Source organism: Chitinophaga sp. 01L420 (genome assembly GCF_056399985.1).
In genome coordinates, this window is record NZ_JBFTSK010000063.1 from 1 (window position 1) to 41,877 (window position 41,877).

Genomic DNA, 41,877 nt, shown 5'->3' on the forward strand with positions numbered 1-41,877 from the left:
CCTGCCTGCTTCTATGCCGCCGATACCAGTGGCGAATCCTTTATTTACCAGGTAACCCGGCATGAAGACTGGGGCAAACGTATACTGGTAGTAGGTCATTCCAATACCATTATCCCCATTTTGCATAGCCTGAGAGCCAAGCCCCATACGGATTCTATCGGGGAGAATGAATATGACCGGTTGTTTATAGTGAGAAAGAATAAAGACGGAACAACGTTAAAGGAGATATGTTATTAGGAGCTTTTAGCCATTAGCTTTTAGCTTTTAGGAAATGCAGCGAAGATCATATAACATCTTCTTCGCTGCATTTCCTAAAAGCTAAAAGCTAATGGCTAAAAGCTATAACAAGATTCCTTTCATCAAAGTATACGCTACTGTAAAGTAGATCAGTAACCCGGTAACATCCACCAGGGTGGCCACAAAGGGAGCAGAAGACGTGGCCGGATCCGCACCACATTTCTTTAATACCAATGGCAGCATAGAGCCAGAAAGGGTACCCCAGAGTACCACGCCTACCAGGGAAATGCCTACTGTGGCGCCTATTAGGACGGTGTGTATGCCATAAGTGTGGAAGAAAGTATTCCAGAGCAGGATACGTATAAAGCCAATGGAGCCCAGTGCTCCGCCCAGGATCAAGCCGGAAATGATTTCCCGGCGCATCACGCGCCACCAGTCACCTACTGTGATTTCACCGAGGGCCATGGCTTGTATAATAAGGGTGGAAGCCTGTGAGCCGCTGTTACCTCCACTGGAAATGATGAGTGGAACAAAGAGTGCCAGCACTACCGCCTTGGCAATTTCGTCTTCAAAGAAGCCCATGGCAGTTGCGGTCAGCATTTCTCCGATAAACAATACTACGAGCCAGCCTACACGCTTTTTAATCAGTTTCAGGATAGGCATATCGAGATATGGTTCATCCAGGGCCTCGGTACCACCTATCTTCTGAATATCTTCTGTATGTTCTTCGTTGGCGATCCACAACATATCATCGATGGTCACAATACCCAGCAATATGCCCTGATCGTCTGCTACGGGCAAGGCTACCCTGTTTTCCATCCGGAAAACCTGTATGGCCTCTTCCTGGTCATCGTTGGCATGGAGCGACACAAACCGGTCATCCATCAGGGTATGCACCACGGTATCCGGAGATACGAGCAGGAACTCCCTGATCCGGAAGTCATCCAGCAGGTGTCCCTTTTCGTCAATCACATATATTACGTCAATCGTTTCACTATCCTTACCATGTTCGCGGATATAATCCAGTACCTCTTTCACTGTCCACTCTTCCCGCACTGCAATGTAATCGGGCGTCATGATACGACCCACACTGTTTTCCTTGTAACCAAGGAGAGAGAGGGTAATCCGGCGCTCTTCCGGGTCGAGCAGCTTGATCAGTTCTTTTACCGCCTCACTCGGAAGCTCTTCCAGGAAGGCTGTACGGTCATCCGCCGGTAGCTCATTCATGAGCTCCGCTATTTTCGCGGCTGATAAAGTGCGGATAACATCCTCCTGCAATGGAAAGTCCAGGATACGAAAAGCCGCTGCCGCTCTGCTGATCGACAGGTTATTAATGATGATATCTGCTTCATCAGGATCTTCGTGAATCAGTTCGGCTATATCCGTTATCAGCTGGTCGTCCAGATATACTGACAGTTCGCGGTAATTCTTTTCTTCTGTCAGTGTCTGGAATTTTTCYAGTAAAGCTTCATTTTCCATGTACAAATTGCCTCTATCTGCGAAAATAAGTTAAAATAGGACGCTGCCGGGACAGTCGTTATAATAATTCTGATACATGCAGCCGGATATTGCTGCAAATAGTATCTATGGGCAGATCATTGGCGTCTTTGCCAAACGGATCCTCAATTTCTTCTGCAATCAGTTCCAGGCTCGCCAGTACAAAGAAGATGAACACAATCATCGGGATGATCAGATACCCCAGACTGAATACATAGGCAAATGGCATGGACATCACATAAAAGAATATAAATTTTTTAATAAAAACGCTGTAGGAGAAGGGGATAGGCGTATTTTTAATACGCTCACAGGCGCCACATACGTCAGCAAAAGACTGTAACTCCGGGTTCAGCAAAATCAACTGATCTCCCGTCAATTGCCCGTTGCGGTAAAGTTCCATGGTTTTGCCGGTAATCAGCTGGGCCAGCTGATTAGGTACATGCTTACTGATGTCCATGTGCTGTGGCTCCATTCCCGGAATGGTTTCCATTTCGTCATGCAGGTAGGTTTTCCGCAGATGATTCTTCAGTCCATAGGCAAAATTCGGAATCATCACTTTAAAGAATAACCGGTCCGCCTGGTTGTCTGCAGGTAACATCGCCTGTATCTTCATCGCCAGGTTGCGGCTGCTGTTGACAAGGGCGCCCCATTGCCGGCGACCTTCCCACCAACGGTCATATGCGGTATTGGTACGGAATACCAGCAACATGGAAATCACAAAACTCAGCAATCCATGCATCAACGATATCTTGGAAATTTCACTGTTGGCCGATAGTTTCCATACCTCCAGCTCCAGCCAGGCTATAAAAGCTGAATAGACAGAAAGCGCGATGAACATGGGAAACAGCTTCCTGACCGTGTCCGCTTTATGAATGCGAAAAATAAACGTAAACCATTCTTTCGGGTTATAATTGATCATATATACTACTTGATAATAGGCAAAAAAAATAATTTCCGGGCCGCAAACCTAAATTTTTTAAACATGATTTTGATAACTTCTTCCTTTAACTTTACTTTACGTCTTCTTTTATTTGAAATTGAGCTATGATAAAGCCGTACTTGTACATTGATAAGTCTAAGGGAAGAGGCAGAGGAGTCTATACAAAAGAAAAGATCCCGGCCGGAACAAGAATAGAGACTTCACCCGTGCTGGTTCTCTCTTACGATGATACTGAAATTGTGGATAAAACAAGACTCCATAATTATATTTTCCTCTGGGGTGCGAAAGAAACCCGTTCTTGTGTGGCTTTAGGCTTCTGTTCTATCTACAACCACGATTATCACCCGAACTGTGAGTATGAAATGGACTTCACTGAAGAAACCATGAGCATCATCACCCGGCGTGATATCAAAAAAGGTGAAGAACTCTCCATTAACTATAATGGCGATGTAACCGATACTTCCCCCCTTTGGTTTGATATCAAAAAGAAACAAACAGCCAAGTAAAGAATTACGAATTGAGAATTACGAAGGGCAGGAAGATCTTAGCGGATATTAGCTGCTAACCTGCGTTTTTCGTTTTTCTTTTATAAAATTGTATAAGTGCTTATATAATATGTCGACTGTTATAATATTTCCATTTTTCTTTCGTAATATTGTATAAGTGCTTATATAATATCGATAGCTGTTGTAAGGATATATAATAACATTCGATGATATCTCCCTACTATTCCGTAATTCTTAATTTGTAATTCTTCCTCATGTCATTTTATCCATCATTAGGCTATCTTGTTTTTGGCAGCCGCCTGCGCCGCCTGAGTGAATACTTCCTCATGGAAGTGAATAAAGTATACGAACAGGCGGGGATTCCCTTTGATGCCAGCTGGTTCCCGGTATTCTACCTGTTGTCAAAGCAACAGCCGGTACCCATGATAGACATTTCAGAACAACTGGAAATTTCCCATTCGGCCGTTAGCCAGATGGTCACCAACCTGAAAAAGAAAGGACTGCTGAAAACTACGCCCTGCAAAGAAGACGGCCGCCGTCAACTCGTGGCATTCTCCAAAAAAGGTGAAGAACTTCTGCAACAGATACAACCCGTTTGGGACGCTATCACCGAAGCCATGAACGAACTGGTCATGGAAAATAAACAAAGCCAGCAGGTGCTGGCCGCCATTGCACAAATTGAACAATCAGTGCAACAAACTTCTTTATCAGAAAGAATTAAGAAACAACTATAATCCTTCATACACCAGAAAAATTGACTGACCATGAGTGATATTTTTAAGTACGGTATAGACCAACTCACTGTAGCCACCGCCATTGATATTGCGGCCGGCAAAATGAAAGGCATACTGGTACCGGAAGTAGTTACACGCGTACAAACCAGCTTCGGGTATGTACAAACTATCGTAGCACAGCATACTACGGTATATGGTATTAACACTGGCTTCGGTCCCTTGTGTGATACCAAAATTTCGGAAGAAGATACCCGCGCCCTGCAGTATAATATCCTGCAAAGCCATAGTGTAGGCGTAGGAGAACCTATTCCGGAAGAAATTGCCCGCATTATGCTTAYCACCAAAGTGCATGCATTGGCACAAGGTTTTTCAGGCGCAGCATTGGCTACCCTGGAACGCATTATCTGGCATATTGATCATAAAGTAACGCCACTGGTGCCTGAAAAAGGCTCTGTGGGCGCATCCGGCGATCTGGCGCCTTTATCGCATCTGTTTCTGCCTCTGATTGGCCTGGGACATGTATGGTATAAAGGACAAAAAACAGATACGGCCGCCATGATGCAGCAGGAAGGCATCGTACCGATTGTACTCGGCCCTAAAGAGGGCCTGGCACTGATCAACGGTACACAGTTCATCCTGTCGTTTGCAGTGAAGGCAGTTCAACGCCTGCACAATGCATTGGAAGCAGCGGATATTATCGGCGCTTTATCCCTCGAAGGACTGATGGGTACCGCCAAACCTTTTGATCCACGCTTACATGCCATCCGTCCGTTTCCCGGCAATCAGCTGGTAGCGCACCGTTTGAAGACATTGCTGGAAAATTCAGAGATCATGTCTTCTCATGTGGACTGCGGCCGCGTACAGGATCCTTATTCCCTGCGTTGTATGCCACAGGTACATGGTGCCTCACGTACGGCCTGGCAACACATGCAGGAACTCACCACTATTGAACTGAATGCCGTTACGGATAACCCTATTATTTTCAGTGCAGAAGACACCATCAGTGGGGGTAACTTCCACGGTCAGCCGATGGCTTTACCGCTGGACTATGCTACTGTGGCTGCTGCGGAACTTGGTAATATCTCCGACAGGCGTTGTTATATGATGATTGAAGGGAGATATGGATTGCCAAAATTACTCATCCAGGACGCCGGTCTGAACTCCGGTTTTATGATCCCGCAGTATACCACTGCCGCCTTGGTAACAGAAAATAAAACACTGTGTTTCCCTGCCAGCGCAGATAGCGTGCCTACTTCCCTTGGCCAGGAAGATCATGTATCCATGGGATCTATCAGTGGTCGTAAACTGAACCAGGTAATTGGCAATCTCGAATATATATTGGCGATAGAATTGTTGTATGCTGCACAGGCAGTGGATTTCCGCCGCCCGCTGAAATCCAGTCCTGTGCTGGAAGCGGTACATCAGTATACCCGGGAGAAGGTAAGCTTTGCTACCAAAGATCGCATCTTCGCTTACGATATTGCTGCGCTGCACAGTATCATCACTGACCAGTCACTGGTGCGCGTAGCCAACGAAGCTGCGGCCCAACATCAACTCAACTTAAACGGACTTTATAATGACCAGTTTGGACTTTATTAAAACATATGCAGCTCACCCGCATTATAAAGCGCCGCGTGGTGCACAGCTGCATGCCAAATCATGGCAAACCGAAGCGCCTTTACGCATGTTGCTCAACAACCTCGATGCAGAAGTAGCCGAAAACCCCGATGAACTGGTGGTATACGGTGGCATCGGCCAGGCCGCCCGCAACAAGGAATCACTGCAAAAAATTATAGAAATATTACTGGAGCTGGACGAGGATCATTCCTTGCTGGTGCAATCCGGTAAACCTGTAGGTATTGTCCGCACACATCCGCAGGCGCCACGCGTGATGCTGGCCAACAGTAACCTGGTACCCAAATGGGCTACCTGGGAACACTTCAATGAACTGCGCGCCAAAGGCCTGATGATGTATGGTCAGATGACCGCTGGTAGCTGGATCTATATCGGTACTCAGGGGATCCTGCAGGGAACCTATGAAACCTTTATGGAATGCGGCAGACAACATTTTAATGGCAGTCTCGCCGGCAAACTGCTGGTGACAGCAGGTATAGGCGGTATGGGTGGTGCACAGCCACTGGCGGCCACCATGGCCGGCGCCGTATTTATTGGCGCGGATATCGATCCTACCCGTATTCAGAAAAGACTGGATACCCGCTACATCGATCGCATGACGTATTCTTATGAAGAAGCCATTCAATGGGCCCGGGACGCACAGGCGAAAGGGGAAGCATTGTCTATTGGTCTGGTAAGTGATGCCGGTGATATGCTGGAACGCATGCTGAAAGATAATATCATACCTGATATCCTCACCGATCAGACTTCCGCACATGATCCGCTGAATGGCTACGTGCCCAATGGCATGAGGCTGGAAGCCGCACTGGACCTGCGTAAAAAAGATGCAGCTGCCTACCGCGAATTGTCGCTCAAAAGCATGGCACGCCACGTCGGCTTCATGTTGCAAATGCAACAGAAAGGCGCCGTAACGTTTGATTATGGCAACAACCTGCGTGAATTTGCCCGTGAAGGGGGAGAAGCCAACGCATTCAACTTCCCGGGATTCACACCGGCGTATATCCGTCCGCTGTTTTGTGAAGGAAAAGGACCTTTCCGCTGGGTTGCCCTCTCCGGCGATCCGGAAGATATTTATACTACTGACCAGGCGCTGATAGAAGCATTTCCGGAAAATACCCACCTGATCAACTGGCTGAAAGAAGCCAGAGAGAAAGTGGCCTTCCAGGGATTGCCTGCCCGCATATGCTGGCTGGGTATGGGAGAGCGTGAAAAAGCAGGTTTGATTTTCAACGAACTGGTGAGAACCGGTAAAGTAAAAGCGCCGATTGTGATTGGTCGTGATCACCTCGACTGTGGCTCCGTTGCTTCTCCTAACCGCGAAACAGAATCTATGAAAGACGGTTCTGATGCAGTAAGTGACTGGACCTTGCTGAACCTGATGGCCAATACCGGTGGCGGTGCTACCTGGGTATCATTCCATCATGGTGGCGGCGTAGGAATGGGATATTCCCAGCATGCCGGTATGGTAGTATTGGCCGATGGTACAGACCGTGCCGCCGCCTGCCTGAGCCGCGTACTGTTCAATGATCCTGCCCTGGGAATTTTCCGCCACGCCGATGCCGGATATGAAAAAGCACAGGAGTGGGGCGCAAAATTTAACATCAAGATTGATTAAGCAGTTAGCTTTTAGCAGTTAGCAGTTAGACTATAGCGAATAAGTATTCGCTGAGAGCTATCCGCTACAGGCTAAAAGCTACAGGCTAAAAGCTAATAGCTAATGAAAACTTTACTCGGACCTTTTGCTCAAATCCTGCCAATGACAGGCCTGTCGCTGAAAGGCACGTTGCAGGATGAGCAGTTAACAGTGATAGAAAAAGGTGGTGTGGTAGTGGACAACGGAGAGATCATCGCCGTTGCAGACTACAAGTCATTGCTGAAAAAATATCCGGACAGTGAGATCGCTTTCATGGATACGCCCCTGGTATTATTGCCCGGCTTTATAGATTGTCATACGCACATTTGTTATGATGGTACGCGTAACCGTGATTATGCCATGCGTATAGCTGGTAAGAGTTACCTGGAAATAGCGCGTGCGGGTGGTGGTATCTGGGATTCCGTTACTAAAACACGTATAGCCGATATCGTTACCCTTACCGAAAATACGGTGGCCCGTGCCAACCGGCATTTAAAAGAAGGGGTGACCACCATTGAAGTGAAAAGTGGCTATGGACTTAATCTCGAAGGAGAATTGAAAATGCTGCGCGCCATACAACAGGCGGGCATGCATACCAAAGCTACACTTATTTCTACCTGTTTGGCTGCGCATATGAAACCACGTGATTATGCGGGAAGCGAAACCGAATATCTGCAATGGATAGTAAGCGAACTACTGCCGGTATTGCAGCAGGAGCAGCTCAGCAACCGGGTAGATATTTTTATTGAAGAAACGGCCTTTTCTGCGTCCGCAGCAGCAGCATTTTTGCAACAGGCCATGCAGCAGGGGTTTGTGGCTACCGTACATGCTGATCAATTTAGTGCAGGAGGTGCAGCCGTAGCGGTGAATGCTGGTGCCTTATCAGCAGATCACCTGGAGGCCAGTAGCGAAAAAGAAATTGCTTTACTAGCGAATTCCAATACAGTTGCCGTAGTTTTGCCGGGTGCTTCATTAGGTTTGGGGATGCAGTATGCACCGGCGCGTAAGTTACTGAACGCCGGCGCGAGTGTAGCGATAGCAAGCGATTGGAACCCGGGATCAGCGCCTATGGGCGATTTGCTGATACAAGCCGCCGTGATGAGTGCCGCAGAAAAATTATCCACAGCAGAAGTGTTGGCCGCGCTTACCGTAAGAGCAGCCCCTGCATTGCAATTAAAAGATGCGGGTCAGTTGATAGCCGGATATGCAGCAGATCTGCAGGCATATCCTACCAGTGATTACCGGGATATACTTTATTATCAGGGTAAGATGAAACCTGCTATGGTATGGAAAAAAGGAGAATTAGTATCGTAATTTATGATAACAAAGGATAGCTATCAGCCAACAGCAGCCACTTCGTGGACCGGTCGTACAGATGGTACCGCACCCGATCTGCTGCGTTGGCACCAGGTCATTAAAGTAGTGGACCTGTTACAGGCGCCACTGCCGGCACTGCAACCGGAGGAAAAAGGGGTTGTGTTACTGGGCTTCGCCAGTGATGAAGGTGTACGCCGTAATAAAGGCAGAACCGGTGCTGCGGAAGGTCCGGCAGCATTGCGTAAAGCTATTGCCAACTTCCCGGTTCACTTTAACGAACAAACGATTTTACTCGATGCAGGAGATATTCTTTGTGTGAACGGTGAACTGGAAAATGCACAGCAGGTATTGAGTGAAGCCGTAAACGCCATACTCACAGCGGGCTATCTGCCCCTGTTGCTGGGCGGTGGACATGAAATTACGTACGGGCATGCCAGTGGTATACGCCGATTTGCTCCGCAGCAAAAGATAGGCTTCATTAACTTTGATGCACATTTTGACATCCGTATTCCGGGAGAAGAAGGCCCCAGCTCTGGTACTGGCTTCTGGCAACTGGCACAGGATGCCAAACAGGCTGGCATTCCTTTTCATTACCTGGCATTAGGTATTCAGAAGAATGGAAATACCCGGCAGCTCTTTAACATCGCCGGTGAAGAAGATGCTACCTATGTAAGTGCAGATGCCTTTCACCTGCAGGATAAAGACACTTTATTTGCCGCTATTCAGCATTTTCTGGGACAGGTGGATAAAGTATATCTGACTACCTGCCTGGACGTATTTGCGGCTCCTTTTGCTCCTGGTGTAAGTGCTACCGCCTATAACGGTATCATGCCCGGGGGATTATTCCTGCAGTGCTACCGCAGAATTTTACAAAGCGGAAAAGTAGCAGGTACTGATATTGCAGAACTCAATCCTTCATTGGATATCGATAATCGTACTGCCAAACTCGCGGCCTCCCTCATTTTTGAGACCGTAATGGCTTATTCCGGAGAGGAACCGTTTTAGCTATTAGCTTTTAGCAGTTAGCTATTAGATTATAGCGGATGGCTCTTAGCGGATACTTATTCGCTATAATCTAATAGCTAACTGCTAAAGGCTAATAGCTAAAAGCTAACTGCTAGCAGCTGCCTCAGCTGCGCGGCACACAATGCCAGTTGCTCCTTCACATCCAGCTGTAGTAATTGTACCAGTTGAGATGCATTCACTGGTAGGGTGATTTTTTCTTTCTTCAGTTGTGTGATCGTTGCTTTTGTAAATAACAATAATTCGCTGGTATCATGCCATTGCCCCAGTAGTTCGCCTGCTTTCTTCGTATGTGTGGTGAGCACATCGGTGTGGGCAGAGGGGAGCACCTGTTCCAGTATGGTGAGCTGATAATATAATGCCTTGGTATCTTTCCTTACTCCATGCCAAACAGTATGATGGGCTCTGCTGGCAGGCAGTGTAATATGCTGGTGTTGTTGTTGCAGAAATTTGATCAGCGCGGTTGTAGCCGCAGTATGATCGGTATCGGCAATGGCTTCCTTAAAATTTTCAGGTAGGGAACCTAACTTTTTAAGAGAGCAGTGTTTTATGGTAGCTTGCAATAGCTCGTCGGCAGTGGCCTGTTTGTTTTTGAGCAACAAATGTGCAAACGAAAAGCGCCACTTTACTTTTTTCTCATAGTCCCGAAGGTGTTTCTCCTGTAACTGTGTATCCCTGGAAGCTCCGCCTATTGCCTGTATGAGTCTTACCGTATGCAAATGTTTACCGGCTCCAAAGGAGTAATCCGGTAGTTGCTTTACCAGCGAAAAAAAAGCCCGCAGTTTTTTTACGCCCACCCGCATTTCATGTATCGCACCGGCATCGCCGGGCGCCTGTTGCAAGGTGGTATATGCGGTGGTGACGGCATCGCATTCCTTGCGGAGATAATGATATAAAGCAGTTTGTAGCATCTCTTTAAAGATAAAATAAAATTTCCGGGAGTGAGGGGTATCTAGATAATTTCAATATTTTTGCTTTAAATTGTATGTTATGCAACTATTCCCCAAAATGGCAGTCACAGTACTGCTAACTACGCTTTGCATCCCCGCAATGGCGCAAAAAATTAAACTGGTAGACGGAGACCTCGCTACCCTGAAAGATCAGAAAGAACTCAATGTTGAATTTACGTATGATCATCTGTCCGTAGGTAAAGACAGTGAAGATGATTATATCAGTAAAAAAACAACAGAGTACAACAAGAAAGAAGCCGGGAAAGGCGACACCTGGGCCAAAGCATGGAAAGAAGATCGCCCCACCAGGTATGAGCCCAAGTTTGATTCGCTGTTCAATGATAACGGCGATTTAAAAGCTGGAAATTTTCCGAATGCAAAGTACACCATGATCTTTCACACCACTTTTATTGAGCCGGGATTTAATGTAGGCGTAGCACGTAAAAACTCCTACATTGATGCAGAAGCTACGATTGTGGAAACCGCCAACAGAAGTAAGGTGGTGGCTAAAATATCCATTGAGGATGCACCGGGCCGGATGATGGGCTTTGACTTTGATACCGGTATGCGGATCATGGAATCCTATGCGGTGGCTGGAAAGAAATTAGCGAAGTTTATTGTCAGATAGTAATATCATCTATATTAATCGTTGTAGCCGGTAAAAAACGGCTAAGTTCATGAAGAATGAAAGGCGGAAAAGTGTAAATTTTCAGGGCTGACAAACGCTAAGTTCGTCAGCCCTGTTTTTATCAGAATACAATCGTCTTGTTGCCATGCAGGATCACCCGGTTATTCACGTGTGCTTTTACGGCCCTGGTCAGCACCTGCCGCTCAATATCACGCCCCAGCATCACCAGGTCTTCTACCGTATGCTTATGGCTTACCCTGGCCACATCCTGTTCAATAATAGGTCCTTCATCCAGTTCATTGGTCACATAGTGGGCAGTAGCGCCAATCAGTTTTACCCCTCTCGTATAGGCGTTGAGGTAAGGTCTGGCCCCAGCAAAGGCTGGTAAAAAAGAGTGATGAATATTGATGATGCGCTGTGGATAACGGCTAACAAATTGCGGCGATAATATCTGCATATACCTGGCCAGTACGGTAAAATCTACCTGATGTTCTTCCAGCAGGTGGATAGCAGCATCTTCCTGTACCGCTTTGGTAGCGTTGGTAACCGGCAGGTAGTGGAACGGAATTTCCATAGCCTTACATTCCTTTTCCAGCAGGGAGTGATTGGAAATAACGAGCGGAATATCTACCGGCAGTTCCCCGCTTTTCCATCTCCACAAAAGTTCCAGCAAACAATGATCATAAGCGGATACCATAATGGCCATCCGCATACGGCGGTCGCTATAATCAATTTTCCATTCCATGAGTAGCGGAGTAGCTACCTGCTGCTGGAAAGCAGCTTCCAGCGCTGGTTTATCCAGGAGGTCCAGCTGGAATTCCATGCGCATAAAAAATAATCCTTCACGGGGATCGGTACTGTGTTGACTTGCATCAAGTATATTTGCACCCAACTGGTAAAGGAACTGGGATACGCCAGCTACTATGCCTGGACGATCGGGGCAGCAAATAAGTAAACACGCAGTAATAGGATGAGCGTTTTCTTTTGACATATAACTACAAAGTAAAAAATATTAATATAATTCTCCCTTGAAAAAAATAGGACTCATGTCGGATACGCATAGCTATTTGCATCCGCAGATATTTAAGTACTTTGAAGAAGTGGATGAGATCTGGCATGCCGGCGACATCGGTAACGTGGAACTGGCGGATAAACTGGAAGCCTTTAAGCCGTTCAGGGCAGTATATGGGAATATTGACGGCGCGGATATCCGTATCCGCTATCCCGAAACACTGCGGTTTAACGTAGAAGGGGTAGAGGTGATGATGACACATATTGGCGGTTATCCGGGGAAATATGCCCCCGGTGTGAAAGAACAGTTGAAACAACATCCTCCCAAACTCTTTATCTGTGGCCATTCGCATATTCTGAAAGTGATGCCCGACGCGGCATTGCATTTGTTACATATGAATCCGGGTGCATGCGGACAACAAGGGTGGCACAAAGTTAAAACGCTCCTGCGCTTTCAGGTAGCTGCAGGCAATATTCAGAACCTGGAAGTCGTTGAACTTCCCTGATCATCAACATCGGAATTAACCTACAACGTTTATGAATCTACGAATTTTAGTATGGCTGATCGTATTTTTGACGGGGGCTGCGCAGATGCAGGCTCAGGGCCGCTTCTGGAAGTGGTTGAAAACAGAAAATGATACGGCTTATATAGAAGATCATACCGAAGATATCACCGGCCGGCTGTATGGTTCCCGTAAATACACAAAATTTGATATCCTTGACAGGAAACAGAAAAAAGATATTCTGTACAGACCCAATACCCCCTTTAATATTGGATTTGGTGCTAATTACCGGTTTATTGGGCTGAACCTGGGCTTTAACCTACCTTTTATTAATCAGCATAATGATAAATATGGCAAGACAAAATACATCGATCTGCAATCGCATATTTATCTTCGTAAAATAGTAGTGGATTTCTACGGACAATATTACAAAGGCTATTATGTAGCCAACCCACAGGAAGTATTTGGTAAAGCATATGCTGCTCAAAACCCATATCCCCAGCGGCCTGACATAAAAAATATAGATTTCGGACTGAATGTGCAGTATATTTTCAACGACAAACGTTTTTCCTATCGTGCACCAAATCTGCAGAACGAATACCAGAAAAAAAGTGCCGGCTCCTTTATCGTAGGAGGAGAAATGTTCCTGGGTCGGGTAAAGGGTGATTCATCCCTGATCCCTTCGAATATGGCAGATACGAACTTTCTGCGGGAGGAGCACTATTATAAAACAGGTATTTCTTCGCTGGCTGCCAATGTCGGTTATGCCTATACGTTTGTATTACAACAGCACTTCTTTTTGTCGCTGTCTCTCACAGCAGGTTTAGGAGGTAATGTGACCAGTCTTTACCTGGAAAGCGGAGAAGTCAGCCGTAAGGTGGGGTTACAATTCAGTAATACTGTACGGGCCTCTCTTGGCTATAATTCCAGCCGTTATTTTGCTGGGGTACACTATGTGGGAATGAATACCCGCAGCGGTATGCCGATACCGCATACCTATCAGACATTTGGTACCGGCAATTTCAGGGTGAGCCTGGTGCGCAGGTTTACCCTGAAGAAGCCACTGTGGAAAGCAAAAGAGATTTAACTCTGCGCAGGCGAAATCCATTTGGAGTTAGCCGGTGGCTCGTATTGCTCCATTTGCTGCAATAAATCATTGATATCATTACTGCATAACAGCATATCCCGGTTTTCTGCTTTAAGGAAACCGTTGCTGGTCATGGTTTTCGAAAGCTCAATCAGGGCATCATAAAAGCCATTGATATTGAGCAGGCCAATAGGTTTTTTGTGCAGACCTAATTGCCCCCAGGTGAGCATTTCAAATAGTTCCTCCATAGTGCCGAACCCGCCGGGTAATGCAATTACACCATCGCATAATTCATTCRTTTTGGTTTTGCGTTCGTGCATAGTATCTACGAGGATCAGTTCCGTCAATCCTTCATGTGCCAGTTCTTTTTGTTGTAGAAAATGGGGTAATACACCGATTACCTGTCCGCCGGCATTCAATGCGCCATCTGCTACTGCTCCCATGAGTCCTACTTTAGCACCGCCGTATACCAGTGTAAGCTGGCGTTCTGCCAGTGCAGCGCCCAGTAATTTAGCCTGTTCCAGGTAAACGGGGTCCTTTCCTGCACTTGAACCACAAAAAACTACGATTCGTTTCATATATCCTGATTATAAAGTGTCAATTTCTGCCTGAATGTTGTTCCTGGCGCTTTCTTCATACAGTTCCCTGAAAACAGGAGTACGAAAAATGGCCGGCATTTCCAGGAAATGCTGCAATGCCTTTTTACGGCCTGGTTTATATACAAGGTCCGGGTAGATACTGTATTCCTGTCTTATTTGTTGGGTGTACTGCCAGTAAGCTTCCGGGGAAGTACCCAGTATCTGCAGATCGAAGTCGAGGAAGTAATCCAGGTCCGGATCGTTCTGCGGATTGACATGTGTCTTGGTAGCTATTATAAAATCATTTACAACAGTGGTTTTATCTGCCGGAAAGCCAATCTTCCGGAGATGTGTAACGGCGGCAGCTGCGCTCATTTCTTCGTTATCAGAACGCTGCGCGTTATATATAATATCATGGAAGAAGATGGAGAAAAGGACCACTTCATTGTCCAGGATACGATCGGCATAGGTTTGTTGTAAGGATACCAGCTGTAAAATATGCGAGATATCGTGGTAATGACGTTTCTCCTCCTGGTAGGCCATCATCATGGTAACGTAGGACTGGTTAATCAACATCAGATCATCCGTGTAGGGGAAGTTGGTTTGGGTCCAGGGGGCTCTTAATTCTGATACTTGCATATGCCGGGTTCTTTTTCCGCGCTCAATTTAAAAAGAAAACGGGCAGAAAAAACTTTCTGCCCGTTGCTTTTATTTATGCTAAATAGTTAACTATGCTTTTTTAGCGGCTTCTGCACGGATAACGTTCAGTGCACCACCTGCTTTAAACCACTCGATCTGTTGTTCGTTGTACGTGTGGTTTACCTGGAATTCATCTGTGCTGCCGTCTTTATGGTGAAGTACAACAGTCAGTTGTTTACCTGGAGTGAAAGAAGTCAGACCATTGATGTCGATGGTATCATCTTCCTGGATTAAGTCATAATCTTCTTTGTTAGCGAAGGTCAGACCCAGCATACCCTGTTTTTTCAGGTTTGTTTCGTGGATACGGGCGAAAGATTTCACCAGGATAGCACGAACGCCGAGGTGACGTGGTTCCATTGCAGCGTGTTCGCGGCTGGAGCCTTCACCGTAGTTTTCGTCACCTACTACTACTGCACCAAAACCATGTGCTTTGTAGTCGCGCATGGTAGCAGGAACTGCACCATATTCGCCGGTGAGGGAATTCTTAACGGTATCGCTTTTATCGTTGAATGCGTTGATCGCACCAATGAGCATGTTGTTGGAAATGTTATCCAGGTGACCACGGTATTTCAGCCATGGACCAGCCATAGAGATATGATCCGTTGTACATTTACCTTTCGCCTTGATCAGGAGTTTCAGGCCTTTCAGGTCTGTACCTTCCCAGGCGGAGAATGGTGCTAGGAGTTGCAGACGGTCGGAGGTAGGAGATACTTTTACCTGAACACTGCTACCATCGGCAGCCGGCGCCTGGTAACCAGCGTCATCTACAGCAAAGCCTTTCACCGGCAGTTCGTAACCTACTGGTTCATCCAGCATCACTTCTACGCCGTTTTTGTTCTTCAGTTTATCTGTCAGTGGGTTGAAGGTGATATCACCTGCAATGGCCAAAGCGGTAACAATTTCCGGAGAAGCTACGAATGCGTGGGTAGAAGCGTTACCATCATTTCTTTTCGCGAAGTTACGGTTGAAGGAAGTGATGATAGAGTTCTTGCGGGTAGGGTCGTCGATATGACGTGCCCACTGACCGATACAGGGACCGCAGGCGTTTGCCAGTACTACCCCACCAACCTGGTCGAAAGTATTGAGTAAACCGTCTCTTTCGATGGTAAAACGTACCAGTTCAGAGCCGGGAGTGATGGTGAATTCAGATTTCATATCCAGTTGCTTGTCGATGGCTTGTTGTGCCAGGGAAGCAGAGCGGGAAATATCTTCGTAGGAAGAGTTGGTGCAGGAACCGATCAGGGCTACTTCCAGTTTCTCAGGCCAGTTGTTTTCTTTCACAGCCTGTGCAAATTTGGAGATAGGCCATGCCAGATCCGGTGTGAACGGACCGTTTACATAAGGTTCCAGTTCGTCCAGGTTGATTTCAATTACCTGGTCGTAGTATTTGGCAGGATCTGAATATACTTCGGTATCCGGACGCAGGTGTTCTCTAACGCCGTCAGCCAGGGCAGCAACATCAGCTCTGCTGGTCACTTTCAGGTAGTCAGCCATTTTGCTGTCGTACGCGAAGAGGGAACAGGTAGCGCCGATTTCAGCACCCATGTTACAGATAGTACCTTTACCGGTAGCGCTCAGGCTATCAGCACCTTCACCAAAGTATTCCACGATAGCACCGGTACCACCTTTTACAGTGAGGATACCAGCCACTTTCAGGATAATGTCTTTAGCGGAAGTCCAGCCACTCATTTTACCTGTCAGCTTCACACCGATCAGTTTCGGCATTTTCAGCTCCCAGGGTAAACCAGCCATCACATCTACCGCATCGGCACCACCAACACCAATCGCTACCATGCCTAAACCGCCGGCATTGGGAGTGTGGGAGTCAGTACCGATCATCATACCACCCGGAAACGCATAGTTTTCCAGTACTACCTGGTGAATAATACCAGCGCCTGGTTTCCAGAAACCAATGCCGTACTTATCAGAAATAGAGGAAAGGAAATCGTAAACTTCTTTATTGGTGTCAATAGCAGTCGCAAGATCTTGTGTAGCGCCAACCTTGGCTTGTATAAGGTGATCACAGTGTACAGTAGAGGGAACCGCAACTTTATCACGGCCGCAGGTCATAAACTGGAGCAATGCCATCTGGGCAGTTGCATCCTGCATAGCTACGCGATCCGGAGCAAATTCGACATAGGATTTGCCTCTTTCGTAGGGCGTGGGAGTAGGTGCATACAGATGAGCGTACAAAATCTTCTCAGCAAGCGTGAGCGGGCGACCTAACATCTTACGGGTTGCTTCCACCTTACCCGGTAATGCCGCATACACTTTTTTAATCATGTCAATATCAAACACCATGGCAAAAAAATTATTTAAGAGCGGTTAAAAATTGCACGCAAAATTAACTAAAAACAACAAGTTTTTAAATTAAATACTTAAGATATAGTGAACTGTGCATAAACTGCCTTGACTTTAACAGTTCCTTAAAATACAAGCAGATCAAGGAAAAGGGAGGTTTTTATCTCCCCGAAAAATTATCAAAAACTATTATATTAAATTTATCTCCCCTGTTTACAGCCGCTTTCTTATGCACAGAAACACCCACCGGGAGCAAAGATGCTGATATTCAGCCCACTAAATAGTTAGTGTCCACTACCGTTTTTTGCTTGGTTTTCCAGCCGGAATTTGATAAATTTGGTGTATGAACCGGATAAAAGATTTTGTGGAATGGAAGGCGTTCGGTGTTTGTGCCGCTATTGGAGATAAACTGGGCGTGGCCACATCCCGTATACGCATCTTTTTCATCTATGCCACTTTTCTGACAATGGGGTCCCCGCTCATTGTATATATGATTCTTGCGTTCTGGGTGAATATGAAAAATTATATCCAGAATGCCAGAAGGAATCCCCTTCGTTATTTGTGATTTTAATTTAATGTGTTAGGATGGCACAATACCACCCACCACATGAAAAATAGAAAGAGGGAGTGAAAATAAGCAATGCTTAATCTCACTCCCTCTTTTATTATTTTATAGTACGGGCTATTCCAGGTGATACAGCGTCATCCCATGATAATGATTCTGTAACTCATTCAGGGTGATAGGCGCATTCAGATTCCGGGTTTCATCCCGGTAGTGCAGTTGTATGAGGGGCTTATGTCCTGTCTCAAACCAGCGGACAGAAAAAGGGCCTCTTACATACAGGGTCCCTCCTGATGAAGAAGACGCCGCTTCGTCTTTATGGAACTGCAGCTTTAACAGGGTTGCTTCCGTTAAATGAATGGGTAAAAGGTTGTCGAGATCGTACCAGTACTCATTTTCATCCGTAGCCACCAGCACTTTCTTATCTTCATGATCTACCTGTAAAATCTTTCCTTCTTTTTCCGCGCCTCCGAAATTTGTGATAACGGTATCACCTGATTTTAATTCGTGAATACTAATCATAGTGAGCTGAGTTTTGTGTTTCATGAATTTACGGAAAAAAAAAGCATAAAATACAAAGCCGCTGCAATCTGCAGCGGCTTTGTATTTTATGCTTTTTTTACGCTTAGCGCACTACTTTACGGATCTCTACTAATTTCTCGAGCAGTTCTTCCAGCAGATCCAGACGCAGCATATTAGCTCCATCAGATTTAGCTTTGGAAGGATCAGGATGTGTTTCTATGAACAGGCCATCTGCACCGGTAGCAATGGCTGCTTTGGCAATGGTACTGATCATTTGCGGGTTACCACCTGTTACACCGCTGCTCTGGTTAGGCTGTTGTAAAGAGTGGGTACAATCCATTACCACCGGCTCGCCCAGGTGTTTCATGATGGGAATGTTACGGTAATCCACTACCAGGTCCTGGTAACCAAAGGTGGTACCACGTTCGGTGAGGATGATATGATCGTTGCCGGCACCTTTGATTTTTTCTACGGCAAATTTCATAGACTCGCCACTCAGGAACTGACCTTTCTTTACGTTCACCACTTTACCTGTTTCCGCCGCTGCCAGCAGGATATCTGTTTGACGGCAAAGGAAAGCAGGGATTTGTAATACATCTACGTAAGCGGCTGCCATAGCAGCTTCTGCGGCAGAGTGAATATCTGAAGTTACAGGTACGTTAAATGTTTTACCTATTTTCTGCAACAGTTCCAGTCCTTCTACATCACCGATACCGGTAAAGGAATGTACGCTGGTACGGTTAGCTTTACGGTAAGATGCTTTGAAAATATAAGGGATCGCTAATCGTTTACAGATAGCCGTTACTTTCTCTGCTACTGTCATCAGTATTTCTTCCTCTTCAATTACACAGGGTCCGGCAATCAGGAAGAAATTTTCAGGGTTGTATTGCTCTTTGAATAATGATTTTAAATGCTTCATATCTTGAAAAAAATTGGGTCATTTAATTGAAGGTGCAAAGATAGTCATTCTACCGCAAAGGCAGGCAGCGTAAAGCGTGCCGTTTGGCTTAATTGTCATAATATTGTAATCCAGAAACGATGCAAAACACGCATTGTAGTTTTTATTGTTATAGCATTGTCATGCGCTGTGATGTCATGAACGGAAATAGCTGCGAACCCGTTAATATTACGGTCCGATTTAAAAAATAGCTTACAATTATATTTTTGTATGAAGAAAGATAAGATTCTGGTAATTGGTGCCTGTGGACAAATTGGCGTAGAGCTGACCCTGGCTTTAAGAAAGATGTATGGAGATACCAACGTTGTCGCTTCGGATCTTCGTGAAGAGCACGATTTACTGAAAGGAACAGGTCCCTATGTGTCGTTGGATGTTATGAACAAGGAGATGTTGCATGTATTGGTCATCCGCCATAACATTACCCAGATCTACCTGCTGGCAGCGATTTTATCTGCTACCGGTGAAAAAAATCCTTTACTGGCCTGGCATATCAATATGCAAAGCCTGCTCAATGTACTGGATATTGCGAAAGAGGAAAATCTTGATAAAATATACTGGCCTAGTTCCATCGCGGTATTTGGTCCTAATTCACCTGCCGAGGAAACGCCACAGCACACTATTATTGAGCCTACTACCATTTATGGTATCAGCAAATTTGCCGGTGAACGCTGGTGCGAATATTACAACCACCGCTTCGGTGTGGATGTAAGAAGTTTACGTTATCCGGGCCTGATCAGCTATAAATCAGCACCAGGCGGCGGTACCACGGATTACGCGATTGAAATTTTCCATGAAGCAAAAGAGCATAAAACATACACCAGCTTCCTGTCTGAAGACACTTACCTTCCGATGATGTATATGCCGGATGCGATCAGGGCTACCATTGAACTGATGGAGGCTGATGCGTCTAAAATTGCCATACGTTCTGCTTATAACCTCTCTGCCATGAGCTTCTCTCCAAAAGAAATTGGTGCAGAGATTCAAAAACATATTCCTGATTTCACAATGTCTTACGCGCCTGATTATCGTCAGCAGATTGCGGATGGCTGGCCTAACAGCATTAATGATGGCCAGGCTCGTCAGGATTGGGGCTGGAAACCAGAGTATGATCTGGCCCGGATGACGGAAGATATGCTGAAGAACATCTAAGCATATTTACAAAAAGGAAAGCAGCTAAGTTATCCCATCTTAGCTGCTTTCCTATTTATAGTAATGGCTGATTACTCAATAAATCCTACTGCCACGGTGGTATTATTAAACTCATCGATGAGAATAAATGCCCCGTTAGCAGGATTGGTATGGTAAGAATCTGCGAATACCGGAGCCGCTGTTTTCAGCGAAATTCTACCGATATCGTTCAATCCCATTTCTGTTTTGTTGGCTGTTTGAAAATGATTGGTTACATCTGTGATGTAATGGATCTGCTGCACTTTTGCTTTCACGCGGTTAACGCCATGCTGCAGTAAATAAGTTTTGCCAGACACCAGCTTTTGCTGATCCATCCAGCAGATGTTAGCGTTTACTTCTTTCAGCTGCGCAGGTACTTCATCTGTTTTTACGAGCATATTACCTCTGCTGCTGTCTATTTCATCTTCCAGTGTGATCACTACACTTTCACGTGCATGCGCTACCGTTAGTTGCTTTTCAAACTGTTCAATGGTTTTAATACGGCTCTTTGTTCCGGAAGGCAGTGATATTACTTCATCGCCCACGGTGAAATGGCCGCTGGCAACTTTGCCGGCAAAGCCACGGAAATCGTGGTATTCGGTGGTTCTGGGTCTGATCACACTTTGTATCGGGAAGCGTGCCGGATGAAGGCGGTCTTCATGATCAAAAGATACCTGCTCCAGGTATTCCAGCAGGGTAGTGCCCTGGTACCAGTCGATAGCGCCGGTGCGGGAAGCCACATTTTCACCATACAGGGAAGAGATAGGAATGAACTTCACTTCCTGTCCTTTAAACCCGGCATTGTCCAGCATTTGCTGGAAATCTTCCACTATCTGGTTAAAGCGTGCTTCACTGTATTCTACCAGGTCCATTTTATTTACACATACCACGAGGTAAGGAATACGCAGGAGGTTGGCAATAAAAAAGTGACGGTGGGTTTGTTCTACAATTCCTCTGCGTGCGTCAATGAGAATCAGTGATACCTGGGCATTGGAAGCGCCGGTGACCATGTTACGGGTATATTCAATATGCCCGGGGGTATCAGCGATAATGTATTTGCGGGTAGGAGTGGAGAAGTAAATGTGCGCCACATCGATGGTGATGCCTTGTTCACGTTCTGCTACCAGCCCGTCTGTCAACAGCGACAAGTCTGTAAAGTCAAGCCCCTTGCGCTTGCTGGCAGCATGGAGTGCCTCCATTTTATCTTGCGGAATAGAATTAGTATCGTATAATAAACGGCCTATTAAAGTGCTTTTGCCATCGTCGACACTACCGGAAGTGGCTATACGTAAAACCTCCATTGTTTTTTTAGCTTTTAGCTTTTAGCGGTTAGCAGCTAGTGCCGCCGCAAAAAATGTGTTCAAATTAATTAAAGCAGCCCTTGTGGGGAAAGCTAAAAGCTAGAAGCTAATAGCTAACTGCTGTTTTAGAAATATCCTGCCTGTTTTCTCTTTTCCATGGCAGCTTCTGAGCGTTTATCATCTATGCGTGCGCCACGTTCCGAAATCTTGGCTTCCATGATTTCAGCGATGATATCTTCCAGTTTATCTGCTTCGGAAATAACGGCTGCAGTACAGGTCATATCGCCTACGGTACGGAAACGTACTTTCTGGAGATAAGGTACTTCATCAGCGGTGGTATTGAGGTAAGGAGAGTAAGGCCAGTAGAGACCATCCCTTTCTATGATTTCTCTTTCATGGGAGAAGTAGATAGAGGGGATTTCCAGTTTTTCGCGAACGATGTAGTTCCATACGTCCAGCTCTGTCCAGTTGGAGATCGGGAATACGCGTACGTTTTCGCCGATATTAATTTTACCATTGAGGATATCAAATAATTCGGGGCGTTGCATTTTGGCGTTCCATTGGCCGAATTCATCCCGTACAGAAAATATTCTTTCCTTGGCACGTGCTTTTTCTTCGTCTCTCCGGGCGCCACCGATGCAGGCATCAAATTTACCTTCTTCGATCGCATCCAGCAGGGTAACGGTTTGCAGGGCATTTCTGCTGGCGTATTTGCCGGTTTCTTCCTGCACTTTTCCCTGGTCAATGCTGTCCTGTACATTTCTCACGATAATATCCAGTCCCAGTGAATTGACAAGCCAGTCACGGAAGGCGATGGTTTCCGGAAAGTTATGTCCGGTATCCACATGCAATAAAGCAAAAGGAATTTTACCGGGGTAAAAAGCTTTTTGTGCAAGTCGTACGAGTGTGATAGAATCTTTTCCGCCGGAAAACAGCAGCACTGGTTTCTCGAACTGTGCTACGGTTTCGCGAAGGATGTAAATTGCTTCATCTTCCAGTGCCTGTGGAAACTCCCAATTTATTTGATTAGTCATGGACTATAATTATTTATTCTAAAAGCTAATTTTCTAATGGCTGAAGGCGGGCGGTAACGGTTATCCGTGCAGTCCGCATTCTTTCTGTGATTGTTCCCACCACCAACGGCCGGCGCGCGGGTGTTCTCCCGGTTCGATGGCGCGTGTACAAGGTGCGCAGCCAATGCTAACGAAGCCTTTGTCGTGCAGCTTGTTGTAGGGTACTTTATGTTGTTCCAGGTAGGCCAGTACTTCATCAAAGCCCCAGTGGATCAGTGGATTGTATTTGTAGAGATGGCGATGTTCATCCCATTCCAGTGTTTCCATGCCCTGCCGGTTATCAGACTGTTCTGCTCTGAGGCCGGTGATCCATACTTTTACACCTTCCAGTGCCCTGTTAAGCGGAACTACTTTGCGGATGCCGCAACATTCCTTGCGATTTTCCACTGATTCATAAAAGCTGTTGGGTCCTTTGGCGGCTAATAGTTTTTCGATGGCAGCGGTTTCCGGGTAATACACTTCTACAGGTTGCTTATAACGGGCCATAGTGAGGTCCATTACATCGTATGTTTCCTGAAAAAGGCGGCCCGTGTCAAGGGTAAAAACTCTAACCGGCAAGTGGTTACGCCAGATAATATCTGCTATTACCTGGTCTTCCTGGCCAAATGAGGTGGAAAATGCCACTGCGCCTGGGTATTGCTCCAACAGGTACTGTATGGCTTCTTCCACCGGCTTGTTGACCAGCGCGGTGGTAATGTCTGTCATGTAGATCTTCCTTATTGATTGATGTGTCTAGTGCCAGCGGAGTAATTACGGTCACTCCTCCAACAAAAATACATAAAACCTATAAAAAAGATAGACTAATAAGATAAAAATTTATTTCTTTCTTATGGATCCGCTGTGGTGGCTGGTATTATTGTGAGTTTGATATGTGATTTATTTTCAATAAATCAATAGTAGTGGGCAGAAGTAGTTAAGAGCGGTGCCCTGTAGTTATCCGGGTGATGTAGAGAGATGAGGGAGCAGTAGTCAGGCAGGTAGCCGGCCATATCAGCCGGCTCTTACAGTACCTGTAGCCAGGACCTTAGTTCCGGGTCAGGATATCTTTTAATGTTTTGTTCTCCAGTATTTTAAGGGCGGAGTCCCTTACTTTCCCCATTACTTCATTGAGGCCGCAAACGGCTTCGTCACGGCAGTTTTCGCAACGTTCGTAATAATTCAGGCTTACGCATGGAAGCAGGGCGATAGGACCGTCCAGCAGGCGGATGATTTTTGCCAATGCAATCTCCTTGGGAGCGCGCATCAGGTAGTAACCGCCACCTTTTCCCTTTTTACTGCCAAGGATGCCGGCATTCTTCAATTCCAGTAATATATTTTCCAGGAATTTGATAGAGATATTTTTTTCCTGTGCGATTTCAGATATAAGGATGGGACCTTTATCTACATTCTCTGCCAGGTGTACTAGTGCGTGAAATGCGTATTGTGTTTTTTTCGATAACATACTGACTGATTTGCATCCCTCCCGGATGAACTAATAGTGCGGTGCACACTTTATATTCCTGTAAAGATAAGCAGTTTTTAGCTAGCAGCTGTTCAGCTTTTAGCCGTTAGCTTTTAGCTTTTAGGAAAATGCAGCGAAGAATGTGGTAAATATTGAACTTCGCTGCATTTTCCTAAAAGCTAAAAGCTAAACGCTATAATCCCAATACCTCCCGCATGGTAAATACGCCGGTTTTTCCTTTCAGCCATTCTGCCGCCACTACAGCTCCGGCAGCAAAGCCTTCCCTGGAGTGCGCTGTATGGGTGATGGTAATATCATCGATATCGGAAGTGTAATTGATCGTGTGTGTGCCCGGTGCCGGATCTATCCTTTTGGAAATAATAGACAGTGTTTCGGGTTGGTTGCTTTCTTCGTTTACCCAGCCGTTTTTGCGGGTAACAGATGCCAGCAGTTGTTCTGCCAGTGTGATGGCAGTGCCGCTGGGTGCATCTTTTTTATGGGTATGGTGGATTTCTTCCATCCATACATTGTATTGAGGCTGGCTGGCCATGAGGGCTGCCAGTTTTTTATTCACTTCAAAGAATATATTTACGCCCACGCTGAAATTGGTGGCATGTAAAAAAGCCTGCTTCTTTTCCAGGCAGATGGCATTTATTTCAGGTAACTTATCGAGCCAGCCAGTTGTACCGCAAACTACGGGTACATTGGCTTCAAAGCATTTTAAGATATTATGGTAAGCTGTTTCAGGTACGGTAAACTCAATAGCTACATCTGCCTGTTCCAGCTCTTCCTTGGTAAGGAGGTGCTTACTGTTTGCCCGGATAACAATTTCATGCCCTTTAGCGGTAGCAATAGCATCTATTGCCTTTCCCATTTTACCATATCCGATGAGCGCAATTTTCATGACCCTTATTAGTTGTATGTGATGTTGATGGATAAAAGAATGATCAGCGGCCGGCAAAGTAGCGGCTTCCTTTGGCTTTTTTGCCGCCAATGGATATATTAACCCCAATACCCAGCGTACGGTTATTGATCAGGGTAGGAGAAATACGCATACTGAGATCATCGGACATATCGAAGTTGCGCAGGTGCGCAAATACAGTAGCATCGACTATATTCAGGCCGTAGGCCAGTATAAAGAACAATACGCTATAATCCACATATTGGCGGAACTGATCCCGGTATATTTTGATGGATTCCGCATCCAGTCCCACAGTCAGCTTATTGGTATCATTGGTATCCGGATTACCATCCTGTCGCAGGCGGTAAGCGTCCCGGAATATCTTATACGTATTCATGTTATCAATAAAGAAGTAAGTACAGGTACCAATGGCCGCATAGACCAATGGCATTTTCCAGTATTCTCTATTGTATGCCTGACCTAATCCCGGGAATACTGCCGAATAGAGTGCTGCTTTACGCGGACTATGTGGCAGTTTGGAATTGGGGATGTAAGCAGAATCTGTAAAGATGGCTTTATTCGCATTTGCTTTCACTGTATCTGTGCCGGGAGCCGGTATGGGCCGTATAAGTGTATCCATTGTTTTTGCAATAGGACGTAGGGTATCCTGTGCCCGGAGAGGAACAGCAATTACCATCGTAAGCAAAAACAATAGAGAGCAACGTTGTAGTGAATGAAGTATGTATTCCGCCTTATTAGCCACCGTATATATCTATTTTTTCCAGGATGCTATCCAGTTCTTCATCTGAATAGAATTCAATTAAAATACTGCCTTTGCCGCTTTTCCCTCTGTCTAGTTTTACTTTGGTAGAGAAGTGAGTAGCCAGTTTGTCCTGTATTTTCTGAAAAGCAGGTGCTAACTTTAATTTGGCAGATTTCTGCTGATGATTCTTGTCGGACTGATTAATCCTGCGCGCTAGTTCTTCTGTTTGTCTTACTGACAATCCACTTTTCAGGATTTCATTGTAGAGGAAAAGCTGGTTTTCCACATTTTCCACGCCGGTCAATACACGGGCATGACCCATGCTGAGTTGACCATTGCGTACTGCAACCTGGATATCCGGTGGCAGTTTGAGTAAACGTATATAATTGGTTACGGTACTTCTTTCTTTGCCCATACGGTCGGCAACCTGCTCCTGTGTGAGGGTGCATTCTTCCATTAACCGTTTGTAGCTCAGGCCAACTTCAATAGCATTGAGGTTTTCGCGTTGGAGGTTTTCCAGCAGGGCCAGTTCCAGGAGTTCCTGGTCATTTACCTGGCGGATGTAGGCCGGAATATCTTTCAGACCAGCGAGTTTGCTGGCTCTCAGGCGTCTTTCACCGGCAATCAGCTGAAATTTCTTATTGCTGATTTTAGCGATGGTAATAGGCTGAATAACATCGTGCAGTTTGATAGACTGGCTTAACTCCTGTAAAGAAACCTCATCAAAGTCACGACGCGGCTGTTTCGGATTGGTAACAATCTGATCGAGCGGAATGCGTTCTATACCGGTAGCAGCAACTACTACCTTATCACCCAGGGCGCCGGCAGTTTGCTTCAGATCTGTATCAATGTTTTGAAGCAGTGAGCGGATGCCTTTACCCAATGCCTCTTTCTTACTTGGATTGGTCATCGTTGATAGCTAGGATTTTGTCTTTGGATTTAATTTTAGTGTAATTATGTTTTTGCAGAATTTCTTTGGCCAGGTTCAGGTAATTGATCGCACCTGTACTGGCGGCATCATACATAATTACGGATTTACCAAAGCTGGGAGCTTCGCCCAGTTTGGTATTACGGTGAATGATCGTATTAAATACGCTTTCTTCAAAATGTTGTTTTACCTCATCCACTACCTGGTTGCTCAGGCGCAAACGACCATCATACATGGTCATCAGGATACCTTCAATTTCCAGTTCTATGTTCAATCTGCTCTGCACAATTTTGATGGTATTGAGCAATTTACCCAGACCTTCCAGTGCAAAAAATTCGCATTGTACGGGAATAATCACAGAGTTGGATGCCACGAGTGCATTAACGGTGATCAAACCGAGAGAAGGAGAGCAGTCTACAATCACAAAATCGTAATCAGCTTCAACAGTATCAATTACCTGTTTCATCACTCTTTCCCTGCTGGGGTGATTGATGAGTTCCAGTTCCGCACCTACCAGGTCAATATGGGAGGGCAGTACTTTCAGGTTGGGAGTATCTGATTCAAGTATCACGTCTTTGGCCTGCACATCGTTCACCATACAGTCATACAAACTCTGCTGCACATTACGCAGGTCGAAACCCAGTCGTGTGGTGCTGTTTGCCTGAGGGTCCGCGTCTACCAGCAATGTTTTAAATTCCAGCACAGCCAGGCTGCTTGCCAGGTTTATTGCACTTGTAGTTTTTCCTACGCCACCTTTCTGGTTAGCGATTGCGATTATTCTAGCCATTGTGTAATTTAAAAATTCAAGGTTATTTATAGGATAAAGGATAAATCAGTAATGATCACTTCTTCCTCAAACCTCTATAGTACTTCCTATTTCAGGAAGTAACAGATCCAGACCGGCATCTTCAAACTGTTGTACGGCAGCGTCAACATCAATCTTAACGTAGCCGAAAGTATTGTAGTGTACACCGATTATCTTATCGCATTCTATTAGTTCTGCTGCTGCAATCGCATCTTCAATGCCCATCGTGAAATTATCACCGATAGGTAGTACGGCAAAATCCAGAGAGGCGATTGCGGGTACCAGCTCCATGTCTAATGTGAGCGCAGTGTCGCCTGCATAATAAAAATTCCCTTCTTCCGTCATAAATATAAAACCCATCGGGTTGCCACCATAAGTGCCATCCGGTAAGCTGCTGGAATGTTGTGCCACTACACATTTCACGGTGCCGAAATCAAACTTCCATTTGCCGCCGGTATTCATGGGATGCAATTTCTCAACTCCCTGTTTTCCCGCCCAGGTCACAATCTCATAATTTGATACCACAGTGGCATTGGTCCGCTTAGCCAGGTCTACCAGATCCGCGGTGTGATCATCATGACCATGCGAAACAAATATATAATCCGCCGTTATGGCATGGATGTCTACTTTTTGGGCCAGTTCATTATGCGTAATAAAAGGATCAAAAAGAATTTTTTTTCCTTTTATTTCCACTGCAAAACAAGAATGTCCGTAGCAAGTATACTTCATAATCAATCCATTTGAGTGAACTCCCCGTTTGCCAAAACAAACGAATTTCGCTTTTCAACGGCCAGACTTCCTTTTGAAAAGACTGATATTACCCTGAAACGCGTGATCGGAGCGTTCTTCCCCGATTTAATAAATTACGAAAATGATTTTGGGGAGATATACTGCTCCGTATTCCGCAATTAATCTACACCTTATATTTAAAAGTAACCCTATTAAAAGTAGCTTAATCGGACAAAAATACAACGATTACATAAAAATCAGGTGCTGCAGTATATTTATTTATACACAAACTGTTCGCAGAACAGGTCCCTCAATATGTTAACGGGTTAGTTTTTAACCAGTTTAAGCAGGGGTAAGTTTAATATATTATTAAAATATTAAAATTATCTATTGTATACTGGTCAGCCAGCAAATGTACTGTTTCTCTTAACTTAATAAAAAAAATAAAAACATACAATTCTTCCTGTTGTTATTCGTCTGTATACTCACAGGTACCGGTTTTAACTTTTAAAACCAGATTACTTGTATTAAATTGCTTGATTATTATATATCTATATTAAATTTTCATAATGCGACCTGGGCTGAATTCTATGATACTAGTTGTTTTCCTCCTACTGTTGGATATTTACGTGTTCCAGGCTATCAAGGCGATGGTGTACATGTCTACCCCCAGGGTAAGAAACATTACTTTTTCCATTTACTGGTTCATATCCATCAGCTGTCTGTTGATGATCGCTTTACTGCCCTACATCAACTGGCATAACTGGCCGGCAACGCTAAAATCCTACCTGATGGCCATTTTCATTGGTCTGGTACTGGCAAAGTTGCTGACAACGGTATTCCTGCTGTTGGATGATGTGAGAAGAGGTGTATTATGGGTGATCCGTCGTTTTTCAGGTAGCCCGGCACCGGATACCACCGGGGTAGTGAGTGGACTGTCGCGCTCCCAGTTTCTCAGCAGGCTGGGACTCATTACCGGAGGAACACTCTTTGCCACGCTGATCTATGGATTCTCCAACAAATACAATTACCGGGTACATAAAATTAAAATGGCGTTTAAGCACCTGCCAGCCTCTTTTAAAGGGTTACGCATTGTGCAGATCTCTGATATCCATTCCGGCAGCTTCGCCAACCGCGAGGCGGTGCTGAAAGGCATAAAAATGATCAACGATCAAAAGGCTGACCTGGTGCTGTTTACCGGCGACCTGGTGAACGACCGGGCGGATGAAATGACCGAATGGATGGATGCATTCCGACAGGTGAAAGCACCGATGGGCGTGTATTCTACCCTGGGCAACCACGACTATGGCGATTATTACCCCTGGCCGGATAAAACCCCTAATGGATATAGCGCTATGCAGCATGAAAACCTGGAGCGCCTCAAGGGGCTTCACGGAGAATTGGGCTGGAAGCTGATGATGAATGAAAATGTGGTGTTGGAGCGCAGCGGAGAGCAGATCGCGCTGCTGGGAATAGAAAACTGGAGTGCTATTAAACGTTTTCCCCGCTATGGTGACCTGAAGCGCGCTTATGAAGGTGTGGGACATATTCCATTTAAAATCCTGTTATCGCATGATCCCACCCATTGGGATGCACAGGTGCGTACCGAATATCCTGACATTGCGCTCATGCTGGCCGGCCATACCCATGGTATGCAGTTCGGGGTGGAAATTCCGGGGCTGAAATGGAGCCCGGCCCAGTATTTCTATAAAGAGTGGGCCGGATTATATAAGAAAGGCGAACAGTTTCTTTATGTGAACCGCGGATTCGGTTTCCTGGGATATCCTGGCAGGGTAGGTATACTCCCGGAAATTACGGTCATAGATCTGGTGTAGCAGCCGGTTGACCGACAAAAAAGCATTGTTTAACCACACATTCGTCCCGTTCATGGGATCGTCTGTGTTAAATGCTGAATTACGCTTATATTGCGGCTACGTACTCATTAAACATGCGCCTATACTTCTTAACCTTCCTGTTGTTATGTAGCCGTATTGCAACAGGGCAAACTTTAGCAGAGCTGGAGAAACAGCTTGATTCGCTGTTGCAGAAACAGCAAAAAAGTGAAGTAGTGGCTGGTATCGGGTATGGTAATAATCCAGCTTATGGCAGTAAAGTAACCAACTTCGAGTCACCGATTGTTTTAAAAACATTTGTATCTCCTTCACTAAGTTATTATCATAAAAGCGGTTTCTATGCCGGGGTTAGCAGTTATTATCTTTTTAATTCCATTAATAACCCATGGTTTGAGTGGGACCTGACCGCCGGTTACGACTATACGAAAAACAAGGATTTCCTGACAGGAATTTCTTATACACGCTATATATTTTCTGATTCCAGTGATGTACCGGCAACGCCGATCAAGAATGAAATATTTGCTTATTTCTACTATCGCAAATGGTGGCTGCAACCCGGTATCAGTCTGGATTACGGATGGGGAAAAGATGTAAACCAGGCAGCACATCTCCAGGAAACCCTGCGTGGCAATGATTTTAATATTATTGYAGCAGTGCGGCACCCGTTTATTTTTTCCGGCATGCTTGGGCGAACGGATGTATTGATGTTTACGCCTTCCGTTAATTTAACCATGGGTACGGCCAACTATTACAGCAACCTCAAAGCTTTCCAATATATCACCCGATCTCCCAAGCTCATGAAGACTAAAAAGCATGTGGGTAAGGAATTGAATTTTGAAGATCATACCGAATTTGAACCCCGCGCGGTAGACGTTACCATGAGTCTTTCTTATTTTATCGGCCACATTAATCTCGCACCGTCCTTCACTGTTTTCAAGCCTTTCACTGGTACAGATCAGGGTATTATGAGCTATTTCACAGCCCGCATGGCCTACAGTTTTTAATTTCTTTAACAAATAGCACGGAATTTGTATTTACGGAAATCGTAAATACGGAATAGGGGTATCGTTTACCTGGAACGTCTATATTTTAACCATTACTCAACAATACAAAATTTATGAAAAAACTGTTTTTAGCCGTAGCAGTACTGATGATCGCTGCTGTATCAACCGTTAACGCTCAGACTAAATTCCTCCGCTTTGGTGTAAAAGGCGGTGCCAATCTTGGAAAACTGGATGGAAGTGGTTTTCAGGATGGATTTAAATTAGGTTATCACCTGGGTGCTTTCGCACAGGTAAACCTGGCAAAAGGTTTTGGCGTACAGGGAGAAGTAGTATTCTCTTCTACCAAAGCTGAAACTACCGATAATTACAGCCATATCTACCAAGGTGTAAGTACTGCTGAAGACCGCAAGAAAATTAACCTGAACTATCTGAGCATTCCATTACTGGCCAATATTGATTTAGGTACACCGCGTTTAAAACTCCAGGTAGGTCCTCAGTTTGGCGCTTTGGTAAGTGACAAAAAAGTACTGGGTGCTGCCAAGGAGGCCTTTAAAGGGGGTGAAATTTCTGGTGTTGCCGGTTTATGGTTGCAATTACCAATTATTAACATCAGTGCCCGTTACATCATTGGCTTTAATGATGTGAAAAATGCAGAAAGCGTTGTTACCACCAGCAACTGGAAAAACCAGAGCATACAGCTGGGTGTGGGAGTTAGCTTTTAGCCATTAGCTTTTAGCAAAATACAGCGAATATAAATGCAGCGAGGATAAATGTGATTCACATTTATCCTCGCTGCATTTTTTGTTAATGGCTTGTAAATATGGGCTAAAAGCCGGTCTGCCATCAAGTCACTTGGCATCAAACTTGACAATATAGGGATACATTAAAAAAAGAGGACGTACACAGGATTGTCTGACAGAATGTCCTCATGAGGCTTTAAATATCTCAGATGAACAGATTTTATTTAGGAAATTCGGAAGATGAAATGGAGTTCATGCCTATTATCCCTTTGAATGAAGATGGGGAAGGACAGGAGGATGAAAACATTCCCGATGAACTGGCATTATTACCATTAAGAAATACAGTATTGTTTCCGGGTGTTGTACTGCCAATTACGGTAGGCCGGGATAAATCTATAAAAGCGGTAAATGACGCCTACAAAACTGATAAGTCTATCGGTGTAGTGGCGCAAAAGGACAGTACAATAGAAGATCCGGCTGTAACGGATCTGAGTGATGTTGGTACCGTGGCACGTATTGTTAAGCTCATTAAAATGCCCGATGGTGGTACCACTATCATTATACAGGGGCGTAAGCGCTTTAAAATAGATGAAATAGTGACGGAAGATCCGTACTTCAAAGCCAAAATCACTGTTTTGCAGGACGAAGCTGCAGAAGATGATTCTGAGTTTGAAGCATATATTTCTTCCATCAAAGACCTGGCAGCCCAGATCATTCAGCTGTCGCCCAACCTGCCTTCAGAAGCCAGCATTATATTGAAGAACATTGAAAATCCATCGTTCCTGGTGCATTTCGTTTCTTCCAATCTTAATTCTGACCTGAAAGACAAGCAGCAACTGCTGGAGATCAACAATTTGCGCACCCGTGCGGAACTGCTGATGAAGTTGTTGCAAACAGAATTGCAACTGGCAGAACTCAAAAACAAGATTACCAATAAAACCAAGGCAGACCTGGACAAGCAGCAGCGGGATTATTTCCTGCAGCAGCAGATGAAGTCTATCAAGGAAGAATTGGGTGGTGATGCCAATGACAGGGAGTTGAAAGAAATGAAGCGTAAGGCAGAAGAAAAGAAATGGCCTGCTGCTGCCGCTGAAGCTTTTGCCAAAGGTATCGAGAAACTGGAGCGCATGCACCCCAGCACTCCGGATTACAGTGTGGTATATAATCACCTGGATCTTTTGCTGGATCTGCCCTGGGGCGAATATACCACTGATAGCTACGACCTGAAAAAAGCGAAGAAGATACTGGATCATGACCATTACGGCATGGAAAAAATCAAAGAGCGTATACTGGAATACCTGGCAGTACTGAAACTGAAAGGGGATATGAAGTCTCCTATTCTGTGTTTTGTAGGTCCTCCGGGTATTGGTAAAACCTCCCTCGGCCGTTCTATTGCCAATGCAGTGGGTCGTAAGTATGTGCGTCTCAGTTTAGGTGGTTTGCATGACGAAAGTGAAATCAGGGGACACCGTAAAACTTATATCGGCGCTATGCCAGGTAGAGTGGTGCAGTCTATCCGCAAGATTAAATCATCCAATCCGGTGATGATACTGGATGAAATTGATAAAATAGGTAACGATATGCGTGGCGATCCAAGTTCAGCATTGCTGGAAGTATTGGATCCTGAGCAAAACAGCACCTTTTATGATAACTACCTGGAACTGGAATTTGACCTGAGCAGGGTATTATTCATAGCAACGGCCAATAACATCAATTCTATTCATCCTGCGCTGCGCGACAGGCTAGAGATCATTGATCTGAGTGGTTATTCTATTGAAGAAAAAGTAGAGATTGCCAAAAGGCATCTGCTGCCCAAGCAGAAGGATGCACATGGTTTGAAAGATGCGAAAGTAAAGATCGGCAACCCGGTTATTGAGCAGCTGATTTCTGATTATACCCGTGAGAGTGGCGTACGTGAGCTTGACCGGCAGTTTGCAGCCATCATGCGTAATATGGCGAAGCAATTGGCCATGGAAAAGCCTTTACCGGCAACGCTGACGGAAGCGGATTTGCAGCGGATATTGGGTAAGCCCCGTTATTCCAACGAGATTTATAAAGTGGGTAATCCTCCTGGTGTAGCAGTGGGCCTTGCGTGGACTTATGTGGGAGGTGATATTCTGTTTATAGAAAGCAGTTTGAGTGAGGGTAAAGGCGATCTGAAACTGACAGGGAACCTGGGTAACGTCATGAAGGAATCGGCGGTAACAGCGCTGAGCTATCTGCATTCTCATGCAGTGGAGCTGAAGCTGGATCCCAAGTTGTTTACTACAAAAAGTGTGCATGTACATGTGCCGGAAGGAGCGGTGCCGAAAGATGGTCCCAGTGCGGGTATTACCATGCTTACTGCTTTGGCATCTGTATTCACCGGGCGTAAGGTAAAATCTTACCTGGCGATGACGGGAGAAATTACTTTGCGAGGTCAGGTATTACCGGTAGGTGGTATCAAGGAAAAAATACTGGCAGCCAAAAGGGCAGGTATCCGGGAAATTATTCTTTGCTGGCAAAATGAAAAAGACATCAAGGAAATTAATCCTTCTTATATCAAGGGGATGAAATTCCATTATGTAAGGCAAATGAACCAAGTGCTGGAAATTGCGTTATTAAAGAAGTAACTGCGCGTAACATTGCTGTCAGTCATGACAGCAAATTATATACTGTTCATATCGGTTTTGTTGTGACCCCGCTATGAACTTCATGTTGATTGTTTTAAGGGTTATAAAGCCATTCCAGGTTAACGGAATGGCTTTTTTTAGCTTTTAGCCATTAGCTATTAGATTTAAGCGAAAAATGCAGCGAAGATGTATTAGGATTTTCCTTTTCATTTCGCTGCATTTTTCGCTTAAATCTAATAGCTAAAAGCTAATGGCTAAAAGCTATTTCACGACAATTGTCTCTTATATAACTGGATGGTATTTTCCAGGCCGAAGTAGAGGGCATCAGCTACCAGTGCGTGTCCGATGGATACTTCTTTCAGCTGTGGAATATGTAGTTTGAAGAAGCGGAGGTTATCGAGGTTCAGGTCATGGCCGGYGTTGAGGTCCAGGCCAATCGCTGTGGCTTCTCTCGCGGTGTTTTTATAGTCATTGAAGAGCTGCAGGTTTTGCGGCTGTGTGCGTGCGTTCGTATATTCTTCTGCGTAAGGGCCGGTATATAGTTCAATACGATCAGCTCCGGCGGTTTTGGCGCCTTCCACTTTGCTTACATCTGCATTGAGAAAGATAGATACGCGTATACCTGCTTTTTTCAGGGTAGAGATCACGTCTTTCAATTGTGACTGATAGGCGATGGTATCCCAGCCGGTATTGGAAGTAATGGCATCTGGCGGATCAGGAACCAGCGTACATTGATGTGGTTTTACGGCCAGTACCAGGTCCATAAAATCTTGTGAGGGATATCCTTCGATATTGAACTCTGTGGTCACCAGTGGTTTCAGGTCTCTTACATCCTGGTAACGGATATGGCGTTCATCCGGGCGGGGGTGAACGGTAATACCATCCGCACCGAAGCGTTCACAATCCTGTGCCACTTTTAATATATCCGGTAGATTGCCTCCTCGTGCATTTCGCAGGGTAGCRAACTTATTGATGTTTACACTCAGCTTTGTCATGATGCAAAAATACTTCTTATAGCAGAAAGCACAAAGCATAAAGCGGAAAGCAAAAAGCAATTAAAGCGAATGATCTTAGCAGAATTAATATTCGCTTTGATCATTCGCTTTAATTGCTTTTTGCCTTCAGCCTTAAGCTGCCAGGCTTAGTATCTGTAGTAATCTGGTTTGAACGGACCTGCTACCGGAATACCGAGGTATTCAGATTGAGCGCTGGTCAGGGTATCCAGTTCCACGCCTACTTTCTTCAGGTGCAAACGGGCTACTTTTTCATCCAGGTGTTTAGGCAGTACATATACCTTGTTTTCGTAGTTTTCTGAGTGCAGCCACAGTTCCAGCTGAGCCAGTACCTGGTTGGTGAAAGAGTTACTCATTACGAAAGAAGGGTGACCTGTAGCGCAACCCAGGTTAACCAGGCGGCCTTCAGCCAGCAGGATGATATCTTTACCATCGATAGTATATTTATCTACCTGTGGTTTGATTTCAACTTTAGTGTTGCCATAGTTTTTATTTAACCAGGCTACATCAATTTCGATATCGAAGTGACCGATATTGGAAACGATGCATTTATCTTTCATCAGTTTGAAGTGTTCGCCGGTGATGATATCGCGGCAACCGGTGGTAGTAACGATGATGTCAGCTTCTTTTACTGCATCGTTCATTTTCTTTACTTCATAGCCTTCCATAGCAGCCTGTAAAGCGCAGATAGGGTCAATTTCAGTAACGATAACGCGGGCGCCTGCACCTCTCAGTGATTCAGCGGAACCTTTACCTACGTCACCAAAACCAGCAACAACTGCAACTTTACCGGCAATCATTACATCTGTAGCACGACGGATCGCATCTACGCAGGATTCGCGGCAACCGTATTTGTTATCAAATTTAGATTTGGTAACAGAGTCATTGATGTTGATAGCAGGCATTGGTAAAGTACCAGCTTTCATACGCTCGTATAAGCGGTGAACACCGGTAGTGGTTTCTTCACTTAATCCTTTGATATGTTGGATCAGTTCAGGATATCTGTCGAATACCATGTTGGTCAGATCACCACCATCGTCCAGGATCATGTTCAGCGGACGGTCAGCACCACCGAAGAACAGGGTTTGTTCGATGCACCAGTCAAAACTGGCCTCATCTAAACCTTTCCAGGCAAATACAGGTACGCCTGCAGCAGCAATAGCGGCAGCAGCGTGGTCCTGAGTTGAAAATATGTTACAGGAGCTCCAGCGCACTTCAGCGCCCAGGTGAACCAGTGTTTCAATTAATACGGCAGTCTGAATAGTCATGTGCAAGCAACCAGCAACACGTGCACCCTGTAATGGCTTGGTGTTACCATATTCTTCTCTCAGTGACATCAGACCAGGCATTTCTGCTTCTGCCAGTTCTATCTCCTTACGACCCCAGGCCGCAAGAGACATATCTTTTACCTTGTATCCGAGGTTAAAATCAATGTTGGATTTCGCAATTGTAGACATTCTGAATTGTTTTTTGCAAATCTAGGGTTATTTTAACTTTTAACATAATGGTACCGTCTCCTAACCGCAGTCACCCCCCTAAAATTTTGTTAATCACCCCACTATAAGGCAGATATCTTTCATTCTGATAAATTAATTTGATTTAATATAAATATTATTATAGATTTGCTAATTAAAATATATGATTTTATATTTAATTGTTTGGATATGTGCTACAGGTGGAAGGATATAATATAATTATAAAAATCATAAAAAATGCCATAAATGCGTCTCGGGCATCCCTCCACCATTAGATTGAGACATTAACATAATTGCCGGCGGCTGGTTTTTCAGGTTTACCAGATGATATTAAGAACAATGCTTAAAGCTGCCGGGAGAGCCAATTACAGAGATCCGCATATAGGGTTTTACAAGGACTGTTTCTCACATTTTTGACTAAAAATCTATATGTATAAATAGAAATTTACACGCTTATATGTTACTCCTTTCCTATCCTACGAAATTAAATGAGCAAGGTATGCCCCATCGTATCCATGTGTTCCTGCTTCGGGCAATATTCCTGATAGCCGCCTTTTTTACTATAAGCATTGGTGTAAATGCGCAAACTTATCCTGTTGTCATCAATCCCGGAGGTGGTACAAATGCTACTGATGGATTAAGGATTGAGATAAATAGTGATGGTAGCTACGCCGTGTTCAGGAAAGGAAAAACAGAAACGGCAAAAGATATCAACTCGGGGCAACTGGGTGCTAAAACCCGTATCGCCTTTAATGTAGGTATTCCTTACACGATAGGGAATCTTCTTGATGTTAATTATCATGCGGTTTCTCCTTTAATGGGTAGCGGTACCGTCAGTGATCCTTACCAGGTTAGCATGATCGGGAAGGTAATTAATACTGATCCATCGGACGGGACGAATTATCCAACAACGGTTATTATGACGATCAATTATGTAACGCCTAACAAGTATTATACAATTGACTATACGGTATACAACACGAACTACTACTTTGAGCCGCATATTTTTATGGATGAATTTGCGACCATGCAGGATGGTAATTATAATGCACCAAATGCGGATAATAACATCATGCAATATGGTTACATTGAGGGGGGAAGCTCCAATCCAACAGTAATAGGGCTTACCAGAAGTAGTGATGTACACGGAACTACTGCTGTCGCTGGGCCTCTTATACATACTTATCATGCGTACACCAGTTTTAATTCATATTCTGTTGGTAACTACGTGTCAAGGATGACACGATCTGGCAGCGGTCTACTGAATAATGCCATTTCAACAAGTGATGTGTATGATGGCGTAAGGAAGGGAATGGCGGTAGATCTTAATCTTGGTGAAAAAACCGACGGAAGCCTGGCAATAGGCACCAGACTGGGGGTGGCTTACGGTGATAATTCGACAGCTGCTGTAATACCTGTAAATGCTACCCCAACCAGCACCAATAGCAGTCCCCTTACCGTTTCCTTTGAAAAAGCAGATACTTCAGGATTGGAAGGTCCCGCCGGTAGCACACATGAGCCTTATAATCTGCGCCTTAAAGTGGAATCAGGCGGTTCTGTAAAGGTACCTATCTATGTAAAAGTAAACCTGCTTCCGGCAACTCCCGGTGATCCCCGTGCTGCTGTTTCGGGAACCGACTTTACTTTCCAGGGAGGCTATATGATTCCGGTAGGCGAATATGCTATGGGAGATTTTATTCCGTTGAAGAATATCAGTATTATCGGAAATAACAAACTGGAATATGGGCGTCATTTTACCATACAACTGGAGCAGGTAGTAGATAACCAGATGTTACTCATTGGTAGCGGCCCCACCACCTGCATCTATACTATTAAAGACGATGAACCAAAGAACATCGTACTTACCACACCAACAAAAATTAAAGAAGGTTTTATTGACAGCGTTCGTGTAGCACTGCCTCCGGGTGTACATGCTTCAGAAAGAACGTTAGTAACCCTGTCTGTCGAAAGCGGTACCCTGGCAACAGTTGGTACTGATTTTACATTTGGTCAAACAGCATATATAGAAATAGATTCCAATGGCGTAAACATTCCGGTAAGAGCAACACTGGATAGCATCATTGAAAAAGATGAACTGATTAAGTTTAAAGCGGATGCAGTTGTAATGGGAGAAGCTCAAACTTTTTCACAATCGCTGATCCTGCAGGATTCCACAAGATTGAATCCGGCATTGACAGCCGTGTCCATTAAAGCAGATGCACCGGCCTTATTGAAAGAGCCTTATGATGGGCTGCTAACTTTTAGCCTGCCACCTCATGTCACTACTGATCTGCCTATTGGTATCAAAATAAATAAACTGGGTACCTCTACTGCTACTGACGTTGCGGACTATCAATTGCCAGATACCGCATCAATTATTACCGGTGGAAATAATACGACCGTTGCGTTTAAGATTATAAATGACAATAAGATAGAAGGGACTGAGCATCTCAATCTTTCTCTGAGGCTCACGGAAAGTGTTGCCAACACCGCTTTAACCAACATTCCTGCTGCGTTGGATATTATTGATGCACAATTGCCAATGACGGCTCCCATCATTTTACATATTTCTGCCGCCAGCGTAAATGAAGGTGTGAATCCAACCATATGGGCGGAGTTACCTTCCGGTATTTCCACGCAGATTCCTATCAAGGTGAAATTTACTCCTGACGGATCTTCTACTGCTTTGCCCGGCACTTATACTTTTGCCACTGATTCAGTCACCATCCCCGCCGGCCGCACGTTATCCGATACAATTTCGATCACCAATACAGCTAATAATGTATTTGATGATACCCGCGACCTGGTGTTGGTGGGAAGTTCTCCGGATAATGGTATCCTGGTAACTGGCAGTGTTAAAGTAACGATCGTTGATAATACAGATGCGTCGAAAAAGGTATTGACGTTGACCGCAGATAGCTTAACGCTGAATGAAGGTAACAGTACGGCATTCAAAATGTCGTTGCCGGCCGGTTACCGTTCCGCAAAACCATTGACTATTACATTAACAACAAATGCAACAGGTACAGAAGCTGCTACGACCGATTACCAATACCTGCAAACATCGATCGTGTTCCCGAAAGATACGTCCGTATTTACGACTACTGCTGCAGTGATCAAAGCGACTACGGATCAGATCATAGAAAAAGATGAGCAACTGAACATTTCCGGTGCTACTGCTACCGGTTATACTGTAGTAGATGCGCAACTGAAGATCTATGATGCTACCCGCAGAGATGCCACTAAAACAAAAATTACATTCACGCCACCTGCTGCCGGCATGCCGGAAGGCAATACCCAACAGATTGGGTTTAGTTTACCAGCAGGCGTAAGTACAGAAATACCTATTAAGATAAGTCTGCCATCTACAGGAACTGCAAGCCGTGGCACCGATTACAGTTTGCCAACAGATACCAGCTTTACCGGTGCCTCTGGTGCTGCTGAACTGAAAGTAGCCGGCGATATTTTGGTAGAAGATGTGGAAGATATTCACGTAAGTCCGACTATCAGTGATCTTTATAGCACTGCTTACACCTTTGCACCAGCTACGCTTGACCTGACAATCAAGGATGCGCAGTATCCGTTCCCTGCCGGTGATTCCATCAAACTGAGCAGTGTACCGGATAGCGTGAATGAAGGACAAAGTGCCGTGATCACCGCTACTTTACCAAATGGCTGGAAAGCCGGTAAAGCCTGGACGGTGAACCTGACAAAAGATTTGGTATCATCTACTATTGCAGATAGCCGTTATACCAGTCTCCCTGCTACTATCACCATTGCCAGCGGAGCGGATCATGGCGATGCCACCGCTATTCAGACATTGACCAATAATGTGTTTAATGATGAAGGGCTTTTAAATGTAGATGGTAATAAAGGCAATATAAATATGCCTGCTACCAGCGCCCATATTTATGTTAAAGATCTCACGGACCCTGCGCAGAAGAAACTGACGCTGACGGCTGATAGCTTAACATTAAATGAAGGTAACAGCACCGCGTTCAAAATGTCACTGCCAGCCGGTTACCGCTCTGCTAAACCAGTGACCATTACCTTAACAACAAAAGTGGCCGGTACAGAAGCATCTGCAACTGACTTCCAATACCTGCAAACATCTATCGTATTCCCGAAAGACACGGCAGTATTCACTACTACGGCCGCAGTGATTAAAGCGATCGCAGATCAGATCATAGAAAAAGATGAGCAACTGAACATCTCTGGTGCCGCCAGCGGTTACACGGTAGTCGATGCGCAACTGAAGATCTATGATGCTACCCGCAGAGATGCGACTAAAACAAAAATTACATTCACGCCACCTGCTGCTGGCATGCCGGAAGGCAATACTCAACAGATTGGATTTAGTTTACCTGCTGGCGTAAGTACAGAAATACCTATTAAGATAAGTCTGCCATCTACAGGCGCCGCTACCCGTGGCACCGATTACAGTCTGCCGACAGACACCAGCTTTACCGGTGCCTCTGGTGCTGCTGAACTGAAAGTAGCCGGCGATATTCTGGTAGAAGATGTGGAAGATATTCATGTGAATCCAACAATCAGTGATGTTTATAGCACTCCTTACACCTTTGCACCAGCTACGCTTGACCTGACAATCAAGGATGCGCAGTATCCATTCCCTGCCGGTGATTCCATCAAACTGAGCAGTGTGCCGGATAGCGTGAACGAAGGACAAAGTGCCGTGATCACTGCTACTTTACCAAATGGCTGGAAAGCCGGTAAAGCCTGGACGGTGAACC

General features: G+C 45.1%; 37 protein-coding genes. 17 read left to right on the forward strand and 20 right to left on the reverse strand.

The window, feature by feature from the left end:
• Positions 1-237 (forward strand): hypothetical protein (locus tag AC1DP6_RS33470; RefSeq protein WP_477058772.1); only part of this gene is annotated, 237 nt, incomplete at its 5' end.
• A 102-nt stretch (positions 238-339) separates the two neighbouring features.
• Here the strand turns inward: AC1DP6_RS33470 and mgtE are convergent.
• The gene (mgtE, locus tag AC1DP6_RS33475; RefSeq protein WP_477026595.1) at positions 340-1,716 is read right to left on the reverse strand and encodes a magnesium transporter; all 1,377 of its coding nucleotides are present in this window, start codon (positions 1,714-1,716) and stop codon (positions 340-342) included.
• A gap of 58 nt (positions 1,717-1,774) precedes the next feature.
• Positions 1,775-2,653 (reverse strand): bestrophin family protein, encoded by an 879-nt coding sequence (locus AC1DP6_RS33480; RefSeq protein ID WP_477026596.1) that lies wholly within the window; start codon positions 2,651-2,653, stop codon positions 1,775-1,777.
• Between the two features lie 125 nt (positions 2,654-2,778).
• On the opposite strand from AC1DP6_RS33480, the gene AC1DP6_RS33485 reads away from it, so the two are divergent.
• The 6 genes from AC1DP6_RS33485 (at position 2,779) to hutG (ending at position 9,504) form a co-directional block, all read left to right on the forward strand.
• Positions 2,779-3,180 (forward strand): SET domain-containing protein, encoded by a 402-nt coding sequence (locus AC1DP6_RS33485; protein WP_133809085.1) that lies wholly within the window; start codon positions 2,779-2,781, stop codon positions 3,178-3,180.
• A 254-nt stretch (positions 3,181-3,434) separates the two neighbouring features.
• Positions 3,435-3,914: a MarR family winged helix-turn-helix transcriptional regulator gene (locus AC1DP6_RS33490; protein WP_477058773.1), complete on the forward strand. Its 480-nt coding sequence runs from the start codon at positions 3,435-3,437 to the stop codon at positions 3,912-3,914.
• A gap of 30 nt (positions 3,915-3,944) precedes the next feature.
• The gene (hutH, locus tag AC1DP6_RS33495) at positions 3,945-5,513 is read left to right on the forward strand and encodes a histidine ammonia-lyase (RefSeq protein ID WP_477058774.1); all 1,569 of its coding nucleotides are present in this window, start codon (positions 3,945-3,947) and stop codon (positions 5,511-5,513) included.
• Positions 5,491-7,164 (forward strand): urocanate hydratase, encoded by a 1,674-nt coding sequence (gene hutU / locus AC1DP6_RS33500; RefSeq protein ID WP_477058775.1) that lies wholly within the window; start codon positions 5,491-5,493, stop codon positions 7,162-7,164. The genes hutH and hutU overlap by 23 nt, the downstream gene beginning before the upstream one ends.
• A 102-nt stretch (positions 7,165-7,266) precedes the next feature.
• Positions 7,267-8,496 (forward strand): imidazolonepropionase, encoded by a 1,230-nt coding sequence (hutI, locus tag AC1DP6_RS33505; protein ID WP_477058776.1) that lies wholly within the window; start codon positions 7,267-7,269, stop codon positions 8,494-8,496.
• A 3-nt stretch (positions 8,497-8,499) separates the two neighbouring features.
• Complete coding sequence (hutG, locus tag AC1DP6_RS33510) at positions 8,500-9,504, forward strand: formimidoylglutamase (protein WP_477058777.1); 1,005 nt, start codon at positions 8,500-8,502, stop codon at positions 9,502-9,504.
• Between the two features lie 98 nt (positions 9,505-9,602).
• Here the strand turns inward: hutG and AC1DP6_RS33515 are convergent, their stop codons facing one another.
• On the reverse strand, positions 9,603-10,433 hold the full coding sequence (locus AC1DP6_RS33515) for a CHAD domain-containing protein (RefSeq protein WP_477058778.1): 831 nt from the start codon (positions 10,431-10,433) through the stop codon (positions 9,603-9,605).
• 79 nt (positions 10,434-10,512) lie between these two features.
• On the opposite strand from AC1DP6_RS33515, the gene AC1DP6_RS33520 reads away from it, so the two are divergent.
• Positions 10,513-11,100: a hypothetical protein gene (locus tag AC1DP6_RS33520; RefSeq protein ID WP_477058779.1), complete on the forward strand. Its 588-nt coding sequence runs from the start codon at positions 10,513-10,515 to the stop codon at positions 11,098-11,100.
• 121 nt (positions 11,101-11,221) lie between these two features.
• On the opposite strand, the gene purU is transcribed toward AC1DP6_RS33520, so the two are convergent.
• Positions 11,222-12,091 carry a formyltetrahydrofolate deformylase gene (gene purU / locus AC1DP6_RS33525; RefSeq protein WP_477058780.1) on the reverse strand — a complete coding sequence of 290 codons (870 nt, stop codon included), beginning with the start codon at positions 12,089-12,091 and terminating at the stop codon, positions 11,222-11,224.
• 55 nt (positions 12,092-12,146) lie between these two features.
• Here purU and AC1DP6_RS33530 point away from each other — a divergent pair, with 55 nt between their 5' ends.
• Entirely contained in the window at positions 12,147-12,617 is a 471-nt protein-coding gene (locus AC1DP6_RS33530) for a metallophosphoesterase family protein (protein WP_477058781.1), read from the forward strand.
• A gap of 31 nt (positions 12,618-12,648) precedes the next feature.
• A complete protein-coding gene (locus tag AC1DP6_RS33535; RefSeq protein WP_477058782.1) occupies positions 12,649-13,701 on the forward strand; it encodes a DUF4421 domain-containing protein in 1,053 nt (350 codons plus the stop codon).
• On the opposite strand, the gene AC1DP6_RS33540 is transcribed toward AC1DP6_RS33535, so the two are convergent.
• The 3 genes from AC1DP6_RS33540 to AC1DP6_RS33550 all read right to left on the reverse strand — a co-directional run bounded on the left by AC1DP6_RS33540 (position 13,698) and on the right by AC1DP6_RS33550 (position 17,279).
• Positions 13,698-14,279 carry an LOG family protein gene (locus tag AC1DP6_RS33540; RefSeq protein WP_477058783.1) on the reverse strand — a complete coding sequence of 194 codons (582 nt, stop codon included), beginning with the start codon at positions 14,277-14,279 and terminating at the stop codon, positions 13,698-13,700. The two genes, AC1DP6_RS33535 and AC1DP6_RS33540, sit on opposite strands and share 4 nt — an antisense overlap.
• Before the next feature lie 9 nt (positions 14,280-14,288).
• Positions 14,289-14,918: an HD domain-containing protein gene (locus AC1DP6_RS33545; protein ID WP_477058784.1), complete on the reverse strand. Its 630-nt coding sequence runs from the start codon at positions 14,916-14,918 to the stop codon at positions 14,289-14,291.
• Between the two features lie 90 nt (positions 14,919-15,008).
• Entirely contained in the window at positions 15,009-17,279 is a 2,271-nt protein-coding gene (locus AC1DP6_RS33550) for an aconitate hydratase (RefSeq protein WP_477058785.1), read from the reverse strand.
• A gap of 343 nt (positions 17,280-17,622) precedes the next feature.
• Here AC1DP6_RS33550 and AC1DP6_RS33555 point away from each other — a divergent pair, with 343 nt between their 5' ends.
• Positions 17,623-17,844, forward strand: a complete 222-nt coding sequence (locus AC1DP6_RS33555) for a PspC domain-containing protein (RefSeq protein WP_089894158.1) — start codon at positions 17,623-17,625, stop codon at positions 17,842-17,844.
• Positions 17,845-17,961: 117 nt separating this feature from the next.
• On the opposite strand, the gene AC1DP6_RS33560 is transcribed toward AC1DP6_RS33555, so the two are convergent.
• Together AC1DP6_RS33560 and kdsA are read right to left on the reverse strand one after the other, a co-directional pair.
• Positions 17,962-18,363, reverse strand: a complete 402-nt coding sequence (locus AC1DP6_RS33560; protein ID WP_477058786.1) for a hypothetical protein — start codon at positions 18,361-18,363, stop codon at positions 17,962-17,964.
• 103 nt (positions 18,364-18,466) lie between these two features.
• Entirely contained in the window at positions 18,467-19,282 is an 816-nt protein-coding gene (kdsA, locus tag AC1DP6_RS33565; RefSeq protein WP_133809069.1) for a 3-deoxy-8-phosphooctulonate synthase, read from the reverse strand.
• Between the two features lie 249 nt (positions 19,283-19,531).
• On the opposite strand from kdsA, the gene AC1DP6_RS33570 reads away from it, so the two are divergent.
• Complete coding sequence (locus tag AC1DP6_RS33570; protein ID WP_477058787.1) at positions 19,532-20,470, forward strand: NAD-dependent epimerase/dehydratase family protein; 939 nt, start codon at positions 19,532-19,534, stop codon at positions 20,468-20,470.
• Between the two features lie 71 nt (positions 20,471-20,541).
• Here AC1DP6_RS33570 and AC1DP6_RS33575 read toward each other — a convergent pair whose 3' ends face one another.
• The 9 genes from AC1DP6_RS33575 to AC1DP6_RS33615 form a co-directional block, all read right to left on the reverse strand.
• On the reverse strand, positions 20,542-21,789 hold the full coding sequence (locus AC1DP6_RS33575) for a sulfate adenylyltransferase subunit 1 (protein ID WP_477058788.1): 1,248 nt from the start codon (positions 21,787-21,789) through the stop codon (positions 20,542-20,544).
• A 125-nt stretch (positions 21,790-21,914) separates the two neighbouring features.
• Positions 21,915-22,823: a sulfate adenylyltransferase subunit CysD gene (gene cysD / locus AC1DP6_RS33580; protein WP_441577285.1), complete on the reverse strand. Its 909-nt coding sequence runs from the start codon at positions 22,821-22,823 to the stop codon at positions 21,915-21,917.
• Between the two features lie 60 nt (positions 22,824-22,883).
• Positions 22,884-23,567, reverse strand: coding sequence for a phosphoadenylyl-sulfate reductase (locus AC1DP6_RS33585; RefSeq protein ID WP_441577284.1), 684 nt, complete (start codon positions 23,565-23,567; stop codon positions 22,884-22,886).
• 319 nt (positions 23,568-23,886) lie between these two features.
• Positions 23,887-24,303 (reverse strand): RrF2 family transcriptional regulator, encoded by a 417-nt coding sequence (locus AC1DP6_RS33590; RefSeq protein WP_331966330.1) that lies wholly within the window; start codon positions 24,301-24,303, stop codon positions 23,887-23,889.
• Between the two features lie 193 nt (positions 24,304-24,496).
• Positions 24,497-25,207, reverse strand: coding sequence for a 4-hydroxy-tetrahydrodipicolinate reductase (dapB, locus tag AC1DP6_RS33595; RefSeq protein ID WP_477058789.1), 711 nt, complete (start codon positions 25,205-25,207; stop codon positions 24,497-24,499).
• 43 nt (positions 25,208-25,250) lie between these two features.
• A complete protein-coding gene (locus AC1DP6_RS33600) occupies positions 25,251-25,844 on the reverse strand; it encodes a DUF5683 domain-containing protein (RefSeq protein ID WP_477058790.1) in 594 nt (197 codons plus the stop codon).
• Positions 25,845-25,959: 115 nt separating this feature from the next.
• Complete coding sequence (locus tag AC1DP6_RS33605) at positions 25,960-26,877, reverse strand: ParB/RepB/Spo0J family partition protein (protein ID WP_441577281.1); 918 nt, start codon at positions 26,875-26,877, stop codon at positions 25,960-25,962.
• On the reverse strand, positions 26,861-27,682 hold the full coding sequence (locus tag AC1DP6_RS33610) for a ParA family protein (protein ID WP_477058791.1): 822 nt from the start codon (positions 27,680-27,682) through the stop codon (positions 26,861-26,863). Before AC1DP6_RS33610 ends, AC1DP6_RS33605 begins: the two co-directional genes overlap by 17 nt.
• Positions 27,683-27,748: 66 nt before the next feature.
• Positions 27,749-28,429, reverse strand: a complete 681-nt coding sequence (locus AC1DP6_RS33615; protein WP_477026614.1) for a metal-dependent hydrolase — start codon at positions 28,427-28,429, stop codon at positions 27,749-27,751.
• A gap of 590 nt (positions 28,430-29,019) precedes the next feature.
• On the opposite strand from AC1DP6_RS33615, the gene AC1DP6_RS33620 reads away from it, so the two are divergent.
• From AC1DP6_RS33620 to lon, 4 genes are all read left to right on the forward strand, one after another.
• Entirely contained in the window at positions 29,020-30,264 is a 1,245-nt protein-coding gene (locus AC1DP6_RS33620; RefSeq protein WP_477058792.1) for a metallophosphoesterase, read from the forward strand.
• Between the two features lie 113 nt (positions 30,265-30,377).
• Positions 30,378-31,286 (forward strand): TorF family putative porin, encoded by a 909-nt coding sequence (locus AC1DP6_RS33625; protein ID WP_477058793.1) that lies wholly within the window; start codon positions 30,378-30,380, stop codon positions 31,284-31,286.
• A 113-nt stretch (positions 31,287-31,399) separates the two neighbouring features.
• Entirely contained in the window at positions 31,400-32,008 is a 609-nt protein-coding gene (locus tag AC1DP6_RS33630) for a porin family protein (RefSeq protein ID WP_477058794.1), read from the forward strand.
• 227 nt (positions 32,009-32,235) lie between these two features.
• Positions 32,236-34,638 carry an endopeptidase La gene (gene lon, locus AC1DP6_RS33635; protein ID WP_477058795.1) on the forward strand — a complete coding sequence of 801 codons (2,403 nt, stop codon included), beginning with the start codon at positions 32,236-32,238 and terminating at the stop codon, positions 34,636-34,638.
• A gap of 266 nt (positions 34,639-34,904) precedes the next feature.
• Here the strand turns inward: lon and AC1DP6_RS33640 are convergent, their stop codons facing one another.
• Positions 34,905-35,633, reverse strand: coding sequence for a pyridoxine 5'-phosphate synthase (locus AC1DP6_RS33640; RefSeq protein ID WP_477058796.1), 729 nt, complete (start codon positions 35,631-35,633; stop codon positions 34,905-34,907).
• A gap of 146 nt (positions 35,634-35,779) precedes the next feature.
• The gene (gene ahcY, locus AC1DP6_RS33645; RefSeq protein WP_477058797.1) at positions 35,780-37,108 is read right to left on the reverse strand and encodes an adenosylhomocysteinase; all 1,329 of its coding nucleotides are present in this window, start codon (positions 37,106-37,108) and stop codon (positions 35,780-35,782) included.
• Positions 37,109-37,625: 517 nt separating this feature from the next.
• Here ahcY and AC1DP6_RS33650 point away from each other — a divergent pair.
• A partial coding sequence (locus tag AC1DP6_RS33650; RefSeq protein ID WP_477058798.1) for a Calx-beta domain-containing protein occupies positions 37,626-41,877 on the forward strand: 4,252 nt, incomplete at its 3' end.

What these genes read in the sequence shown, in the direction of transcription:
- dapB (WP_477058789.1), bottom strand. Translation starts at nt 25,207, where the DNA reads ATGAAAATTGCGCTCATCGGATATGGTAAAATGGGAAAGGCAATAGAT.
- AC1DP6_RS33480 (WP_477026596.1), bottom strand. Translation starts at nt 2,653, where the DNA reads ATGATCAATTATAACCCGAAAGAATGGTTTACGTTTATTTTTCGCATT.
- AC1DP6_RS33600 (WP_477058790.1), bottom strand. Translation starts at nt 25,844, where the DNA reads ATGGATACACTTATACGGCCCATACCGGCTCCCGGCACAGATACAGTG.
- purU (WP_477058780.1), bottom strand. Translation starts at nt 12,091, where the DNA reads ATGTCAAAAGAAAACGCTCATCCTATTACTGCGTGTTTACTTATTTGC.
- AC1DP6_RS33555 (WP_089894158.1), top strand. Translation starts at nt 17,623, where the DNA reads ATGAACCGGATAAAAGATTTTGTGGAATGGAAGGCGTTCGGTGTTTGT.
- AC1DP6_RS33575 (WP_477058788.1), bottom strand. Translation starts at nt 21,789, where the DNA reads ATGGAGGTTTTACGTATAGCCACTTCCGGTAGTGTCGACGATGGCAAA.
- AC1DP6_RS33515 (WP_477058778.1), bottom strand. Translation starts at nt 10,433, where the DNA reads ATGCTACAAACTGCTTTATATCATTATCTCCGCAAGGAATGCGATGCC.
- hutI (WP_477058776.1), top strand. Translation starts at nt 7,267, where the DNA reads ATGAAAACTTTACTCGGACCTTTTGCTCAAATCCTGCCAATGACAGGC.
- AC1DP6_RS33490 (WP_477058773.1), top strand. Translation starts at nt 3,435, where the DNA reads ATGTCATTTTATCCATCATTAGGCTATCTTGTTTTTGGCAGCCGCCTG.
- AC1DP6_RS33520 (WP_477058779.1), top strand. Translation starts at nt 10,513, where the DNA reads ATGCAACTATTCCCCAAAATGGCAGTCACAGTACTGCTAACTACGCTT.
- AC1DP6_RS33605 (WP_441577281.1), bottom strand. Translation starts at nt 26,877, where the DNA reads ATGACCAATCCAAGTAAGAAAGAGGCATTGGGTAAAGGCATCCGCTCA.
- kdsA (WP_133809069.1), bottom strand. Translation starts at nt 19,282, where the DNA reads ATGAAGCATTTAAAATCATTATTCAAAGAGCAATACAACCCTGAAAAT.
- hutU (WP_477058775.1), top strand. Translation starts at nt 5,491, where the DNA reads ATGACCAGTTTGGACTTTATTAAAACATATGCAGCTCACCCGCATTAT.
- AC1DP6_RS33610 (WP_477058791.1), bottom strand. Translation starts at nt 27,682, where the DNA reads ATGGCTAGAATAATCGCAATCGCTAACCAGAAAGGTGGCGTAGGAAAA.
- cysD (WP_441577285.1), bottom strand. Translation starts at nt 22,823, where the DNA reads ATGACTAATCAAATAAATTGGGAGTTTCCACAGGCACTGGAAGATGAA.
- AC1DP6_RS33535 (WP_477058782.1), top strand. Translation starts at nt 12,649, where the DNA reads ATGAATCTACGAATTTTAGTATGGCTGATCGTATTTTTGACGGGGGCT.
- AC1DP6_RS33585 (WP_441577284.1), bottom strand. Translation starts at nt 23,567, where the DNA reads ATGACAGACATTACCACCGCGCTGGTCAACAAGCCGGTGGAAGAAGCC.
- AC1DP6_RS33550 (WP_477058785.1), bottom strand. Translation starts at nt 17,279, where the DNA reads ATGGTGTTTGATATTGACATGATTAAAAAAGTGTATGCGGCATTACCG.
- AC1DP6_RS33530 (WP_477058781.1), top strand. Translation starts at nt 12,147, where the DNA reads ATGTCGGATACGCATAGCTATTTGCATCCGCAGATATTTAAGTACTTT.
- AC1DP6_RS33590 (WP_331966330.1), bottom strand. Translation starts at nt 24,303, where the DNA reads ATGTTATCGAAAAAAACACAATACGCATTTCACGCACTAGTACACCTG.
- hutG (WP_477058777.1), top strand. Translation starts at nt 8,500, where the DNA reads ATGATAACAAAGGATAGCTATCAGCCAACAGCAGCCACTTCGTGGACC.
- AC1DP6_RS33630 (WP_477058794.1), top strand. Translation starts at nt 31,400, where the DNA reads ATGAAAAAACTGTTTTTAGCCGTAGCAGTACTGATGATCGCTGCTGTA.
- ahcY (WP_477058797.1), bottom strand. Translation starts at nt 37,108, where the DNA reads ATGTCTACAATTGCGAAATCCAACATTGATTTTAACCTCGGATACAAG.
- AC1DP6_RS33570 (WP_477058787.1), top strand. Translation starts at nt 19,532, where the DNA reads ATGAAGAAAGATAAGATTCTGGTAATTGGTGCCTGTGGACAAATTGGC.
- AC1DP6_RS33545 (WP_477058784.1), bottom strand. Translation starts at nt 14,918, where the DNA reads ATGCAAGTATCAGAATTAAGAGCCCCCTGGACCCAAACCAACTTCCCC.
- AC1DP6_RS33560 (WP_477058786.1), bottom strand. Translation starts at nt 18,363, where the DNA reads ATGATTAGTATTCACGAATTAAAATCAGGTGATACCGTTATCACAAAT.
- AC1DP6_RS33485 (WP_133809085.1), top strand. Translation starts at nt 2,779, where the DNA reads ATGATAAAGCCGTACTTGTACATTGATAAGTCTAAGGGAAGAGGCAGA.
- AC1DP6_RS33615 (WP_477026614.1), bottom strand. Translation starts at nt 28,429, where the DNA reads ATGAAGTATACTTGCTACGGACATTCTTGTTTTGCAGTGGAAATAAAA.
- AC1DP6_RS33620 (WP_477058792.1), top strand. Translation starts at nt 29,020, where the DNA reads ATGATACTAGTTGTTTTCCTCCTACTGTTGGATATTTACGTGTTCCAG.
- lon (WP_477058795.1), top strand. Translation starts at nt 32,236, where the DNA reads ATGAACAGATTTTATTTAGGAAATTCGGAAGATGAAATGGAGTTCATG.